General features: G+C 72.2%; 51 protein-coding genes, 2 tRNA genes and 2 pseudogenes. 17 read left to right on the top strand and 38 right to left on the bottom strand.

Going from position 1 to position 55,816, the window contains the following annotated elements; genetic code table 11:
- Positions 1-37 precede the first annotated feature (37 nt).
- From smc to A5643_RS09860, 3 genes are read right to left on the bottom strand one after another with little or no spacing between them, the layout of a single operon-like run.
- Entirely contained in the window at positions 38-3,625 is a 3,588-nt protein-coding gene (gene smc / locus A5643_RS09870) for a chromosome segregation protein SMC (RefSeq protein WP_066854403.1), read from the bottom strand.
- Between the two features lie 24 nt (positions 3,626-3,649).
- Complete coding sequence (locus tag A5643_RS09865; protein WP_066854401.1) at positions 3,650-3,925, bottom strand: acylphosphatase; 276 nt, start codon at positions 3,923-3,925, stop codon at positions 3,650-3,652.
- Positions 3,918-4,328, bottom strand: a complete 411-nt coding sequence (locus A5643_RS09860; RefSeq protein WP_066854398.1) for an OsmC family protein — start codon at positions 4,326-4,328, stop codon at positions 3,918-3,920. Before A5643_RS09860 ends, A5643_RS09865 begins: the two co-directional genes overlap by 8 nt.
- 61 nt (positions 4,329-4,389) lie before the next feature.
- Between A5643_RS09860 and A5643_RS09855 the strand changes: the two genes are divergently transcribed.
- Positions 4,390-5,160, top strand: coding sequence for a PIG-L family deacetylase (locus A5643_RS09855; RefSeq protein ID WP_066854396.1), 771 nt, complete (start codon positions 4,390-4,392; stop codon positions 5,158-5,160).
- Between the two features lie 98 nt (positions 5,161-5,258).
- Here A5643_RS09855 and mutM read toward each other — a convergent pair whose 3' ends face one another.
- From mutM to A5643_RS09805, 10 genes are all read right to left on the bottom strand, one after another.
- Positions 5,259-6,113: a bifunctional DNA-formamidopyrimidine glycosylase/DNA-(apurinic or apyrimidinic site) lyase gene (mutM, locus tag A5643_RS09850; protein ID WP_066854394.1), complete on the bottom strand. Its 855-nt coding sequence runs from the start codon at positions 6,111-6,113 to the stop codon at positions 5,259-5,261.
- Positions 6,114-6,818, bottom strand: coding sequence for a ribonuclease III (rnc, locus tag A5643_RS09845; protein ID WP_066854392.1), 705 nt, complete (start codon positions 6,816-6,818; stop codon positions 6,114-6,116).
- On the bottom strand, positions 6,815-7,363 hold the full coding sequence (locus tag A5643_RS09840; protein WP_066854390.1) for a YceD family protein: 549 nt from the start codon (positions 7,361-7,363) through the stop codon (positions 6,815-6,817). The genes rnc and A5643_RS09840 overlap by 4 nt, the downstream gene beginning before the upstream one ends.
- 64 nt (positions 7,364-7,427) lie before the next feature.
- Entirely contained in the window at positions 7,428-8,165 is a 738-nt protein-coding gene (sepIVA, locus tag A5643_RS09835; RefSeq protein WP_066854386.1) for a cell division protein SepIVA, read from the bottom strand.
- A 195-nt stretch (positions 8,166-8,360) separates the two neighbouring features.
- Positions 8,361-8,840 (bottom strand): pantetheine-phosphate adenylyltransferase, encoded by a 480-nt coding sequence (coaD, locus tag A5643_RS09830; protein WP_066854384.1) that lies wholly within the window; start codon positions 8,838-8,840, stop codon positions 8,361-8,363.
- Between the two features lie 24 nt (positions 8,841-8,864).
- Entirely contained in the window at positions 8,865-9,419 is a 555-nt protein-coding gene (rsmD, locus tag A5643_RS09825; protein WP_082948866.1) for a 16S rRNA (guanine(966)-N(2))-methyltransferase RsmD, read from the bottom strand.
- A complete protein-coding gene (locus A5643_RS09820) occupies positions 9,416-12,799 on the bottom strand; it encodes a pyruvate carboxylase (RefSeq protein WP_066854380.1) in 3,384 nt (1,127 codons plus the stop codon). The genes rsmD and A5643_RS09820 overlap by 4 nt, the downstream gene beginning before the upstream one ends.
- 9 nt (positions 12,800-12,808) lie before the next feature.
- Complete coding sequence (locus tag A5643_RS09815) at positions 12,809-13,408, bottom strand: vitamin K epoxide reductase family protein (RefSeq protein WP_066854378.1); 600 nt, start codon at positions 13,406-13,408, stop codon at positions 12,809-12,811.
- 6 nt (positions 13,409-13,414) lie between these two features.
- The gene (locus A5643_RS09810; protein WP_066854376.1) at positions 13,415-14,185 is read right to left on the bottom strand and encodes a DsbA family protein; all 771 of its coding nucleotides are present in this window, start codon (positions 14,183-14,185) and stop codon (positions 13,415-13,417) included.
- 61 nt (positions 14,186-14,246) lie between these two features.
- On the bottom strand, positions 14,247-15,329 hold the full coding sequence (locus tag A5643_RS09805) for an alpha/beta hydrolase (RefSeq protein WP_066854374.1): 1,083 nt from the start codon (positions 15,327-15,329) through the stop codon (positions 14,247-14,249).
- A gap of 107 nt (positions 15,330-15,436) precedes the next feature.
- On the opposite strand from A5643_RS09805, the gene A5643_RS09800 reads away from it, so the two are divergent.
- Both A5643_RS09800 and A5643_RS09795 read left to right on the top strand, forming a co-directional pair.
- The gene (locus A5643_RS09800; RefSeq protein ID WP_066854372.1) at positions 15,437-16,270 is read left to right on the top strand and encodes an aldo/keto reductase; all 834 of its coding nucleotides are present in this window, start codon (positions 15,437-15,439) and stop codon (positions 16,268-16,270) included.
- Positions 16,271-16,277: 7 nt separating this feature from the next.
- Positions 16,278-17,465 carry a trans-sulfuration enzyme family protein gene (locus A5643_RS09795; RefSeq protein WP_066854369.1) on the top strand — a complete coding sequence of 396 codons (1,188 nt, stop codon included), beginning with the start codon at positions 16,278-16,280 and terminating at the stop codon, positions 17,463-17,465.
- A 3-nt stretch (positions 17,466-17,468) separates the two neighbouring features.
- On the opposite strand, the gene A5643_RS09790 is transcribed toward A5643_RS09795, so the two are convergent.
- From A5643_RS09790 to A5643_RS09780, 3 genes are read right to left on the bottom strand one after another with little or no spacing between them, the layout of a single operon-like run.
- Positions 17,469-18,182 carry an HNH endonuclease family protein gene (locus tag A5643_RS09790; RefSeq protein ID WP_066854367.1) on the bottom strand — a complete coding sequence of 238 codons (714 nt, stop codon included), beginning with the start codon at positions 18,180-18,182 and terminating at the stop codon, positions 17,469-17,471.
- Entirely contained in the window at positions 18,179-20,398 is a 2,220-nt protein-coding gene (recG, locus tag A5643_RS09785) for an ATP-dependent DNA helicase RecG (protein ID WP_066854365.1), read from the bottom strand. Before recG ends, A5643_RS09790 begins: the two co-directional genes overlap by 4 nt.
- The gene (locus A5643_RS09780; protein WP_066854363.1) at positions 20,398-22,026 is read right to left on the bottom strand and encodes a DAK2 domain-containing protein; all 1,629 of its coding nucleotides are present in this window, start codon (positions 22,024-22,026) and stop codon (positions 20,398-20,400) included. Before A5643_RS09780 ends, recG begins: the two co-directional genes overlap by 1 nt.
- Positions 22,027-22,244: 218 nt before the next feature.
- Between A5643_RS09780 and rpmB the strand changes: the two genes are divergently transcribed.
- Entirely contained in the window at positions 22,245-22,439 is a 195-nt protein-coding gene (gene rpmB, locus A5643_RS09775; RefSeq protein ID WP_066854361.1) for a 50S ribosomal protein L28, read from the top strand.
- Between the two features lie 40 nt (positions 22,440-22,479).
- Here rpmB and A5643_RS09770 read toward each other — a convergent pair whose 3' ends face one another.
- The 3 genes from A5643_RS09770 to A5643_RS09760 form a co-directional block, all read right to left on the bottom strand.
- A complete protein-coding gene (locus A5643_RS09770) occupies positions 22,480-23,160 on the bottom strand; it encodes a uracil-DNA glycosylase (RefSeq protein WP_066854359.1) in 681 nt (226 codons plus the stop codon).
- A 152-nt stretch (positions 23,161-23,312) separates the two neighbouring features.
- Positions 23,313-23,741 (bottom strand): GNAT family N-acetyltransferase, encoded by a 429-nt coding sequence (locus tag A5643_RS09765; RefSeq protein ID WP_066854357.1) that lies wholly within the window; start codon positions 23,739-23,741, stop codon positions 23,313-23,315.
- A gap of 26 nt (positions 23,742-23,767) precedes the next feature.
- Complete coding sequence (locus A5643_RS09760) at positions 23,768-24,724, bottom strand: thiamine-phosphate kinase (RefSeq protein ID WP_286143651.1); 957 nt, start codon at positions 24,722-24,724, stop codon at positions 23,768-23,770.
- An 87-nt stretch (positions 24,725-24,811) separates the two neighbouring features.
- Between A5643_RS09760 and A5643_RS09755 the strand changes: the two genes are divergently transcribed.
- The gene (locus tag A5643_RS09755) at positions 24,812-25,348 is read left to right on the top strand and encodes a DUF3515 domain-containing protein (RefSeq protein WP_066854355.1); all 537 of its coding nucleotides are present in this window, start codon (positions 24,812-24,814) and stop codon (positions 25,346-25,348) included.
- A 7-nt stretch (positions 25,349-25,355) separates the two neighbouring features.
- Here A5643_RS09755 and A5643_RS09750 read toward each other — a convergent pair whose 3' ends face one another.
- Positions 25,356-26,459 carry a D-alanine--D-alanine ligase family protein gene (locus tag A5643_RS09750; RefSeq protein ID WP_066854353.1) on the bottom strand — a complete coding sequence of 368 codons (1,104 nt, stop codon included), beginning with the start codon at positions 26,457-26,459 and terminating at the stop codon, positions 25,356-25,358.
- A 30-nt stretch (positions 26,460-26,489) separates the two neighbouring features.
- Entirely contained in the window at positions 26,490-27,467 is a 978-nt protein-coding gene (locus A5643_RS09745; RefSeq protein WP_082948871.1) for an NAD(P)H-dependent glycerol-3-phosphate dehydrogenase, read from the bottom strand.
- Positions 27,468-27,596: 129 nt separating this feature from the next.
- Between A5643_RS09745 and cofC the strand changes: the two genes are divergently transcribed.
- Genes cofC through mutT1 form a run of 3 tightly spaced genes read left to right on the top strand, consistent with a single transcriptional unit; the run spans position 27,597 to position 31,410 of the window.
- Complete coding sequence (gene cofC, locus A5643_RS09740; protein ID WP_231995516.1) at positions 27,597-28,250, top strand: 2-phospho-L-lactate guanylyltransferase; 654 nt, start codon at positions 27,597-27,599, stop codon at positions 28,248-28,250.
- A gap of 12 nt (positions 28,251-28,262) precedes the next feature.
- On the top strand, positions 28,263-30,431 hold the full coding sequence (locus tag A5643_RS09735; protein WP_066854346.1) for an RNA degradosome polyphosphate kinase: 2,169 nt from the start codon (positions 28,263-28,265) through the stop codon (positions 30,429-30,431).
- Between the two features lie 46 nt (positions 30,432-30,477).
- Complete coding sequence (mutT1, locus tag A5643_RS09730) at positions 30,478-31,410, top strand: 8-oxo-(d)GTP phosphatase MutT1 (protein ID WP_066854344.1); 933 nt, start codon at positions 30,478-30,480, stop codon at positions 31,408-31,410.
- Positions 31,411-31,478: 68 nt separating this feature from the next.
- On the opposite strand, the gene A5643_RS09725 is transcribed toward mutT1, so the two are convergent.
- The 3 genes from A5643_RS09725 to leuC all read right to left on the bottom strand — a co-directional run bounded on the left by A5643_RS09725 (position 31,479) and on the right by leuC (position 34,389).
- Positions 31,479-32,168 carry an HU family DNA-binding protein gene (locus A5643_RS09725; RefSeq protein WP_066854342.1) on the bottom strand — a complete coding sequence of 230 codons (690 nt, stop codon included), beginning with the start codon at positions 32,166-32,168 and terminating at the stop codon, positions 31,479-31,481.
- 186 nt (positions 32,169-32,354) lie between these two features.
- Entirely contained in the window at positions 32,355-32,951 is a 597-nt protein-coding gene (leuD, locus tag A5643_RS09720; RefSeq protein ID WP_066854341.1) for a 3-isopropylmalate dehydratase small subunit, read from the bottom strand.
- Between the two features lie 25 nt (positions 32,952-32,976).
- Positions 32,977-34,389, bottom strand: a complete 1,413-nt coding sequence (gene leuC, locus A5643_RS09715; protein WP_066854339.1) for a 3-isopropylmalate dehydratase large subunit — start codon at positions 34,387-34,389, stop codon at positions 32,977-32,979.
- A gap of 35 nt (positions 34,390-34,424) precedes the next feature.
- Here leuC and A5643_RS09710 point away from each other — a divergent pair, with 35 nt between their 5' ends.
- Positions 34,425-35,126, top strand: a complete 702-nt coding sequence (locus A5643_RS09710) for an IclR family transcriptional regulator (protein WP_066854337.1) — start codon at positions 34,425-34,427, stop codon at positions 35,124-35,126.
- A 21-nt stretch (positions 35,127-35,147) separates the two neighbouring features.
- Positions 35,148-35,651, top strand: a complete 504-nt coding sequence (locus A5643_RS09705; protein WP_066854335.1) for a pyridoxamine 5'-phosphate oxidase family protein — start codon at positions 35,148-35,150, stop codon at positions 35,649-35,651.
- A gap of 54 nt (positions 35,652-35,705) precedes the next feature.
- Here A5643_RS09705 and A5643_RS09700 read toward each other — a convergent pair.
- The 5 genes from A5643_RS09700 to A5643_RS09680 all read right to left on the bottom strand — a co-directional run bounded on the left by A5643_RS09700 (position 35,706) and on the right by A5643_RS09680 (position 38,944).
- Positions 35,706-35,778, bottom strand: a tRNA-Glu gene (locus A5643_RS09700).
- Between the two features lie 72 nt (positions 35,779-35,850).
- Positions 35,851-35,922: transfer RNA gene (locus tag A5643_RS09695), tRNA-Gln, on the bottom strand.
- Positions 35,923-36,028: 106 nt separating this feature from the next.
- Positions 36,029-37,495, bottom strand: a complete 1,467-nt coding sequence (gltX, locus tag A5643_RS09690) for a glutamate--tRNA ligase (protein WP_066854333.1) — start codon at positions 37,493-37,495, stop codon at positions 36,029-36,031.
- The gene (locus tag A5643_RS09685) at positions 37,492-38,307 is read right to left on the bottom strand and encodes a fumarylacetoacetate hydrolase family protein (RefSeq protein ID WP_066854331.1); all 816 of its coding nucleotides are present in this window, start codon (positions 38,305-38,307) and stop codon (positions 37,492-37,494) included. The genes gltX and A5643_RS09685 overlap by 4 nt, the downstream gene beginning before the upstream one ends.
- A 19-nt stretch (positions 38,308-38,326) precedes the next feature.
- Complete coding sequence (locus A5643_RS09680) at positions 38,327-38,944, bottom strand: TetR/AcrR family transcriptional regulator (RefSeq protein ID WP_066854461.1); 618 nt, start codon at positions 38,942-38,944, stop codon at positions 38,327-38,329.
- Positions 38,945-39,028: 84 nt separating this feature from the next.
- Between A5643_RS09680 and A5643_RS09675 the strand changes: the two genes are divergently transcribed.
- Together A5643_RS09675 and A5643_RS09670 are read left to right on the top strand one after the other, a co-directional pair.
- Entirely contained in the window at positions 39,029-40,246 is a 1,218-nt protein-coding gene (locus A5643_RS09675; protein ID WP_066854329.1) for an oxygenase MpaB family protein, read from the top strand.
- A gap of 57 nt (positions 40,247-40,303) precedes the next feature.
- On the top strand, positions 40,304-41,533 hold the full coding sequence (locus A5643_RS09670; protein WP_066854327.1) for an MFS transporter: 1,230 nt from the start codon (positions 40,304-40,306) through the stop codon (positions 41,531-41,533).
- A 133-nt stretch (positions 41,534-41,666) separates the two neighbouring features.
- Here A5643_RS09670 and A5643_RS09665 read toward each other — a convergent pair whose 3' ends face one another.
- Together A5643_RS09665 and A5643_RS18185 are read right to left on the bottom strand one after the other, a co-directional pair.
- A complete protein-coding gene (locus tag A5643_RS09665; protein ID WP_066854324.1) occupies positions 41,667-42,212 on the bottom strand; it encodes an MmpS family transport accessory protein in 546 nt (181 codons plus the stop codon).
- Positions 42,213-42,289: 77 nt separating this feature from the next.
- Entirely contained in the window at positions 42,290-43,045 is a 756-nt protein-coding gene (locus A5643_RS18185) for a hypothetical protein (RefSeq protein WP_156628730.1), read from the bottom strand.
- 100 nt (positions 43,046-43,145) lie between these two features.
- Here A5643_RS18185 and A5643_RS09655 point away from each other — a divergent pair, with 100 nt between their 5' ends.
- Positions 43,146-44,345 carry an MFS transporter gene (locus tag A5643_RS09655; protein ID WP_066854321.1) on the top strand — a complete coding sequence of 400 codons (1,200 nt, stop codon included), beginning with the start codon at positions 43,146-43,148 and terminating at the stop codon, positions 44,343-44,345.
- A 7-nt stretch (positions 44,346-44,352) separates the two neighbouring features.
- On the opposite strand, the gene A5643_RS09650 is transcribed toward A5643_RS09655, so the two are convergent.
- Both A5643_RS09650 and serA read right to left on the bottom strand, forming a co-directional pair.
- Positions 44,353-45,363 carry a 3-isopropylmalate dehydrogenase gene (locus A5643_RS09650; RefSeq protein WP_066854459.1) on the bottom strand — a complete coding sequence of 337 codons (1,011 nt, stop codon included), beginning with the start codon at positions 45,361-45,363 and terminating at the stop codon, positions 44,353-44,355.
- An 8-nt stretch (positions 45,364-45,371) separates the two neighbouring features.
- Complete coding sequence (gene serA, locus A5643_RS09645) at positions 45,372-46,958, bottom strand: phosphoglycerate dehydrogenase (RefSeq protein ID WP_066854319.1); 1,587 nt, start codon at positions 46,956-46,958, stop codon at positions 45,372-45,374.
- Between the two features lie 87 nt (positions 46,959-47,045).
- On the opposite strand from serA, the gene A5643_RS09640 reads away from it, so the two are divergent.
- Entirely contained in the window at positions 47,046-48,476 is a 1,431-nt protein-coding gene (locus tag A5643_RS09640; RefSeq protein WP_066854317.1) for a phytoene desaturase family protein, read from the top strand.
- Between the two features lie 120 nt (positions 48,477-48,596).
- Here A5643_RS09640 and ilvC read toward each other — a convergent pair whose 3' ends face one another.
- From ilvC to A5643_RS09625, 3 genes are read right to left on the bottom strand one after another with little or no spacing between them, the layout of a single operon-like run.
- Positions 48,597-49,610, bottom strand: coding sequence for a ketol-acid reductoisomerase (gene ilvC, locus A5643_RS09635; RefSeq protein WP_066854315.1), 1,014 nt, complete (start codon positions 49,608-49,610; stop codon positions 48,597-48,599).
- 36 nt (positions 49,611-49,646) lie between these two features.
- Entirely contained in the window at positions 49,647-50,171 is a 525-nt protein-coding gene (gene ilvN / locus A5643_RS09630) for an acetolactate synthase small subunit (RefSeq protein ID WP_066854313.1), read from the bottom strand.
- Positions 50,171-52,021, bottom strand: a complete 1,851-nt coding sequence (locus A5643_RS09625) for an acetolactate synthase large subunit (RefSeq protein WP_066854312.1) — start codon at positions 52,019-52,021, stop codon at positions 50,171-50,173. Before A5643_RS09625 ends, ilvN begins: the two co-directional genes overlap by 1 nt.
- A gap of 324 nt (positions 52,022-52,345) precedes the next feature.
- Here A5643_RS09625 and A5643_RS09620 point away from each other — a divergent pair, with 324 nt between their 5' ends.
- A complete protein-coding gene (locus A5643_RS09620; RefSeq protein ID WP_066854457.1) occupies positions 52,346-52,684 on the top strand; it encodes a PH domain-containing protein in 339 nt (112 codons plus the stop codon).
- Between the two features lies 1 nt (position 52,685).
- Here the strand turns inward: A5643_RS09620 and A5643_RS09615 are convergent, their stop codons facing one another.
- On the bottom strand, positions 52,686-53,531 hold the full coding sequence (locus A5643_RS09615; RefSeq protein WP_066854310.1) for a DoxX family protein: 846 nt from the start codon (positions 53,529-53,531) through the stop codon (positions 52,686-52,688).
- Positions 53,532-53,667: 136 nt separating this feature from the next.
- Between A5643_RS09615 and A5643_RS09610 the strand changes: the two genes are divergently transcribed.
- The gene (locus A5643_RS09610; protein WP_066854308.1) at positions 53,668-54,786 is read left to right on the top strand and encodes a PQQ-dependent sugar dehydrogenase; all 1,119 of its coding nucleotides are present in this window, start codon (positions 53,668-53,670) and stop codon (positions 54,784-54,786) included.
- Between the two features lie 173 nt (positions 54,787-54,959).
- Positions 54,960-55,541: pseudogene (locus tag A5643_RS18685) on the top strand (DUF222 domain-containing protein); the annotation flags it as partial.
- A 39-nt stretch (positions 55,542-55,580) separates the two neighbouring features.
- On the opposite strand, the pseudogene A5643_RS18925 reads toward A5643_RS18685, so the two are convergent.
- Positions 55,581-55,816: pseudogene (locus A5643_RS18925) on the bottom strand (DUF222 domain-containing protein); the annotation flags it as partial.

The raw sequence follows: 55,816 nt of genomic DNA, 5'->3' as shown, positions 1-55,816 counted from the left end.
TTGTTCCAGGGACCGCGCGGCGCGACGAACCAGAGGGTCAGGACGGGGTGGCCGCCAGCTCCTGACCGCGGATGCGCTGGGAGATCACCGCGGTGATGCCGTCGTCGCGCATGGTGACCCCGTACAGCGCGTCGGCGATCTCCATCGTCGGCTTCTGGTGGGTGATCACGATCAGCTGGGAGCGGGCCCGCAGCATCTCGAACAGGGCGAGCAGCCGGCGCAGGTTGGTGTCGTCCAGGGCGGCCTCGACCTCGTCCATGATGTAGAACGGCGACGGGCGGGCCCGGAAGATCGCCACCAGCATCGCCACCGCGGTCAGCGACTTCTCCCCGCCGGAGAGCAGCGAGAGCCGTTTGACCTTCTTGCCCGGCGGGCGGGCCTCCACCTCCACCCCGGTGGTGAGCATGTCGTTGGGTTCGGTGAGCACCAGCCGGCCCTCCCCGCCGGGGAACAGCGCCGCGAACACCTCCCGGAACTCGCGTTCCACGTCGGCGTAGGCGTCGGTGAAGACCTGCAGGATGCGGGCGTCGACGTCGGCGACCACGTCGAGCAGGTCCTTGCGGGCCGCCTTGACGTCCTCCAGCTGGGTGGACAGGAACGTGTAGCGCTCCTCCAGCGCGGCGTACTCCTCCAGCGCCAGCGGGTTGACCCGGCCGAGCTCGGCGAGTTCGCGTTCGGCGCGTTTGGCGCGGCGCGCCTGGGTGTCCCGGTCGAACGGCATCGGCGCCGGGGCGGTGACCTGCTCGCCGCGCTCGCGGGCCTGCTCGTACTCGGCCATCTCCAACTCCGAGGGCGGCAGCGGCACCTCCGGGCCGTACTCGGCGATCAGGTCGTCGGGGGCCAGCCCGAACTGCTCGAGCACCATCTCCTCGAGCTGCTGGATCCGCAGCGCCACCTGCGCTTTGGCGACCTCGTCGCGGTGCAGCGACTCGGTGAGCGCTGTGATGCGCGCCCCCAGCGCGTTGACCTCCTCGCGCAGGGCGCTCAACGCGCCGGAGCGCTGCTGTCGTTCGGCGGCCAGCGCGTCGCGGCGCTCGGAGGCGGCGGCCACCACGGTGCGCAGCCGCGCGCTGAGCGCCCGGCCGGAGTCGGCGACGGCGGCGGCCACCGCCGCGGCGTGCCGGCGGGCGGCGCGGGCCTGCTGGGCGCGGACGCGGGCCTCCCGTTCGGCGGCCGCGGCGCGGCGCAGCGAGTCCGCCCGGCCGCGCACCGCGTTGGCGCGCTCCTCGGCGGTGCGCACCGCAAGGCGGGCCTCGACCTCGACGCCGCGGGCGGTCTCGGTGGCCGCGGCGATCCGGGCCCGGTCGTCGGGCTCGGCGGGGGCGACCGGCTCGTCGGCCTCGGCGTTGCGCAGCCGGGTCTCCAGTTCGCCGAGTTCCTCGACGGTGGCGCCGTGCGCGGTCTCCAGCTCTTCGCGGTGCTGCCGCTGACGGTGCCAGTCCTGCTCGGCGGTGCGGGCCTCCTGCCCGAGCCGGCCCAGCTGGTCGTAGATCGCCGCGATCGCGGCGTCGGACTCGTTCAGCGCGGCCAGGGCCTGCTCGGCGGTGTCGCGGCGGGCGGTCTGCTCGCTGAGCGCCCCGGCCAGCGCCGCCCCCAGCTCGGCGACCTGGGTCTCGGCGGCGGCGAGCTGGGCGCGGGCCCGCTCGATCTCACCGGTGATCTCCAGCGTGGAGGGTTTGCGGTCCGAGCCGCCGTGCAGCCAGCCCGCCCCGACCACGTCGCCGTCGACGGTGACCGCGGTCAGGTGCGGGTGGTTGTCGGCCAGCTCCAGCGCGGCGTCCAGGTCGTCGACCACCGCCACCGCGGCCAGCATCGCGCTCAGCGCGCCGCGCAGCCGCTCGGGTGCCTCGACCAGCTCCAGCGCCCAGCGGGCCGCGGCGGGCAGCGTCTCGGGGCGCGGGGCGGGCGCCGGCCAGCCGCCCAGCATGATCGCGGCGCGGCCGCCGTCGGCCTCCTTCAGCGCGGCCACCGCGGCGCGGGCGGCCGGGAAGCCCTCGGCGGCCACCGCGTCGGCGGCCGCGCCCAGCACCGCCGCGAGCGCGACCTCGTAGCCGGATTCGACCCGCACCAGCTCGGCGACCGACCCGAACAGGCCGTCCAGGCCGGTGTTCTTGGTCAGCCAGGAGGCGCCGTCCTTGCGGTCCAGCCCGACCGTCAACGCGTCGATGCGGGCCTGCAGCGACGCCACCTCCCGCTCGGCGCCGCGTTCGGCGGCCTGCAGCTCAGCCACCCGCTCGTCGGCCAGGCGCAGCGCGGCGACGCTGCGTTCGTGCTGCTCGTCGAGGCCCTGCTCGCCGCGGTCGAGTTCGTGGACGCGGGCTTGCACGGTCTCGAATTCGGCGCGGGCGCTCTCGGCGCGGGTGGCAGCCTCCTCGATGCGCGGGGCGAGCCGGGTCAGCGAGTCGTCGATCGATTCGACGCGGGCCCGCATCGTCTCCACCTGGCCGGCCAGCCGGGCCAGCCCCTCGCGGCGGTCGGCCTCGGCGCGCACCGCCGCCAGGTGGGCCTGCTCGGCCTCGGCGGCGACGCGCTCCTGGGCGGTCAGCTCCGCGCGGGCCACCTCCAGGCGCTCGCGGGCCTGCTCCAGCGCGCCCAGCAGGTCCCGCTCGTCGGCGGCGACCTGCTCGGCCTGGGCCTCCAGTTCGTCGGGGTCGGGTCCGGTCGGGCCGGCCGGCTCCTCCTCGAGGTGCTGGGCGCGTTCGCTGGCGATGCGGACGGTGGCGCTGACCCGTTCGGCCAGCGCCGACAGCGCGAACCAGGTCTGCTGGGCGGCCTCGGCGCGTTCGGTGAGCCGGGCCAGGGTCGCCTCGTGGCCGGCCAGTTCGGCGGTGGCGGCCTCCAGCCGGGCGGCGGCCGCGTCGTGCTCGCGGCGCACGGTGGCCTCGGCGTCGGTGTTGCCGGCGAACTCGGCGCGGCGGGCGACCAGGTCGTCGGCGGCCAGCCGCAGCCGCGCGTCGCGCAGGTCGGCCTGGATGGTCGCGGCGCGGCGGGCCATCTCGGCTTGGCGGCCCAGCGGTTTGAGCTGGCGGCGCAGTTCGGTGGTCAGGTCGGTGAGCCGGGCCAGGTTGGCCTGCATCGCGTCGAGTTTGCGGACCGCCTTCTCTTTGCGTTTGCGGTGCTTGAGCACCCCGGCGGCCTCCTCGATGAACGCGCGGCGGTCCTCCGGGCGCGACTCGAGGATCTGGGACAGCCGGCCCTGCCCGACGATGACGTGCATCTCGCGGCCGATGCCGGAGTCGGAAAGCAGCTCCTGGACGTCCATCAGCCGGCAGCTGTTGCCGTTGATCTCGTATTCGCTGCCGCCGTCGCGGAACATCCGGCGGGTGATGGCGACCTCGGCGTACTCGATGGGCAGCGCGTTGTCGGAGTTGTCGATGGTGACGGTGACCTCGGCGCGGCCCAGCGGCGCCCGCGAGCTGGTGCCGGCGAAGATGACGTCTTCCATCTTGCCGCCGCGCAGGGTTTTGGCGCCCTGCTCCCCCATCACCCAGGCCAGCGCGTCGACGACGTTGGACTTGCCCGAGCCGTTGGGCCCGACCACGCAGGTGATGCCCGGCTCGAACCGCAGAGTCGTCGGCGAGGCGAAGGACTTGAAGCCCTTCAGCGTCAGACTCTTGAGGTGCACGACGTGTGAGACTACCGGGGCGGGTCAGCGCTCGCTGAAGCCGACGAAGGTGTCGCCCACCGCGCCCCAATCGGCCACCACGGTGTCGACCCGGCCGGGGGTGGTGCCGCCCTCCAGCAGCGCCAGCAGCCGCTCGCAGTCGGCCCGCGGGCCCTGCGCCACCACCTGCACCCGGCCGTCGGGCTTGTTGGCGGCGTAGCCGCTCAAGCCCAGCTCCAGCGCCCGCGACCGGGTCCACCAGCGAAAGCCGACGCCCTGGACGTGGCCGTGCACCCAAGCGGTCAGCCGCACCTCAGCCACGTTCGGTGACCTCGAAATGGATCGCGGTGCCCGACGTCAGGGTGCGCCCGACCGTGCAGCTGGCGTCGATGGCCCGCTCGACCACGGTGCGCAGCCGCTGGCGTTCGGCGTCGGTCAGCGCGGACAGGTCGAGTTCCAACTGCTCGGTGAGCTGCGGGTAGCGCTCCAGGTCCCGGTCGGCCGGGCCGGCGACGTGCACGGTCGCCGGATAGTCCGCGCCGAGCCGCCGGGACAGCGGGGCGTCGCTGGCCATGCCGCTGCAGGCGGCCAGCGCGATCTTGAGCAGCTCCCCCGGGGTGAACACCCCCGGGACGTCCTCCGAGCCGATCAGCACCTGCGCGCCGCGGGAGCTGTGCCCGGTGTAGCGCCGGGTTCCGGTGCGCTCCACCCACAGTTGCGTCATGGCTTCTTTTCTACCGTGCGGGCCGCGGCCCCGCCGCGCCCGGCGGTCATACTGTCGTGTCATGGCCACCGTGGTCGCGTTGCACGCCCATCCCGACGACGAGGTGATCCTGACCGGCGGGACGCTGGCCCGCGCCGCGGCCGCCGGGCACCGGGTGGTGGTGGTCACCGCCACCGACGGGCACCTCGACGACGCCGCGCACCGCTATCGGCTCGACGAATTGCGGTGCGCCACCGAGATTCTCGGGGTGCACCGGGTGGAGTGCCTGGGCTACGCCGACAGCGGCTACGGGCCGGTCTTCTTCGCCGACCCGCCCGGGCGGGTCCGGTTCGCCCGCGCCGACGTCGACGTCGCGGCGGGCCGGGTCGCCGAGATCCTGCGCGCCGAGCGCGCCGACCTGTTGCTCAGCTACCAGGCCAACGGCGGCTACGGGCACCGCGATCACGTCCAGGTGCACCGGGTGGGGGCGCGGGCGACTGCGCTGGCCGCGACGCCGCGGGTGCTCGAGGCGACCATGCCGCGCGAGACGTTGCGCCGGGTGGCCGCGGCGGCGCGGCTGCTGCGGCTACCCGAGCCGTATGAGGAGCGGCTGCTGGCCACCGCCTACGCTCCGCGCGCGAGCATCACCCACCGCGTCGACGTGCGCCGGTTCGCCCGGGCGAAGCGCGCCGCGCTGGCCGCGCACCGCTCCCAGATCGGCGGGGCGCAGGCCCGCGCGCTGGCGGTGCTGCTGCGGCTGCCGCCCGCGGTGTTCGGGCTGCTGTTCGGCCGGGAGTGGTTCGTCGACCCGGCCGCCGCCGGCGGGCCGGTGCGCACCGACATCTTCGACTGAAGCGCCGAACCCCTGAGATCGACACGGATTTCGGCGTTCAGCCCCGGATTCGGGCTGTTTCGGCCGTATCGGCGTCGATTTCAGGGATGCCGGCGGCTTCACCGCCGGCGCGGGCGGGGCTGGCAGCGCGGGCAGTAGAACGAGGAGCGGTTCATGAACTTCTCCCGCCGGATCACCGCGCCGCAGCGCCGGCAGCCCAGCCCTTCCCGGCCGTAGACGTCCAGCGACCGGTCGAAGTACCCGGATTCGCCGTTGACGTTGACATACAGCGCGTCGAAGGAGGTTCCGCCCGCCGCCAGCGCCTCGCGCATCACCTCGGCGGCGGCGGCCAGCACCGCGGTCAGGGCCGGCCGGGTCAGCACATCGGCCCGCCGCGCCCCGTTGACCCGGGCGCGCCACAGCGCCTCATCGGCGTAGATGTTGCCGATGCCCGACACCACGGTCTGGTCGAGTAGCTGCCGTTTGATCTCGGAGTGCTTGCGGCGCAGCACCGCCACCACCGCTTGCGGGTCGAAGCGGTCGTCGAGCGGGTCGCGGGCCAGGTGGGCGACCGGTTCGGGGACCACGGCGCCGTCGACCTCGACCAGGTCGGCCAGCAGCCAGCCGCCGAAGGTGCGCTGGTCGACGAAGTTCAGGGCGGTGCCGTCGTCGAGGAGGGTGGCGATGCGCAGGTGCGCGGTGGTGGGCGGCGGCCCGACCAGCATCTGCCCGCTCATGCCCAGGTGCACCACCAGCGCCGTGTCGGCCTCGTCGAGGGTGAGCCACAGGTATTTGCCGCGCCTCCCGGTGCCGGTGATCGTCGTGCCGAGCAGCCGGGCGGTCAGGTCGGCGGGGCCGGCCTCGTGGCGGCGCACCGCGCGCGGATGGTGCACCCGGACCGCGGTGATCGTCCGGCCGACGGCGTGGGCGGCCAGGCCGCGGCGCACCACCTCGACTTCGGGCAGTTCGGGCATTCAGACCGGTTTCTCGTCGGCCTGCCCGTCGAGGGCCTTCCAGGCCGCCGCGGCCGCCTTCTGTTCGGCGTCCTTCTTCGAGCGGCCCACCCCGGGCGGGAACCGCAGCTCGCCGACGACCGCCACGGCGGTGAACTCCTTGTCGTGGTCGGGTCCGGTGGCGCTGACCTCGTAGCCGGGGGCGCCCAGCCCGCGGGCCGCGGCCAGCTCCTGCAGGCTGGTCTTCCAGTCCAGTCCGGCGCCCAGGGTGGGCGCGGTGGCCAGCAGGTCGGCGAAGAGCCGCAGGATCACCGTGCGGGCGGTGTCGATGCCGTGCTGGACGTAGATCGCGCCGAGCAGCGATTCCATGCTGTCGGCCAGGATGCTGGATTTGTCGGCGCCGCCGGTGGTGATCTCGCCGCGGCCCAGCAGCAGGTGGGCGCCCAGGCCGCGGTCGGTGAGGCGGCGCGCCACGTCGGCCAGCGCGGCGGTGTTGACCACGCTGGCCCGCAGTTTGGCCAGGTCGCCTTCGGGCCGGTCGGGGTGGCGGGTGAACAGTTCGTCGGTGATCACCAGGCCCAGCACGGCGTCGCCGAGGAACTCCAGGCGCTCGTTGGTGGGCAGACCGCCGTGTTCGTAGGCGTAGCTGCGGTGGGTCAGGGCCAGGGTGAGCAGTTCGTCGGGCAGCTCGACGCCGCGCGCGTCGAGCAGCGGCCGGTGGGTCACTGTTGATCTCGCAGCAGACCGGCCAGCTTGGCCCAGCGCGGGTCGATCACCTCGTGGTGATGGCCGGGCTCCGCGGTGGCCATCGGGATGCCGCAGTGCGGGCACAGGCCGGGGCAGTCCTCGCGGCACACCGGCGCCAGCGGCAGCTCCAGCCCGACGGCGTCGATGATCGCCTGTTCCAGGTCGATGGTGTCGTCGACGACGCGGCCGACCTCGTCGGCGTCGGTGGTGGCCTCGGTGGTGCTGTCCGGGTAGGCGAACAGTTCGGTCAGGCCGACCTCGACGCGGTCGGTGAACTCGGCCAGGCAGCGCGAGCACTCCCCGCTGACCGGCCCGGCGACGGTGCCGGTGACCAGCACGCCCTCGGAGACCGCCTGCAGTTGCAGGTCGAGTTCCAGCGGGGCGCCGGGGGCCAGCGCCTGCATCTCCAGACCGATGCGCGACGGGCTGGCCACGGTGTGGCGCAGCGCCATCATGGTCCCTGGCCGGCGGCCCAGCCGGGCGATGTTGACGACGAGCGGCGCGTCCGGATGTGTGGTGGCCATGCCTCGATCTTACGGGCGCGGCGCGGCCGGTCGAGCCGTCAGCGGGCCCCGCGGGCGGGTGCGGTCAGCGCGTCACGTAGTCGTGGGTGCCCGCGGCGGTGCGCAGCTGGTGGCGGCCCCGGTTGACCGAGCGCAGCGTGCCGTTGAGGAACTCCTCGAACTCGGCGAGTTTGGAGTCGACGTAGATGTCGCATTCGCCGCGCAGCCGGTCGGCTTCGGCGTGGGCGGAGTCGATCATCCGGGTGGCCTCGGCGGTGGCCGAGGACACCACCTCGGTCTGCGACACCAGGCGCTGCTGCTCCTTGATGCCTTCCTGCACGGCGTTCTCGTAGGAGATGTTGCCGTTCTCCACCAGCCGGTCGGCTTCGGCCTTGGCGCGGCTGACCGCGGCGTCGTACTCCCGTTTGGCGCTGGAGGTCAGCCGGGCGGCTTCCTCCTGGGCCTCGGCGACCATGCGTTCGCTGTGCTGGCGGGCCTCGGCGACCATCCGGTCGGCCTGGGCCTTGGCGTCGGAGAGCACCCGGTCGGCCTCGGCGCGGGCGTGGTTGACCACCGATTCGGCCTCGGCGGAGGCGTTGGCGACCATGCCGTCGGCGTGGCTCTTGGCGTCGTGCAGCAGGGAGTCGCGGGCGTCGAGCACGTCCTGGGCGTCGTCGAGCTCGCCGGGGATGGCGTCCTTGATGTCGTCGACCAACTCCAGCACGTCGCCGCGGGGCACCACGCAACCTGCCGTCATCGGCACGCCGCGCGCTTCCTCGACGATGGCGCTCAGTTCATCCAGCGCTTCAAAAACTCGGTACACGGCAGCACCCTCCAGGCGTAGTTACTTGTGACCAGTGTGCCTGGTGTTGCGACTGTGACTTGGTAGCGCGGGCGGGTGTGTCGGAATCACCAGGCGTATTCCCCCAGGATAGGCCGGACCGGCCCCAGGTCGGGACGGTTGCCGGGCCGCTGCCGGCGGCGCCCTTCTCACGACCGGGCGGGGCGAGTGCGACGGTCAGCGCTCGGCGAGCCGCTCGGCCAGCCGCCGGTTCACCGGTTCGGGCAGCAGGTCGGAGACGTCCCCGCCCATCGAGGCGACCTCCTTGGCCAGCGAGGAGGACACGAAGGAATACCGCGGGGTGGTGGCCACGAAGAAGGTGTCGACGCCGGCGATGTGCTTGTTCATCTGCGCCATCTGCAGCTCGTATTCGAAGTCGGTGCCGGTGCGCAGCCCCTTGACGATCGCGGTCAGGCCGCGCTCCCGCACGAAGTCGACCACCAGGCCCTGCCCGGACTCCGCGCGCACGTTGGGCAGGTGCGCGGTGGCCTCGGCGATCATCTCCAGCCGCTCGTCGAGGCTGAACATGCCCTTCTTGGCCGGGTTGACCAGCACCGCCGCCACCACCTCGTCGAACTGCGCGGCGGCGCGTTCCAGGATGTCCACGTGCCCGAAGGTCACCGGGTCGAACGAGCCCGGGCATACCGCACCACTCATAACCGGTGACGCTAGCAGCCGCGATCAGTCGTGTTCGCCCAGCTCCAGCCGGGTGTCGCCGTAGCGCCGCGACGGCCAGCCGGCCCAGCCGGCCGGCCAGTCCAGCTCCGGGGTGGCCGCGGCGCGTTCGAGCACGGCCAGGGTCCCCGGGCCGGCCCAGCCGCCGGCGGTCAGCGCGCCGAGCAGCGCGGTCAGCTCGCTCGTGGCGACGTCGTAGGGCGGGTCGATCAACACCAGGTCGACCGGGGTGTCGGTGCCGGCGGCGACCACCGCGGCCGCCGGGGCGCGCCGCACCGTCGCGCCGGGCAGCCCCACCGCGGTGATATTGCGGGCGATCACCGCGGCGGCGCGGGCATCGGATTCCACCAGCAGCACCGTGCGCGCGCCCCGCGACAGCGCCTCCAGGCCCAGCGCGCCGGAGCCGGCGTAGAGGTCGAGCACCGCGGTGCCGGCCAGTTCGCGGCGGGCGGCCAGCACGTTGAACAGCGCTTCGCGCACCCGGTCGCTGGTCGGCCGGGTGCCCCGAGGCGGCACCGCGATCCGCCGCCCCCGGGCCCGCCCGGCGACGATGCGGGTCAGTCGATCACCACCAGCAGGTCACCGCCTTCGACCTGCGCGGTGGCCGAGACCGCGATGCGCTCGACGGTGCCGGTCGCGGGGGCGGTGATCGCGGCCTCCATCTTCATCGCCTCGATGGTCGCGATGGTCTGACCGGCCTCGACGCTGTCCCCGGCCGCCACCGCCACCGTGACCACCCCGGCGAACGGGGCGGCGACGTGGCCGGGGTTGGCGCGGTCGGCCTTCTCCGCGGTCGGGACCTCGCTGGCCACCGAGCGGTCGCGCACCAGCACCGGCCGCAACTGTCCGTTGATGATGCACATCACCGTGCGCATGCCGCGTTCGTCGGGCTCGGAGACCGCCTCCAGACCGATCAGCAACTCCACGCCGCGCTCCAGCTTGACCCGGTGTTCCTCGCCGTGCCGCAGCCCGTAGAAGAACTGGTTGGCCGAGAGCTGCGAGGTGTCGCCGTAGGCCTCCCGGTGCGCCTCGAACTCCTTGGCCGGGCCGGGAAACAGCAGCCGGTTGAGGGCTTCCTGGCGTTTGCGGCCGCCCGACCCGAGCACCGCCTCGTCCTCGGCCGACAGTTCCTCGGTGGGCCGGGCCGGGCCGCGCCCGTCCAGCGCGGTGGTGCGCAGCGGTTCGGGCCAGCCGCCGGGCGGGTCGCCCAGCTCCCCGCGCAGGAAGCCGATCACCGAGTCGGGGATGTCCACCGCGGCGGGGTCGGCGGCGAACTCCTCGGCGCTCACCCCCGCCCCGAGCAGGGCCAACGCCAGGTCGCCGACCACCTTGGAGGTGGGCGTCACCTTGATCAGCCGGCCCAGCACCGCGTCGGCGGCGGCGTAGTTGGCCTCGATCTCCTCGAAGCGGTCCCCGAAGCCCAGCGCGATGGCCTGCTGGCGCAGGTTGGACAGCTGCCCGCCGGGGATCTCGTGGGTGTAGACCCGCCCGGTCGGCGCGAGCAGCCCGGATTCGAACGGGCCGTAGACCTTGCGCAGCGCTTCCCAGTAGGGCTCGAGCTCGCAGACCGCCGACAGCGACAACCCGGTGTCGTGGTCGGTGTGCGCGGCCGCGGCGACGATCGAGCTCAGCGCGGGCTGGCTGGTGGTGCCGGCCAGCGGCGCGGCCGCCCCGTCGACCGCGTCGGCCCCGGCGTTCCAGGCCGCCACGTAGCTGGCGAGCTGACCGCCGGGGGTGTCGTGGGTGTGCACGTGCACCGGCAGCTCGAACCGCGACCGCAGCGCGCTGACCAGGGTGGCGGCCGCCGGCGGCCGCAGCAGGCCGGCCATGTCCTTGATCGCCAGCACGTGCGCGCCCGCGTCGACGATCTGTTCGGCCAGCCGCAGGTAGTAGTCCAGGGTGTAGACGCCCTCGCCGGGGTCGGAGAGGTCGCCGGTGTAGCACATCGCGACTTCGGCGACCGCCGTGCCGGTCTCGCGCACCGCGTCGATCGCCGGGCGCATCGAGTCGATGTTGTTCAGCGCGTCGAAGATGCGGAAGATGTCGATGCCGGTGGCGGTGGCTTCGGCGACGAACGCCGAGGTCACCAGCTCCGGATACGGGGTGTAGCCCACCGTGTTGCGGCCGCGCAGCAGCATCTGCAGGCAGATGTTGGGCATGGCCTCGCGCAGCGCGGCCAGCCGCTCCCACGGGTCTTCCTTCAAAAACCGCAGCGCCACATCGTAGGTGGCCCCGCCCCAGCACTCCACCGACAGCAGTTCGGGCATCATCCGGGCGATGTAGGGCGCCACCCGCGACAGGCCGCTGGTGCGCACCCGGGTGGCCAGCAGCGACTGGTGGGCGTCGCGGAAGGTGGTGTCGGTCACCGCGACCGCGGAACTGCCGCGCAGCCAGCGGGCGAAGCCCTCCGGGCCCAGTTCCAGCAGCCGCTGCCGCGAGCCCGACGGCGGCGGGACGGTCAGGTCGATGTCGGGCAGCTTGTCGTGCGGGTACACCGTCGACGGCCGCGCCCCGTGCGGGGCGTTGACCGTGACGTCGGCCAGATAGTTCAGGATCTTGGTGCCGCGGTCAGCCGAGGAGCGCGCGGTGAGCAGGTGCGGGCGCTCCTCGATGAACGAGGTGGTGATGTGGCCGGCCTGGAAGTCCGGGTCGTCGAGCACGGCCTGCAGAAACGGGATGTTGGTCGCCACCCCGCGGATGCGGAACTCGGCGACCGCGCGGCGGGCGCGGGCCGCGGCGGTGGCGAAATCACGTCCGCGGCAAGTGAGTTTGACCAGCATCGAGTCGAAGTGGGCGCTGATCCCCGCACCCAGGTTGGTGCCGCCGTCGAGCCGGATGCCGGCGCCGCCGGGGCTGCGGTAGGCGCTGATGCGGCCGGTGTCGGGCCGGAACCCGTTGGCCGGGTCCTCGGTGGTGATCCGGCATTGCAGGGCGGCGCCGTGCGGGACGATCGCGTCCTGGGTCAGGCCGAGGTCGGCCAGCGACTCCCCCGCGGCCACCCGCAGCTGCGCGGAGACCAGGTCGACGTCGGTGATCTCCTCGGTGACGGTGTGCTCGACCTGGATGCGCGGGTTCATCTCGATGAACACGTGGTGGCCGCGCTCGTCGAGCAGGAACTCCACGGTGCCCGCGCAGCTGTAGCCGATGTGCCGGGCGAAAGCCACCGCGTCGGAGCAGATCTGTTGCCGCAGTTCAGGATCCAGGTTCGGCGCCGGCGCGAGTTCGACGACCTTCTGGTGGCGGCGCTGCAGGCTGCAGTCCCGCTCGTAGAGGTGGATCACCTCGCCGTGGGTGTCGGCGAGGATCTGCACCTCGATGTGGCGGGGGTTGATCACCGCCTGCTCGAGGTAGACCGCGGGGTCCCCGAACGCCGACTCGGCCTCCCGGCTGGCCGCCTCGACGGCCTCGGCCAGTCCGTCGAGGTCGGTGACCCGGCGCATGCCCCGGCCACCGCCGCCGGCGACCGCCTTGACGAACAGCGGGAACGTCATCTGTTCGGCGGCGGCCAGCAGGTCGGCCACCGACGCCGACGGCTCCGACGAGGCCAGCACCGGCAGACCGGCCTCCCGCGCCGCGGCCACCGCCCGGGACTTGTTGCCGGTCAACTCCAGCACGTGCGCCGAGGGGCCGACGAAGGTGATGTCGGCGGCCGCGCACGCCGCGGCCAGTTCCGGGTTCTCCGAAAGGAATCCGTAGCCGGGGTAGATGGCGTCGGCGCCGCAGCGCCGTGCCGTGGCGACGATCTCGTCGACCGACAGGTAGGCCCGGACCGGGTGGCCCTCCTCGCCGATCTGGTAGGACTCGTCGGCCTTGAGCCGGTGCATCGAGTTGCGGTCTTCGTACGGGTAGATCGCGACCGTGCCCACACCGAGTTCGTTGGCGGCGCGGAACGCCCTGATGGCGATCTCACCCCGGTTGGCGACCAGCACCTTGGAGATCACGGGTACCCCTTAACCGAGCGTTAGCCAATAATCCTGAAACCGGACGAATATCAACAGGATCAACGCGATGAACCATAACGCAGTCAACGTCCAGCGCCACCGGTGCAGAACCTGCAAAATCTTGTGTCCCGGCTCGGCGTTCCCGGCAATAGTTGCGGACACCACCAGCAGCGGAATCGTCACCGCCCAGACCACCATGCAGTACGGGCACAGCGCCCCGATGACATACAGGCTCTGATAGATCAGCCAGTGCACGAACGCCGTGCCCGCGGCCAGCCCGGCGGTCAGCCCGACCCAATACCATTGCGGCAGCCGCACTCCGGCCACCGCGAGCACCCCGGTGGTGGCGACCACGGCGAAGGCGGCGATGCCGATCAGCGGGTTGGGGAAGCCCAGCACCGCCGCCTGCGGGGTCGACATCACCGACCCGCACGACAGCACCGGGTTCAGGCTGCACGACGGCACGTAGCCGGGGTCGGCGAGCAGCCGGATCTTCTCGACGGTCAGCGCCAGCGAGGCGACCAGTCCGATCACACCGCCGAGCAGCACCCACCACGCGCTCAGCGCCGGTACGGCGCCGCGCTCCGGCGCGGGCGGGGCCTCAGACACGAGCGGTCACGACTGCTTGTTGCCGGCCGCCGCCGCGACCGCCGCGGCCTCGTCGATGCCGGGCACGTCACCGACGATGCCGCGGATCTCCTTGACCAGCGCGGCCGGGTCCTTCGGGCTGTAGTCCTCGCCGTTGATCCGGATCGTCGGGGTGCCCTCGATCTTGCCCGCCGCGGCCATGCCGTCGACGAGCTTGAGGTACTTGCCGCTGTTGACGCAGTCCCGCACCGTGCCCGCGGCCCCGGCCTGGCGGGCCAGCTCGATCAGCCGGGCGTTGTCGGGGAAGGTCGCGGCGGTCTCCAGCGGCTGCAGGTCGGGGCTGAACAGCATGGCGTGGAAACGTTCGAAGGCCTCCATCGACTCGTCGGCCACGCAGTAGGCGGCCGCCCCGGCGCGGCCCGAGTAGTTGTCCCGGCCGCGCTTGCTCAGGATGTTCGACGGGTGGTAGTCCACCGCGATCGCCCCGATGTCGACCAGCTTGTCCAGCGTCTTCCCGAAGTTGTGCTCGAAGTTGGCGCACGCCGGGCACAGGAAGTCCTCGTAGACGGCGACCACGGCCTTCGGGTCGTCGGAGTCGTCCGCGGTGACCACCTGCGGGGAGGCCACCCGGATCGGCTGGCCGTCGCTGGGCTTGGCGCTGTTGGAGATGACGATGTAGCCGACCAGCGCCACCGCGAAGAGCACCACGATCGCGGTCATGCCGATCTGGATCGCCAGGTTGCGTCGGCGATCGGCGGCCTTGAGGTCGTAACCGGGTCGTTTCGGTTTCTTGGACACGGATCTGCTCAGCTTCCTCGCGAGGTCGGGGGAGAAACGTCCTAACAGCGTACCGGCGGGTTCAGCCCCGGCTGAGGTGGGCACGCAACGCGGAGACCACCTCGGTCATGGCCGCGCCGCTGCCGCCGCCGAGCGCGAACAGGTTGGCGAAGCCGTGCACCAGCGACCCCATCCGGCGCAGGTCCACCTCGGTGCCCGCGGCGGCCAGGGCGGCGGCGTACCGCTCCCCCTCGTCGCGCAGCGGGTCGAACCCGGCAGTGATGACGAGCGCGGGCGCCAGCCCGGCGTGATCGCCGGCCAGCAGCGGGGAGACCGTCGGGTCGGTGGCGGTCAACTCCGATCCGCTCAGGTACTGCTGTTCGAACCAGTCCATGTCGGCCTTGGTCAGCAGGAAGCCGTCGGCGAACAGGCTGCGCGAGCGGGTCCGGGCGGTGAAGTCGACGGCCGGGTACAGCAGCCACTGCAGCACCGGGGCGGCGCCGCCCTCGTCGCGGGTTCGCAGCGCCACCCCCGCGGCCAGGTTGCCGCCGGCGCTGTCCCCGCCGACCGCGACCCGCGCCGGGTCGGCGCCGAACTCGGCGGCATTGGCCTGCGCCCACCGGAACGCGGCGTAGGCGTCCTCGGCGGCGGCGGGCGCGGGATGTTCGGGCGCCCGCCGGTAGGCCACCGACAGCACCTGGATGCCGGCGTCGCGGCAGACCAGCCGGCACAGCGCGTCGTGGGTGTCCAGGTCGCCGATCACCCAGCCCCCGCCGTGGTAGAAGACCAGCAGCGGCACCGGCCGGTCCCCGGGCGGCCGGTAGTGGCGGGCGGCGAGCTCCCCGGCCGGGCCCGGGATGGTCAGCTCGGCGGTCGCGACGTGGATCTCCGGGCCGCCCAGCGCGGCGGTGGTCCGGCTGATCAGCGCGCGGGAGGCGGCCGGGTCGCCGTCGACGACCAGCCCGTTGACCCCGATGGCCCGCTGCGAGGCCAGCATCAGCTGCACGGTGCGGTCCAGGGTGTTGCCGTCGATGGTCACCGAGCGCCCCCCGGTGAGCAGCCATTTCGCGGCCGCCGGGAGCCGCGGCAACACCTTGCTGCCCACCGCGGTGAACCGGTCGGCCACCCGGCCGGAGATCCGCACCCCCGGTACGCTACGTATCATCGCTGCTCCCTCGTTGACGACCAACGACGGTAACCCGTTATCGTGTTGCGCGAACCGACCGGGCAGAAATTTCCGCAGAATCGACCAAACTTTCACGGGCAGGTGAGATGGCTACCGATATCCCCACGATCGGCCTGAACGACGACAACACCATGCCGGTGTTGGGCGTCGGGGTCGGCGAGCTCTCCGACGCGGAGGCCGAGCGGGCCGTCGCGGCGGCGCTGGAGGCCGGGGCACGGCTGATCGACACCGCCGCCGTCTACGGCAACGAGGCCGGTGTCGGGCGGGCGATCGCCGCGTCGGGGGTCCCGCGCGCCGAACTGTTCGTCACCACCAAGCTGGCCATCGCCGACCAGGGGTTCTCCAACGCCCAGACCGCGGGCAAGGCCAGCCTGGAGCGGCTCGGCCTGGACTACATCGACCTGTACCTGGTGCACTGGCCGGCCGCGCCGCAGGGCCAGTACGTCGACAGCTTCGGTGGGATGGGCACCCTGCAGGAGGACGGCCTGACCAAGTCGATCGGGGTGTCCAACTTCACCGCCGAGCACCTGAGCACGGTCATCGACCTGACGTTCATGACCCCGGCGGTCAACCAGATCGAGCTGCACCCGCTGCTCAACCAGGCCGAGATGCGTGCCACCAACGCCGAGCACAACGTGGTGACCCAGTCCTACAGCCCGCTGGCCAACGGCGCGGTGCTCGACAACGCCACCGTGGCCGAGATCGCCGCCCAGTACAGCCGCACCCCCGCCCAGGTGCTGCTGCGCTGGAACCTGCAGCTGGGCAACGCGGTGGTGTTCCGCTCCACCAGCGCGCAGAACATCGCGGGCAACCTCGACGTGTTCGACTTCGAACTGGCCGAGGAGCACATGAGCGCGCTCAACGCCCTGCACGACGGCACCCGGGTGCGCCCGGACCCGGACACCTACACCGGCCAGTAGCCGGCCGATGCGCGAGCCCGCCGACACGCCGGGGCTGTCCACCCGCAGCGTGCACGCCGGTGACCGCCGCGACCCGCTCGGGGCGATCCACACCCCGGTCTACAACCAGTCGACGTTCGCCTTCGCCAGCACCGCCGACCTGCTCGACGTGATCGAGGGCCGCCGGGCCGGGCCGCTCTACACCCGCTACGGCGGCAACCCGACGGTGGCCGCGCTGGAGGGCAAGCTCGCCGACCTCGAGGGCGCCGACGCGGCGCTGGCGTTCTCGGCCGGGATGGCCGCCACGTCGGCCACCGTGCTGGGCCACCTGCGCGCCGGGGACCAGGTCCTCTGCGTCGGCGACGTCTACGGCGGCACCTATGAGCTGTTCACCGAGAACCTGCCGCGGCTGGGCATCACGACGACGTTTCTGCGCGCCGCCGACGCCGACCGGCTGGCCGAGGTGCGCACCGCCGCCACCCGGATGGTGTTCTTCGAGTCGCCGTCGAACCCGACGCTGGAGGTCGTCGACATCGCCGCGCTGGCCGCGGCCGCCCGCGCCGCCGGGCTGCTCAGCGTCATCGACAACACCTTCGCCACCCCGGTCAACCAGAACCCGCTGGCCCACGGCGTGGACCTGGTGTTGCACTCGGCGACGAAGTATCTGGGCGGGCATTCGGATCTGACCGCGGGCACGCTGATGGGGCCGGCCGACCTGCTGGCGCCGGTGGCCTTCTGGCGCAAGAACCTCGGGCAGATGATCGCCCCAGAGGTCGCCGCCCTGCTGGCCCGCTCCCTGCGGTCGCTGCCGGTGCGGATGGCCCGCCACAACGACAGCGCCGCGGCGGTGGCGGAGTTCCTGGCCGAGCACCCGCGGGTGGTGCGGGTCAACTATCCGGGGCTGGCGACCGGGGCGGCCCGCGCGGTCGTCGACAAGCAGATGCGCGGGCACGGCGGGATGCTGTCGCTGGTGCTCGACGCCACCGCCGCGCAGACCGCCGCGGTCGTCGACCGGCTGCGGCTGTTCGCCATCGCCGGCAGCCTCGGCGGGGTGGAGAGCCTGGCCACCCAGCCGATCACCACCAGCCACCACGGCATGGCGCCGGCCGAGCGGGCCGCGCGCGGCATCGGGGACGGCATGATCCGGCTCTCGGTCGGTCTGGAGGATCCCGCCGACCTCATCGCCGACCTGGCGCAGGCGCTCGACGCGACCTGACCCTCACCCGGTGGGGCAGGTCGCCGCCGCGGCCCGCAGCACCGGCACCGACGCCGCGTCGACCGGCAGGCCGTAGCCGCGCAGCACCGCGGCGAACTGGGTGGCGTACTGGCAGCCGAAGGCGGCGTTGGGCGGCATCCAGTCGGCCGGCGGGGAGTCGCCTTTGTCCTGGTTGGGGGCGCCGGCGACGGCCAGCAGGTTGGCCGGGTCGTTGGCGAACCGCAGCCGCTGCGCCGGCGGCCAGCCGTGGGCGCCCATGTCCCAGGCGTAGGCCAGCGGCACCAGGTGGTCGATCTGCACCGCCTCCCCGATCCCGGCGCCGCGGGTGAACGCCACCGTCACCCCGGTGTAGGGGTCGCGCAGGGTGCCGGTGGCCACCGCGTTCGGGCAGCGGCGGGTGCGCACGTGGGTGATGTCGGTCAGATCGCGGTTGAGGATGTCGTTGCGGGTGTCGCAGCCGTTGCGCCCGCCGGGGGCGTCGTTGTCGTCGTCCCAGGCCGCGCCGAAGGCGATCGTCCTGCGGTAGTCGGGCCGGTGCGGGCGGTGGGCCAGCACCGTGATCCCGGCCAGCACGTCGGTGCCCGGGGCGAGGACCGGCGCGCCGACGCTGGCCCGCTCCGCGCGCGCCGAAACCACCTGGTAGGCGACCAGCACCGCGACCGCGGTGAACAGGGCCAGCCACAGCAGACGCCGGCGGCCGGCGGCGCCGGTGGTCATGACTTGTCCAGGTATTCGATGGCGTCGGTGTCGGTGAACTGGGCGGCCAGCCGGGCCAGCCCGGGGTCGGCGGGGTCCTCGGCGTGGGCGTGCACGCAGAATCGGCGGGCCGCCTCGATCAGCTCGGCGTGCTCGGCCAGCGACAGCAGTTGCAAGGTGATGGCGCGCCCGGACTGGGTGCTGCCCAACACATCTCCTTCGCGCCGCTCCGCCAGGTCCAGCTCGGCGAGCCGGAAGCCGTCGACGGTGGCGGCGACCGCGTTGAGCCGGGCCCCCGAACGCGACGCCGGGGACGCCCAGGTGACCAGCAGGCAGAGGCTGGCGTGGGCGCCGCGCCCGATCCGCCCGCGCAGCTGGTGCAGCTGGCTGATGCCGAACCGGTCGGCGTCCAGCACCACCATCATGGTGGCGTTGGGCACATCCACGCCGACCTCGATCACCGTGGTGCACACCAGCACGTCGAGGTGGCCGGCGCGGAACGCCGCCATCACGGCGTCCTTCTCCTCGGTGCCCAGCCGGCCGTGCATGAGCCCGAGTCGCAGCCCGGCCAGCGGGCCGGCGCGCAGCCGGTCGTAGGCGCCCACCGCGGTGGCCGACGGCCGGGGCGCGTCCTCGCTGTCCTCGGCCGGGTCGGTCTCGTCGATGCGCGGCGCCACCACGTAGGCCTGCCGCCCGGCCGCGACCTCCTCGTTGATGCGCGCCCAGGCCCGGTCCAGCCAGGCGGGTTTGTCCTTGGCGAAGACCGTGGTGGTGGTGATCGGCTGGCGGCCGCGCGGCAGCTCGCGCAGCGTGGCGGTCTCCAGATCGCCGTAGACGGTCAGGGCTACCGTACGCGGGATCGGGGTGGCGGTCATGACCAGCAGATGCGGGGTGATGCCGTCGGGGGCTTTGGCGCGCAGTTGGTCGCGCTGCTCCACCCCGAACCGGTGCTGTTCGTCGATCACCACCAGGCCCAGCCGGTCGAACGTCACGGTGTCCTGCAGCAGCGCGTGGGTGCCCACCACGATGCCGGCCGTGCCGGCGGCGATCTCGGCGCGCACCTGCTTCTTCTGGGCGGCGGTCATCGATCCGGTGAGCAGCGCCACCCGGGTGGCGTCCTCGGCGCCGCCGAGCTGGCCGCCCAGCGCCAGCGGGCCCAGCACGTCGGTGATCGACCGGAGATGCTGGGCGGCAAGCACTTCGGTCGGGGCGAGCAGCGCGCACTGGTAGCCGGCGTCGACCAGCTGCAGCATGGCCAGCACGGCGACGATGGTCTTGCCCGAGCCGACCTCGCCTTGCAGCAGCCGGTTCATCGGCCGCGGCCCGGCCAGCTCGGATTCGAGGGTGTCGAGCACGGCGCGCTGCCCGGCGGTCAGCTCGAACGGCAACCGGTCGCGTAGCGCCGCCGTCAGCCCCGCGTCGGCCGGCGGGGCGGCGGGACCGGATTGGCCCAGCTCGCTGTGCCTGCGGGCCAGCAGCGCCCACTGCAGCCCGATGGCCTCGTCGAAGGCCAGCCGGTCGCGGGCGCGGCGGCGGGTGGCCTCGTCCTCGGCGAGGTGGACGGCACGCAGCGCCGCATCCTCGCTGATCAGGTCGTGCTCGGCGCGCAGCGGTTCGGGCAGCGGGTCGGGCACCGGGTCGAGGACCTCGAGCACCTGGCGCACGCAGGAGAAGATGTCCCAACTCTGCATCTTCGCGCTGGCCGGGTAGATCGGGTAGCAGGACCGCTCGAATTCGGCCTGGACCACCGCCCCGCTGACCGCCTGGGAGGCTTCGGCGATGCGGCGCAGCGAACGGCTGGCGGCCTTCGGGTCGTTGAGCACCAGAAAATCCGGGTGGGTCAGTTGCATGGCGCCGCGGTAGTAGCTGACCTCACCGGAGAGCATCACCCGGGTGCCCTTGGTGAGTTTGTCGGCGAGCCACTTCCGGGCGTGGAAGAAGGTGGCGCTCACCGCCTTCCGGCCGGTTCCGAGGGTGACCCGCAGGTATCTGTCCTTGGGCTTCTTGCTGTTGTACGGTGAGCGCCAGTCCGCGTAGCTGATGGTGTCGACGATCGTGATGTGTTGCCCGGCGGGTGGGCGCCCGTCGTCGGGGCCGCGCACCGGGCCGCCCCCGGTGTAGGTGCGCGGGTAGTGGCGCAGCAGGTCATCGACGGTGCGGATGTCGAAATACTCGGCGAGTTGTCGGGCGGCCTTGCCGCCGACGACGAAGTCGAGCCGGTCGGTCAGCTTCGCCATCACTCGACACCGATCAGCAGCGCGTCACCGCCGTGCCCGGTGTGGTAGACGGCCAGCTCGATGCCCGGATGGGCCTCGTGGACATGGGTTTTCAGCACCGCCGTCACCGGGTCCGCGTCGGCCCCGCCGGGTCCCGCGCCGTCGGCGCCGATCAGCACGGTCACCAGTTCACCGCCCGCGGCCAGCAGCAGGTCGATCAGCCCGGCGGCGGCGGTGACCACATCCGGCCCGACGATCAGCACCTCTCCCCCGGCGATGCCCAGCCCGTCGCCGGGGTTGCACGGCCCGGCCCAGGTCAGGGCGGCTTCGTTGGCCAGCGCCACCGAGCCGTAGCGGGTGGCGGCGGCCGCGCGGGTCATGGTGAAGCCGTCGTCGACGATCTGGCGGGCCGGGTCGTGCACCGCCAGGGCGGCCAGCCCCTGCACCATCGAGGCGGTCGGCAGCGGCACCACCTCGATGCCCCAGCCGGTGGCGGCGGTGCAGCCGGCCACCAACTCCTCGGCGGGCAGGTGGCCGTTGGGCAGCACCAGCACCTGCGCGGCGCCCGTGTCGACCATGGCGCGGAGCAGCTGCGCCGCGCTGATCGGCTCGGCCGCATCGACCGGCAGGATGCAGGCGCCCTCCGCGGCGAACAGCTCGGCGGCGCCGGCGCCGTCGACGACGGCCAGCACGGCGCGCTCCCGCGCCCAGCTGCCCCGCGGACGCGGGGTGAACAGCCCGGAGATGTGGATGCCGGACAGCCGGCCGACCGCCAGCCCGGCCTCCACCGCGGCCCCCGCGTCGTCGGTGTGCACGTGCACCGAGTGACCGTCGGCGCCGGCGGCGATCGCCACCGATTCGCCCAGCCGGGTCAGCCGGTGGCGCAGCGCCTCGACCCCGGCGGGCGGGCAGTCGTGCAGCAGGTACATCACCTCGAACTGCGGGCCCGGCGGGGCCGCGTCGGGTTCGGGCTGCGGGGGCGGCGCCGGCCGGTAGGCGGGGCGGGCCGGCACCAGCCCGGTGACGGTGGCGGTCATCGCGTCCAGCAGCACCAGCAGGCCGCGCCCGCCGGCGTCGACCACCCCGGCCTCGGTGAGCGCCTCGAGCTGGCCGGTGGTCTGGTCCAGGGCGGTCGCGGCGGCGTCCCCGGCGGCGGTGACCGCGTTGCCCGGCCCGCCGCCCGCCGCCGCGCTGCGCCGTACCGCGGCGGCGGCCGCCGCCAGCACCGACACCACGGTGCCGGGCACCTCCCGCCCGCCCATCGAGGCGATCGCCAGCTCCACCCCGCGCTGCAGCGCAGCACCCAACAGCTCCGCACCGATCTCGGCCGACGGTACGTCGGCCTCGGTGAGCACGTCGGCCAGGCCCCGCAGGATCTGGGAGAGGATCACCCCGGAGTTGCCGCGGGCGCCGTGCAGGGCGCCCACCGACAACGCGGTGGCGACCCGGGTCAGCTCCCCGGAGCCGGCGGCGGTGTTGGCTTCGGCCAGCGCCGAACGCATCGTGAACAGCATGTTGGTGCCGGTGTCGGAATCGGCGACCGGGAAGACGTTGAGCCGGTTGATCTCGTCGGTGTGGGTGATCAGGTCACCGACGGCGGTGTGTGCCCAGTCCCGTAACGCCACCGCGTCGAGCCCGCGTTCGGCCATGGCCGGTCCACCTCCTCGCCCCGTCGGTGGGCGCCAGCCTAGCCAGCGGCGCCGACAGAACCGCCCGCCAGGCCCGCCCGGTGTGGATGGTTTTGGCCATTGCCGCCGGGGCCGCTATTCTGGTCGGGTTGTCGGGCCACCCTGCGGGTCGTTGGCCCGGCGACGCAGGAGACCGGGCATGCACCACCGCCCCAAGCAGACGTTTCGAGGAGTTCACCATGGCTGCCGTGTGCGATATCTGTAGCAAAGGCCCCGGCTTCGGCAAGTCGGTGTCGCACTCGCACCGGCGGCACAGCCGGCGCTGGAACCCCAACATCCAGACCGTGCGCGCCGTGACCCGCCCGGGCGGCAACAAGCAGCGGATCAACGTCTGCACCTCCTGCCTCAAGGCCGGCAAGGTCGCCCGCGGCTGACCCGCCGCCCTCGGGCACACGACGCCACCCCGACCACCGGCTAGGGCAGCCGCCAGTCGACCGGTTCGGCGCCCATCGCGGTGAGCAGGTCGTTGGCCCGGCTGAACGGCCGGGAGCCGAAGAACCCGCGGGACGCCGACAGCGGCGAGGGGTGCGGCGACTCGATCACCGCGGCATCGGCGCCCAGCATCGGTTTGAGGCCGGCGGCGTCCCGGCCCCACAGGATCGCCACCATCGGCTGCCCCCGGCCGGCCAGGGCCCGGATCGCGCACTCGGTGACCGCCTCCCAGCCCTTGCCGCGATGCGAGGCGGGGCTGCCCGGGGCCACGGTGAGCACCCGGTTGAGCAGCAGCACCCCGCGCTGCGCCCACGGTGTGAGGTCGCCGCAGGACGGTTCGGGGTGGCCCAGGTCGGCGCGGTACTCGGCGAAGATGTTGGCCAGGCTGCGCGGCAGCGGGCGCACGTCGGAGGCCACCGAGAAACTCAAACCCACCGCGTGGCCCGGGGTCGGATAGGGATCCTGGCCCACGATGAGCACCCGCACCCCGTCGAACGGGGCGCTGAACGCCCGCAACACATTCCGCCCCTCCGGCAGGTAGCGCCGGCCGGCGCCGATCTCGTCGCGCAGGAACCGTCCCATGGTGGCGACCTGCTCGGCCACCGGCTCCAGCGCCTGCGCCCAGCCCGGCTCGACGAGTTCGCGCAGGGGGCGGGCGGTCACCGCGCTGCCCTTTGAAAGCCCTGGCGCGCCAACCGATTTCCGGGGAAGGTTCGCGCTGTCGGGAGGCATCGGTGCGACGCGCGCAGACGACTCGGGTGCCCCATGGTCAGCAGAGGGTACCGGGGCCGGGCCGCGCGTCCCGCCGCGGGTGCTCACCGGACGTGCGGCAGCCGCGACGCCCGTTCCAGGAACGTGCCGTCCGGGGCGGCGAAGCCCAGCGGCTCATACAGGGTGTGGGCGTCGACGGTGTGCAGCATCCACCGGAAGTCGCGGCCAGGGCCGTCGTCGATCATGGCGCGCACCAACCGCCGGCCGATGCCGCGTCCGCGCTGCTCGCGATGGACGTACACGTCGGCGAGATAGGCCATCGCCGCGTCGTCGGAGAAGGCCCGGCAGAACCCCACCATCTGCCCGTCGGCGACGCGGTAGGCGCCGACGAGCCGCCAGGCGACATCGAGTTGCCGGTCGAACATCGCCCGGGTGCGGTACTTCGCCCAGTAGGTGTGCTCGATCAGTTCCTGCCACAGCCAGTCCCGGTCCACCCGGTCGGCCGCGGCGGAGAACTCGACGTCATCGGCCATGCCGTGCCTCCTTTCCCGCACCGCGGTCACCGCGGCACATCGAACGACTGCCAGCCCCTCGCGGCGGGTACGGCGCCGTCGACCAGCACCCGCCCCGCCCCGGCGCGCACCCGCCCGATCGCGCGCCAGCCGGCGGGCAGCGCCCCGTCGAACACCGCCACCAGGGCGTGGTCCTCACCGCCGCCCAGCACCCAGTCGTCCGGGTCGGCGCCGACGGCCGCGGCCGCCGAGGCCAGCGCGTCGCGGTCGGCGGCCAGCGCGTCCGCGGCGAGGTCGATGTCGACCCCGGAGGCGACCGCGATGTGGCCGAGGTCGGCGATCAGCCCGTCGGAGACGTCGGTCATCGCCAGCGCGCCCGCCGCGGCGGCGGCCGGGCCCTGCCCGTAGGGCGGTTGCGGCGCCAGATGACGGCGGCGCAGCTCATCGAAGCCGTCGACGCCGTTGTCCCACACCGCATATCCGGCCGCCGAGCGGCCCAGCTCGCCGCTCACCGCCACCACCGCGCCCGGGCGGGCCCCGGACCGCAGCACCGGCGGGCGCCCGTCCAACTCCCCCAGCGCGGTCACCGCGACCACCCAGGTGTCGGCCTGCACCAGATCGCCGCCGACGATCCCGGCGCCCAGCTGCTGCGCCTCGGCCCACATGCCGTCGGCCAGCGCCGTCACCTGCTGCACCGGGGTGTGCGCGGGGGCGGCGAAGCCCACCACGAACGCGGTGGGTCGCGCGCCCATCGCCTCGATGTCGGCGGCGTTCTGCGCGATCGCCTTGCGGCCCACCTGGTGCGGGCTCGCCCAGTCCAACCGGAAGTGCCGCCCGGCCACCAGCAGGTCGGTGCTGACCACGGTGCGCCGGTCGCCGGCGGCCACCACCGCGGCGTCGTCGCCCGGCCCCAGCAGCGTGCTCGCGGGCTGGTGGCGCCCGGCCACCAGCCGCTCGATCATGGGAAACTCGCCCAGTTGACCCAGCGTGGGCTGCTCGCTCACGTCGGCTCCTCCCGCGGCCGGTAGGTTCGGTGCCGCCGCCGTGGGCGGACAGTTGTGCAGTGTAGGCCCGAGTGGAAGGGGCACCGGATGGACGAGGCCGACGGCCCGCCGCGCTGGTCGCTGATCGCCGCGCTGGTGGTGGCGATCGCCGCGGTCGTGGTGGTGCTGGTGCTCGCGGCCACCCGGCATGCCCCGGCCGCGCCGGTGGTGCTGGCCGCGGTGCCCGCACCGCAGGCCGACGGGCCGCAGTGCGCGGCGCTGCTGGCGGCGCTGCCCGAGCACCTCGGCGACTTCACCCGCGCCGAACTGGCCGAACCGGCCCCGGCGGGGGCCGCCGCCTGGCGCCGCGACCGGGGCGGCGAGCCCGGCGACCCGGTGGTGCTGCGCTGCGGGCTCGAGCGCCCGCCGGAGTTCGTCGTCGGCGCCCCCCTGCAACAGGTCGACGCGGTGCAGTGGTTCGCGGTGCGCGCCGATGACCGCACCACCTGGTTCGCGGTGGACCGGCCGGTGTATGTCGCGCTGACGTTGCCGGCCGGCTCGGGCCCCGACCCCATCCAGCAGGTGTCGGCGGCGATCAGCGCCGCGGTGGCCGCCACCCCGATCGATCCGGCGCCGGTGGGCTGAGCGGCGCTCAGCGCAGCCCGGTGCCGCGGGCCAGCGCGGTCTGCACCATGGTGGCCAGCAGGGTCGGATAGTCCACCCCGCTGGCCGCCCACATCTGCGGGTACATCGAGATCGTGGTGAACCCGGGCATCGTGTTGATCTCGTTGACCAGCGGCCCCTCGTCGGTGAGGAAGAAGTCCACCCGCGCCAGCCCCTGGCAGTCGATGGCGCGGAAGGCCCGCACCGCCAGGTCGCGCAGCGCCGCGGCGGTCTCGGCGTCCACCCGGGCCGGCACGTCGAGTTCAGCGGCGTTGTCGAGGTATTTGGTGGTGAAGTCGTAGAAGGCGTCCTGGTCGCCGCAGACCTCGGTGACCCGGATCTCGCCGAGTTCGCTGGCGCGCACCGCGCCGTCGGGAAACTCCAGCACACCGCATTCCAGTTCGCGGCCGGTCACGGCGGCTTCCACGATGACCTTCGGGTCGTGGCGGCGCGCCTCGTCGATCGCCGCGGGCAGTTCGGCCCAGCTCGCCACCCGGCTCACCCCGATCGAGGAGCCGCCGCGGGCCGGTTTGACGAACACCGGCAGGCCCAGCCGGTCCCGCTCCGCGTCGGGCAGCGTCGGCTGGCCGGGCCGCAACACGGTGTAGGCGCCGATCGGCAGCCCTTCGGCGGCGAGCAGTTTCTTGGTGAACTCCTTGTCCATGCCCGCGGCGCTGGCCAGCACGCCGGCGCCGACGTAGGGCACCCCGGCGAGCTCCAGCAGGCCCTGGATGGTGCCGTCCTCGCCGTAGGGGCCGTGCAGCACCGGGAACACCACGTCGACGCTGGTGAGCACCTCCCCGGCGGCGCTGTTCAGCGCGACCAGCTGGCCGGCCCGGCGCGGGTCGGCCGGCAGCGCGAGCTCGGCGCCGGCCGCGGTGGTCACCGCGGGCAGCCGCCGGTCGGTGATGGCCAGCGCCGCCGGGTCGCCGTCGGTGAGCACCCAGGTGCCGTCGCGGGTGATGCCGACCGCGATCGCTTCGAAGCGCTGCGGGTCGAGGTTGCGCAGGATGCTGCCCGCCGACACACAGGAGATGGCGTGTTCGCTGCTGCGGCCGCCGAACACCACGGCGACCCGGACCCGGTCGTTCACAACCTAGAGAGGCTACCTGTGGCCGGTGCGCTACTCCGGTTTGGTGCGCCGCCCGGCCAGCAGCGCCATCGCGTCGTCGACGGACAGGCCCTGGTGGCAGACCCGGTAGACCGCGTCGGTCAGCGGCATCTCCACGTCGTAGCTGCCGGCCAGGGCCAGCACCGACTCGCACGACATCACCCCTTCGACCAGGGTGCCGGTCTGCGCCCGCGCCTGCGCGACGCTGGTGCCGCGGCCCAGCCGCTCCCCGAACGAGCGGTTCCGCGACTGCGGCGAGGTGCAGGTGGCCACCAGATCGCCCACCCCGGCCAGCCCGGCCAGGGTTTCGGCCTTGGCGCCCAACGCCACCCCCAGCCGGGTGATCTCGGCCAGGCCGCGGGTGATGATCGCGGCGGCGGTGTTCTCCCCCATGCCGGCGCCGGCGGCGATGCCGCAGGCCAGCGCGATGACGTTCTTGCAGGCGCCGCCGATCTCGGTGCCGGTGACGTCGGTGTTGGTGTAGGGGCGGAAGTAACCGGTGGCCAGCTTGCGCTGCAGCGCCACCGCCCGCGCCGAATCGCTGCAGGCGATGACGGTGGCCGCCATCTGCCGGTGGGCGATCTCGTTGGCCAGGTTCGGTCCGGACAGCACCGCGACCTGCTCGGCGGCCACCCCGGTCACCGAGGTGATGACCTGGCTCATCCGCATCAGGGTGCCCAGCTCGATGCCCTTGGCCAGGCTGACCATCGTGACGTCGGGCGCCAGCAGCGCCACCCAGCGCTGCAGGTTCTCCCGCAACGCCTGGGCGGGCACCCCCAGCAGCACGGTGGTGGTGCCGGTCAGGGCCTCGGCCGGGTCGGCGGTGGCGCGGATGCCGGCCGGCAACTGCACCTCGGGCAGGTAGCGGCTGTTGCACCCGGTGCGGTTGATCTCCTCGGCGAGCCGGGGTTCGCGGGCCCAGACCACCACCTCGGTGCCGGCTTCCACCAGCACCTTGGCCAGGGCGGTGCCCCAGGCGCCCGCCCCCATCACCGCGACGGCGCCGTCGGTTTCGGCCATCGGTCCTCCTTCACCTCGGGTTCGCCCCGGCGATCTTCACCCTAGCGAGCGCCCGATGACCGCTCTGCCGGCCCGACCGGGGCTGGCAGGATGTGGCGCGTGGGCAGCCAGGCCGCGACCGGGATCGGTCTGATCATCGCCGTCAAACGGCTGGCGGCCGCCAAGACCCGGCTGGCCGCGGCGCTGCCCGACCGCACCCGCGCGGCCCTGGTGCTGGCGATGCTGGCCGACACGTTGGCCGCCGCCGGCGCGGTGCCGGAGCTGGGTCCGGTGCTGGTGGTGACCCCCGACGAGGCGGCCGCGGAAACCGCCCGCCGGTGCGGCGCCCGGGTGCTGGCCGATCCCACTCCCGGCGGTCATCCCGACCCGCTCAACGCGGCGATCGGGCACGGCGAGCGGGCGCTGGCCGCCTCGACATCGGGTCTGGCTGTGCTGCAAGGGGATCTGCCCACGCTGCGGGCGGCGGAGTTGGCCGCGGCGGTGGCGGCCGCCCGCGGTCATCCGCGCAGTTTCGTGCCCGACCGGCAGGCGACGGGCACCGCGGCGCTGTTCGCGTTCGGCACCGCGCTGGCCCCGCGGTTCGGGCCGGATTCGGCGGCCGGGCACCGCCGCTCCGGCGCCGTGGAGCTGGCCGGGGGGTGGCCGGGGCTGCGCTGCGACATCGACACCCCCGAGGACCTGGCGGCGGCGCGCGAGTTGGGGTTGGGCGCCGAGACCGCCCGGGTGCTGGCCCGATCCGGCGGGCAGCGGTAGCACCCGGCGCCGGTGTTGGGGGATGATCGCAGGGTGACCGACACCGAACCCCGCACCGACCCCCGCCCGCCGGCACCGGGGGCGCCGCCTGCGGCCACCATCCCGACGGTCGTCGACGCCCTGCCGGAGGACCGCTACCTCAACCGGGAGCTCAGCTGGCTGGATTTCAACCAGCGGGTGCTGGCGCTGGCCGCCGACACCTCGCTGCCGCTGCTGGAACGGTTGAAGTTCCTGGCGATCTTCGCCTCCAACCTCGACGAGTTCTACATGGTGCGGGTCGCCGGGCTCAAACGCCGCCACGAGATGGGGTTGTCGGTGCGGTCGGCCGACGGGTTGACCCCGCGGGAGCAGTTGCGCCGGATCGCCGAACGCTCCCAGCAGAACGCCACCCAGCACGCCCGGGTGTTCCTCGACTCGGTGCGCCCGGCGCTGGCCGAGGAGAACATCCACGTCGTCACCTGGACCGATCTCGGTAAGGCCGAACGCAAACGGCTGTCCACCTATTTTCAGGAGCAGGTCTTCCCGGTGTTGACCCCGTTGGCGGTGGACCCGGCGCACCCGTTCCCGTTCGTCAGCGGGCTGAGCCTGAACCTGGCGGTCACGGTGAAGACGCCCGACGACGGCGGGCAGCACTTCGCCCGGATCAAGGTGCCCGACAACGTCGACCGGTTCATCGAGCTCAGTGCGCCCGACGGGGAGCCGGACGGCCCCGCGGTGGTGCGCTTCCTGCCGATGGAGGAGCTCATCGCGGCGTTCCTGCCGGAGCTGTTCCCCGGCATGGAGATCGTCGAGCATCACGTCTTCCGGATCACCCGCAACGCCGATTTCGAGGTCGAGGAGGACCGCGACGAGGACCTGCTGCAGGCGCTGGAGCGGGAACTGGCCCGCCGCCGGTTCGGTTCGCCAGTGCGCCTGGAGGTCTCCGACGACATGACCGACAACATGTTGGAGCTGCTGCTGCGCGAACTGTCGGTCGACCCCGGCGACGTGATCAATGTGCCGGGACTGCTGGATCTTTCCGCGCTGTGGCAGATCTACGCGGTGGACCGCCCGGATCTCAAGGATCCGGCGTTCGTGCCGGCGACCCATCCGGCGTTCGCCGAGCGCGAGACCCCCAAGAGCATCTTCGCCACCCTGCGGGAAGGCGATGTGCTGGTGCACCACCCCTACGACTCGTTCTCCACCAGCGTGCAGCGGTTCATCGAGCAGGCGGCCGCCGACCCGAACGTGTTGGCGATCAAGCAGACGCTCTACCGCACCTCGGGGGACTCGCCGCTGGTGCGCGCGCTGATCGACGCCGCCGAGGCGGGCAAGCAGGTGGTGACCCTGGTGGAGATCAAGGCCCGCTTCGACGAGCAGGCCAACATCAAGTGGGCGCGCGCGCTGGAGCAGGCCGGGGTGCACGTCGTCTACGGCCTGGTGGGGCTCAAAACACATTGCAAGACCGCGCTCGTCGTGCGCCGGGAGGGTTCGGTGATCCGACGCTACTGCCATATCGGCACCGGCAACTACAACAGCAAGACCGCGCGGCTGTACGAGGATGTCGGTCTGCTCACCGCCGACCCGGACATCGGTGCGGATCTGACCGACCTGTTCAACTCGCTGACCGGGTACTCGCGCAACGTGTCCTACCGCAACCTTCTGGTGGCGCCCAGCGGGATTCGGGTGGGCATCATCGAGCGGATCGCCGCCGAGGTCGCCGAGCACCTCGAACACGGCGGCGGGCGGATCCGGATCAAGGCCAACGCGCTGGTCGACGAGCAGGTGATCGATGCGCTCTACCGGGCGTCGCAGGCCGGGGTGCCGGTCGAGATCGTGGTGCGCGGCATCTGCGCGTTGCGCCCGGGGGTGGCGGGTTTTTCGGAGAACATCGTCGCCCGCTCAATTCTCGGCCGCTTCCTGGAGCATTCGCGGATGTTCCATTTCCAGGCGATCGACGAGTTCTGGATCGGCAGCGCCGACATGATGCACCGCAACCTGGATCGCCGGGTGGAGGTGATGGTTCAGGTCAAGGACCCCCGCCTGGTGGATCAGCTCTGCGAGGTGTTCGACTCGGCGCTGGACCCCGGGACCCGGTGCTGGGAGCTGGATTCCGACGGCCGGTGGACGGCCTACCCGCGCGACGGGCGCAGTGTCCGCGACCACCAGGTGGCGCTGATGGAGAGCCGACGCACGCCCTGACGGTCCCGCCGGATTCGTTTCTACCGCCCGCAACCCAGGAGACACGGTGCCCAAACAGACCCGGCCGGACAAGCTCGTGTGCGCGGCCGGTGCCGTGCTGTGGCGCCGTCGCGGCGACACGATCGAGGTCGCGCTGGTCCACCGGCCCCGCTACGACGACTGGTCGCTGCCCAAGGGCAAGGTCGACCCGGGCGAGGTCGAGGCGGTGACCGCGGTGCGCGAACTGCTGGAGGAGACCGGCCAGCACGCCGAGCTGGGCCGCTTTCTGACCACGGTGACCTACCCGCTGAGCCGCGCGACCAAACGGGTGCGGTACTGGTCGGCGCGCGCCACCGGCGGGACCTTCGTGCCCAATACCGAGGTGGACGAGCTGGTCTGGCTGGCCGCGCCCGCGGCGCTGGACCGGTTGGGCTACACCACCGACCGGAAAGTGTTGCGCGCGTTCCTCAAGCAGCCGGCGGACACCCGGACCGTGCTGATCGTGCGGCACGGCACCGCCGGTAGCCGCCGACGCTTCGCCGGGGATGACACGCTGCGTCCGTTGGACACGAACGGTCGCGCCCAGGCCGCGGCGCTCGTCGAGTTGCTGTGCGCCTTCGGGGCCACCGACGTCTTCGCCGCCGACCGGGTGCGGTGCCGGCAGACGGTGGCGCCGCTGGCCGAGCGGTTGGGGGTGCCGATCGGTACCGAGCCGTTGTTGACCGAGGAGGCTTATGCCGGCGATCCGCGGCGGTCACGTCGCCGAGTTCTGCAGATCGCCGGCGTGCGCGACGGCGCCGACGCGGCCGGTACGCCGGTGATCTGCACGCAGGGCAAGGTGATCCCCGACCTGATCGACTGGTGGTGCACGCGGGACGGAGTGCGGCCGCGCAACACCGGTAACCGTAAGGGCAGCACCTGGGTGCTGTCGCTGGCAGCAGATCGGTTGGTGGCCGCCGATCACCTGCCCAGTGCGCTGGCGCCCGACGTGGCGGGTTAGTTCCCGAAGACGGTGATGCGCCGCCGGCGAGTCGGCCGGCGGCGCATCAGCGCTCGCGTCGGGTCGAGCTATTTGCGGCCGCGGCGGGCCGTGGTCTTCTTCGCCGCGGTCTTCTTCGCGGTGGTCTTCTTCGCGGTGGTCTTCTTGGCCGGCGCCTTCTTCGCCGTGGTCTTGGTGGCGGCCTTCTTCGCGGTGGTCTTCTTGGTCGCGGTCTTGGCCGGCGCCCGCTTGGTCGCGGTCTTCTTCGCCGCGGTGGTCTTCTTCGCCGCGGTCTTGGCCGGCGCCTTCTTCGCCGTGGTCTTCTTGGCCGCGGTGGTCTTCTTCGCCGCCGCCTTGGTGGCGGTGGTCTTCTTGGCCGCCGTCTTCTTGGCCGCGGTCTTCTTCGCCGCGGTCTTCTTGGCCGCGGTCTTCTTGGCGGGCTTGGCCGTTGTCGCCGAGGCCGCACCGCGTTTCACGGCCGGGCCGGAGGCCGGGAGCTTCTGCGAGCCCGAGACGACCGCCTTGAACTGGGCGCCGGGCCGGAACGCCGGGACCGAGGTGGGCTTGACCTTCACGGTTTCGCCGGTGCGCGGGTTACGGGCGACCCGGGCTGCGCGACGGCGCTTCTCGAACACACCGAAGCCGGTGATCGTGACGCTCTCGCCCTTGTGGACGGCCCGCACAATGGTGTCGACCACGTGCTCCACCGCCGCGGTCGCCTGCTTGCGATCGGTGCCCATCTTCTCGGTCAGGGCGTCGATCAGCTCTGCTTTGTTCATCCAGTCCTCCGAAATCAGTGGCCCGGTTTGGACCGACTGGGGACACGGTAAACCCTGTTCCGGTTGATTTCCAAGAGCCACGCGCAGTTTCAGCAAAGAATGTCGTGGGCTCCGGCGGCGGGGTTCCCGCGCTTTACCGCGGGTGTGGACGGAATCAGCAAAGCCGCACAGCGGCTTCGGGTGGGCTCAGCCGGTGGCCAGGGTGCGTGGTTTCCACGCCGGCCGGCTCGCCTCGAATTCCTCGATTTTGTCGAGTTTCCGCAGCGTAAGGCCGATATCGTCGAGACCCTCCAGCAGCCGCCAGGCGGTGTAGTCGTCAATTCTGAACGGCAGCACGGCGGTACCGGCGCTGACGGTTCGATCCTGAAGATTGACAGTGACTTCCAGACCCGGCTGCTGCTCGATGAGTTTCCAGAGCAGTTCGACGCCGTCCTGGTCGACTTCGGCGGCCAGCAGGCCGGATTTCCCGGCGTTGCCGCGGAAGATGTCGGCGAACCGGGACGAGATGACGGCCCGGAATCCGTAGTCCATCAGCGCCCAGACCGCGTGCTCCCGCGAGGATCCGGTGCCGAAGTCCGGCCCGGCGACCAGGACCGAGCCCTTGTCGAACGGGCTAAGGTTGAGGATGAACGACGGGTCGTTGCGCCAGACGGCGAACAGGCCGTCGTCGAAACCGGTGCGGGTCACCCGTTTCAGGTACTCGGCCGGGATGATCTGGTCGGTGTCGACGTTGGACCGGCGCAGCGGGACGCCGATGCCGGTGTGGGTGCGGAAGGCTTCCATCGTGTTCTCCTGCGTGCGGGTGGGGTCAGTCCAGATCGGCCGGGGAGGACAGGGTCCCGCGCACCGCGGTGGCGGCGGCGACCGCGGGCGACACCAGGTGGGTTCGCCCGCCGCGGCCCTGCCGGCCTTCGAAGTTGCGGTTCGAGGTTGAGGCGCAACGCTCCCCGGCAGACAACTGGTCGGGGTTCATTCCCAGGCACATCGAGCAGCCGGCCTGGCGCCACTGGGCGCCCGCGGCGGTGAAGATCTCGCCCAGCCCCTCTTCTTCGGCCTGGGCGCGCACCCGCATCGAGCCGGGCACGATCAGCATCCGCACCCCGTCGGCCACGGTGCGGCCGCGCAGGACCTCGGCGACCACCCGCAGGTCCTCGATGCGCCCGTTGGTGCAGGACCCGACGAACACCACGTCCACGCCGATGTCGCGCATCGGGGTTCCGGGCTGAAGGTCCATGTAGGCCAGGGCTTTCTCCGCCGCGCGGCGGGCGACCTCGTCGACCATCATCTCCGGGTCGGGGACGGCCTGGCCCAACGGGACACCCTGACCCGGGTTGGTCCCCCAGGTCACGAACGGGCTGAGTTCGGCGGCGTCGAGGTAGACCTCGGTGTCGAACTCGGCGCCCTCGTCGGTGCGCAGCCGGTCCCATGCGGCCACCGCTTCGTCCCACTGCGCCCCGCGCGGGGCGTGCGGCCGGTCGCGCAGGAACTCGTAGGTGGTGGCGTCCGGGGCGATCATGCCGGCCCGGGCACCGGCTTCGATGCTCATGTTGCACACCGTCATCCGGGCCTCCATCGACAGTGCCTCGATGGCACTGCCGCGGTACTCGATGACGTGGCCCTGACCACCGCCGGTGCCGATCTTGGCGATGACCGCCAGGATCAGGTCCTTGGCGCTGACCCCGGGCGGCAGCTCGCCGTCGACGTTGACCGCCATCGTCTTGAACGGCCGCAGCGACAGGGTCTGGGTGGCCAGCACATGCTCGACCTCGGAGGTGCCGATGCCCATCGCCAGCGCGCCGAAGGCGCCGTGGGTGGAGGTGTGGGAGTCCCCGCAGACGACGGTGGTGCCCGGCTGGGTCAGCCCGAGCTGCGGGCCGATGATGTGCACGATGCCCTGGTCGATGTCGCCCATCGGGTGCAGGCGGATGCCGAACTCCTCGCAGTTGCGGCGCAGCGTCTCGACCTGGGTGCGCGACACCGGGTCGGCGATCGGCCGGTCGATGTGGATCGTCGGCACGTTGTGATCCTCGGTGGCGATGGTCAGGTCGGGCCGGCGCACCGGCCGCCCGGCCAGCCGCAGACCGTCGAAGGCCTGCGGGCTGGTGACCTCGTGGACCAGGTGCAGATCGATGTAGATCAGGTCGGGTTCGGTGCCGCCGCCGGAGACCACCACGTGCTGGTCCCACACCTTCTGCGCCATCGTGCGCGGCTGCTCGTTCATTATGATCTCACAATCTGAGACGTTAATATCTCTCTATGAGACAGGATAGCGGCATCGGCGTGCTCGACAAAGCCGTGGGGGTGCTCTGGGCGGTCTCGCAGTCCCCCTGCGGGCTGGCCGAACTGTGCGACCGCACCGGGTTGCCGCGGGCCACCGCCCACCGGCTGGCCGCCGGCCTGGAGGTCCACCGGCTGCTCGCCCGCGACGGCGACGGCCGGTGGCAGCTGGGCCACGCGGTCACCGAGCTGGCCGCCCACGTCACCGACCCGCTGTTGGCCGCCGGCGCGGCGATCCTGCCCCAGCTGCGCGAAACCACCGGGGAGAGCGTGCAGCTCTACCGCCGCGACGGCAGCTGGCGGGTCTGCGTCGCCGCGCTGGAGCCGGCCGCCGGGCTGCGCGACACCGTCCCGATCGGGGCCCGGCTGCCGATGACCGCCGGCTCGGGCGCGCGGGTGCTGCTGGCCTACGCCGACCCGGAGACCCAGCGGGCGGTGCTGCCGCAGGCCCGGTTCGGCGAACGCACCCTGGCCGAGGTGCGCCGCCGCGGCTGGGCGCAGAGCGCCGCCGAGCGCGAGCCGGGGGTGGCCAGCGTCTCCGCACCGGTGCGCGACGCCCGCGGCGAGGTGATCGCCGCGGTGTCGGTCTCCGGGCCGATCGACCGGATGGGCAGACGCCCCGGCGAGCGGTGGGCCGGTGACCTGGTCGGCGCCGCCGACGCGCTGACCCAGCGGCTGTGAGCGCCTGCCAGACTTGGGCGCATGGGAACCAATCAGCGCGCACAGATCGTCATGTCCGAAGCCGAGATCGCCGAGTTCGTCACCACCAGCCGCACCGGGACGCTGGCCACCGTGGGCCGCGACGGCCAGCCGCACCTGACCGCCATGTGGTACGCCGTGCTCGACGGGGAGATCTGGCTGGAGACCAAGGCGAAGTCGCAGAAGGCGGTCAACCTGCGCCGCGACCCGCGGGTGAGCTTCCTCATCGAGGGCGGCCACACCTACGACACCTTGCGCGGGGTGTCGTTCGAGGGCGTGGCCGAACTCGTCGAGGAGGACGCCGACACGCTGTTCCGGGTCGGGGTCAGCGTCTTCGAGCGCTACACCGGGCCGTACTCCGAGGAGATGAAGCCGGCGGTCGACATGATGATGAACAAGCGGATCGCGGTGCGCATCGTGCCGCGGCGCACCCGGTCCTGGGACCATCGCAAGCTGGGCCTGCCGGCGATGCCGGTGGGCGGTTCCACCGCCCCGGCCGTCGGCTAGCGCCCCGGCAGACGAAAGTCCCCCATTCCGAGTGGAATGGGGGACTTTGTGCTGTAGCCCCGATGGGATTCGAACCCACGCTACCGCCGTGAGAGGGCGGCGTCCTAGGCCGCTAGACGACGGGGCCAGAACCGATCCGGGCTGCCAGCATAGCCCACATCGGGGCGCCCACCTAATCGTGCTCGATGAGCGCACTTCGCTGGGGTACCAGGACTCGAACCTAGAATGGCTGAACCAGAATCAGCTGTGTTGCCAATTACACCATACCCCATTAGCTGCCAAAACCGCTGGTCGCAGCGGATTTCGCCCGTTTTCCAGCGAGCTGCGGGCCACCGCGACCGGCCATTACGGGCCGTGGTGCAGACTACCAAAGATTTTCAGACCACTTCGTCGGGGATGCCCGCGGCCGCGTCGCGCAGCCGCGCCAGGCTGCGCTCGCGGCCGAGCAGCTCCAGGGATTCGAACAGCGGCGGGCTGACCACCGAGCCGGTCGCGGCCACCCGGACCGGCCCGAACGCCTTGCGGGGTTTGAGCTCCAGACCCTCGATCAGCGCGGCTTTCAACGCGGCCTCGATGTCGGCGGCCGCCCAGCGCGCCACCCCGTCGAGCGCCCCGACCGCGGCGTCGAGCACCGGGCGGGCCTGCGGGCGCAGTTCCTTGGCGACCGCGCGTGGATCCAGGGTGTAGGCGGCGTCGTTAAGGAAACCGAGCAGCGCCCAGGCGTCGCCGAGCACCACGACGCGGGTCTGCACCAGCTCCGCGGCGATGCCGAACTGCTCGTCGGACAGGCCGGTGTCATGGCCGTGCGCGGCGAAGTAGGCCGCCAGCCGGGCAGCGAACTCGGCCGGCGCCAGCCGCCGGATGTGCTCGGCGTTGATCGCGTCGGCCTTCTTCTGGTCGAAGCGCGCCGGGTTGGAGTTGACGTCGACCACGTCGAAGGCGGCGACCATCTCGGACATGTCGAACACGTCGCGGTCGTCGGCGATCGACCAGCCCAGCAGCGCCAGGTAGTTCAACAGCCCTTCGGGGATGAACCCGCGGTCACGGTGGGCGAACAGGTTGGATTGCGGGTCGCGTTTGGACAGCTTCTTGTTGCCCTCCCCCAAAACGCTGGGCAGGTGCCCGAATTCGGGTACCCGCTCGGCGACCCCGATCCGGATCAGCGCCCGGTAGAGCGCGATCTGCCGCGGCGTCGAGGGCAGCAGGTCCTCGCCGCGCAGCACGTGGGTGATCTTCATCAACGCGTCGTCGACCGGGTTGACCAGGGTGTAGAGCGGATCCCCGCTGGCGCGGGTCAACGCGAAGTCGGGCACCGTGCCGGCGGCGAAAACCGTCTCGCCGCGCACCAGGTCGTGCCAGACCAGGTCCTCGTCGGGCATCCGCAGCCGCAGCACCGGGCGGCGGCCCTCGGCGCGGAACGCGGCGCGCTGCTCGTCGGTGAGGTCGCGGTCGTGGTTGTCATAGCCCAGTTTGGGGTTGCGGCCGGCGGCGCGGTGGCGCGCCTCCACCTCCTCGGCGGTGGAGAACGCTTCGTAGGCTTCGCCGGCCGCCAGGAGTCGTTCGACCACGTCGCGGTGGATGTCCTTGCGCTCGGATTGCCGGTAGGGCCCGTAGGGTCCGCCCACCTCGGGTCCCTCGTCGTAGTCGAGGTTCAGCCAGCGCAGCGCGTCCAGCAGCGCGCGGTAGCTCTCCTCGCTGTCGCGTTCGGCGTCGGTGTCCTCCAGCCGGAACACCAGGGTGCCGCCGGTGTGGCGGGCGTAGGCCCAGTTGAACAGGGCCGTGCGGATCAACCCCACATGCGGGGTGCCGGTGGGCGACGGGCAGAACCTGACCCGGACCGTCATCGCTCTCCTCCGCTTTCTGCTCGGCCGGCACTACTTCCCTTGCGCAGTCCTTTGCGGACAACGGGATTGGCCAGGGTGCCGATCCCCTCGACGGTGATCGCGACGGTGTCGCCGTGCTCGATCGGGCCGACGCCCTCCGGTGTGCCGGTGAGGATCAGGTCGCCGGGCAGCAGCGTCATCACCGCCGAGACCCACTCGACGATGGCGCCGATGTCGTGCAGCATCAGCGACGTTCGGCTCCGCTGCTTGACCTCGCCGTTGACCTCGGTGCGCAGTTCGAGGTCGGCGGGGTCGACGTCGGTGACGATCCACGGGCCGACCGGGCAGAACGTGTCGTGGCCTTTCGCCCGGGCCCACTGCCCGTCGGCCTGCTGTTGGTCGCGGGCCGAGACGTCGTTGGCGATGGTGTAGCCCAGGATGTGTTCGGCGGCCCGGGCGGCGGGCACGTCCTTGCAGGGCCGGCCGATGACCGCGGCCAGCTCCCCTTCGTAGTGCACCGGTGCGGCGTTGACGGGCAACTGAATCGGCACATTCGGGCCGATGATCGCGGTGTTGGGCTTGAGGAAGATCACCGGGTCGGCGGGGGCGTCACCGCCCATCTCCGCGGCGTGCGCGGCGTAGTTCTTGCCGACGCAGATCACCTTGGTGGCCAGGATGGGCGCCAGCAGCCGGACGTCGGCCAGCGGCCAGGACCGGCCGGTGAATGTCGGAGTGCCGAACGGGTGTTCGGCGATTTCCCGCGCCGCCGGCGGGTCACCCTCGATGCTGACGAAAGCGACCCCGTCGGGGCTGGCGATTCGACCCAGGTGCATTCGTGACAGCCTAGCGACGTCAGCGCGCCGGCTGGCGGGCGGTGACCATCGTGACCAGGAAGTCCTCCAGATGCTCGCGGCTGACGTCGAGTTCGCCGCGCAGCCACAGCGTCACGACCTCGAAGCCGCCGGCGACCAGGGTCAGCGCCGCCAGGTCGATGTCGGGATCGATCCGCTGCTGACCGGCCAGCAGCGCCCGGCCCTGCTCGGCCATCACGGTGGCGAGCATCTTGACCAGGTCGCGCCAGCGGGACCGCAGCGCCTCGGTGGTCTGCGCCTCGATCAGCAGCCGACCGCGCCTGCTGTCGGCGCACAGGAAGTCCAGCCCGCTGCTCATCGCCGCCCGGGCGCGCTGCACCGGATCGGCCGGGGCGGACTCGATGGCGGGCAGCAGCGTGGCGAACGCCCGGGTGTTCTGCTCCTCGAAGACGGCCAGCACCAACTCGTCGACGGTGCGGAAACTCTCATAGAAGTAGCGGTCGTTGAGCCGGGCGCGGACGCAGACCCCGCGCACGGTGACCGCGGCGACCCCGTCGGCGGCGATGGTGTCCAGCGCCGCGTCGAGCAGCGCCGCCTGCCGCCGGGACTGTCGCTCGCTTCCGGTGGCGCCGCCGTAGGTCCGCGCCGTCTCCGCCATGCCGCCCATTGTCACATCCCTTGACCGCCCCGAACATCTGGTGAAGACTGTCACCAGATGCCGTGAACGGGAGGTAACCCCACGATGACCACCGCCGACCAGAAGCTGCCCACCCCGCCTTTCCTGCAGAATTTCCCGTTCAACGTATTCCTGCGGGTGCTGGCGCCACGCGATCTGGCGGCCACCGAAGCGCAGCGGGAATCGTTTCGGGCCTGGTCGCAGATCGGCGACCCGCTCGCCGACGACGTGGTGCGGATGATCCAGCGGCTGCCCACCGGAGAGGGCCGCCGGCTCTTCGAGATCGCCGTGGACCAGGGCATCGACGCCGTGACCGACCCGCCGGAGGAGCTGGTCGCGTTCTTCGCCCAGGTCGACGAGCGGCCCTACTGGCTCGACGACGCCAAGCTCGCGCTCGCCGCGCGGGTGACCATGCGCACCGGGCTGTGGGGCATCGGGTTCGCGCTGCCCGGCCTGGCGCTGACCGGCGGGTACCTGGCCTCCAAGGCCGACAAGCCGCTGGTGGGCACCGGGGACCTGCGCCGGATGGCGCCGCGCCGGCTCAACGAGACCGCCACCTGGTTCATCGACGCCACCTCCCCGGGCGGGCTGGAGCGTTTCGCGCCGGGCTTCACCGGCACGCTGCGGGTGCGGTTGATGCACGCGATCGTGCGGTCGGCGATGTGCCGCCGCGAGGACTGGGATTTCGAGAACTGGGACCACCCGCTCAACCAGGCCCAGATGGCCGGCACCGTGATGCTGTTCTCGCTGGCGAACCTGGTCGGCTGCCAGGCGATGGGGCTGCGGTTCTCCGAGCGGGAACGCGACGCGGTCTTCCACCTGTGGCGCTACGTGGGCCAGCTGATGGGTGTGGACCGCGAGCTGATGCCGGTCGACGAGGCCGACACCTGGCGGATGTTCTGGCTGCAGGCCGACACCGAATTCCTGCCCGACGAGGACTCCAAGGCGCTGGCCGAGGCGCTGCACGGCGGCCAGCCCGACGACGACCTGCCGATGTCGGTCGCGCGGGCGGTGCTGTCCTCCTACAGCCGGCTGGTGTTGGGCAAGGTCAACGCCGACCAGCTGGGCCTGCTGGACAGCAAACCGTTGCAGGCGGCCGTGCTGGGCATCTCGGCGGTGAACCGGGTGATGGAGTTCCAGCGGGTGATCCCCGGGATGACCCGGCTCAACGAGGAGATCGGTCACTGGACGCGCCGGAAGTTCGTCGGCCGCGGCTTCACCGAGACCGGTGGTGACCGCAGCTACCGCCGCCACGACAAACTGGTGATGGCCAAGACCGGCTGACCACCGCGCCCGTTCGCACGCCCCGCGTCGCCGCGCCGGGTGTGGCACCATCGATCGGTGGCCGCCGACTCGATCAGCACCGCGACGCGATGGTGGATCCTGATCGTCTCGCTGGCGGCGACGTTGTGCGCCTTCACCTTCATCAACGGGGTCGCGTTCGTCATCCCGATGCTGGAGAGCAAACGCGACACCAACCTCGCCCAGGCCGGCCTGCTCGCCTCGATGCCCAGCGCCGGGATGGTGCTGACCCTCTACGGGTGGGGCTACCTGCTGGACCGCATCGGCGAGCGGGTGGTGCTCAGCTTCGGCATGGCGTTGACCGGCGCGGCGTGTTTCGCCGCCGCCTCGATGCATTCCCTGTTGGCGGTGGGGATCTTCCTGTTCGTGGGCGGGATGGCGGCCGCGTGCGCCAACACCGCCAGCGGGCGGCTGGTGGCGGGCTGGTTCCCGGCGCATCAGCGCGGCCTGGTGATGGGTATCCGCCAGACCGCCCAGCCGTTGGGGATCGCGCTGGGCGCCATGGTGATCCCCCGCTTCGCCCAGCACGGCCTGGAGCCGGCGCTGAAGTTCCCGGCGATGATCTGCACGGTGGCCGCGGTGGCGTGCGCGCTGGGGGTGATCGATCCGCCGCGCGCGCCGCTGGCCGCCGCGCCGCCGGAGGAACTCGCCAGCCCCTACCGCGGGTCGTCGCTCCTGTGGCGCATCCACGCCACCTCGGCGGTGATGATGGTGCCCCAGGCGGTGATCTCGACGTTCATGCTGGTCTGGCTGATCCGCGAGCAGCACCTGTCGATCACCACGGCCGGGGCGCTGGTCACGCTGGCGCAGCTGCTCGGCGCGGCGTTCCGGGTGGCGGCCGGCCGCTGGTCGGACCGGGTCGGGTCCCGGCTGCGGCCGGTGCGCACGCTGGCGGTGGCCGGTTCGGTGGCGATGGTGCTGTTGGGTGTGACCGCCTACCTGGGTTCACCGGCGGCGACCGCGGCGATCGTCACCGCGGCGGTGATCACGGTGCTCGACAACGGGTTGGCCTCCACCGCGATCGCCGAGGTGGCCGGACCGTACTGGAGCGGGCGTGCGCTAGGTGCGCAGAACACCAGCCAGCGGCTGACCGCCGCGGCCGCTCCCCCGGTCTTCGGCGCCGTCATCGGCGCGGTCGGCTATCCGATGGCGTTCGTCGCGTGCGGGGTGGTCGTGCTCGCCGCGTGGCCGCTGGTTCCCGTCGGCGCGCGGCCAGGTAAAGGCGAGCGAACCGCGGCGGCAACCGATTCGGAGTCAGCCAGCCGTTAGTCACCCTCAAGCCAACGTCGTGCACATACGACCCGTGTCACACTGTCGCAAGATCTCGTCGCCGCGCTTGATGACGAGCGTGATGTCGGGGTCGTCGGCGAAGAGTCACACCGGCTCGGTGGCCCGGGCCGGCTCAGGTGGTCGCGTAATCGCAGACCCCGATGCCCGCGCAGGTCTTGAGCACCGTGTTGCCGCGCTTGATCCGCAGCGTGATGTCCACCGGCTCTTCATCGTTGAGGTCCAACGGACGGGCGAGGAAGCTGAGGAACCGTGGCTCCGGCGCCAGCGTGATCGACCAGGGCAGTTGCGCGACGGTGTCGTTGAACTGCAGGCCGTCGAAGTCGGTGTAGAGCACCGCCAGCGGTGCGTCGAGATCACCGGTGATCTCGTAGGTGACCTCGTTGACGGGCACGACGCTCGTGGTGTCCTCGCCCGGCGCGGCGGTAGCGCGGTCCTTGCCGTCCCAGGACCGGTTCGCCAATGCGGCTGCCGCGGCGATCACCAGCACCACGACCACCGCCACCGCCGCACCGATGAGCCACGGCTTCTTGCTCCGGCGCTCCGGCACGAACTGCGTTTGCGGTACGGCGATCTCCTGGGTCTGGGCGTCGTCGGCCGCGCCCGGCCACACCGGGGGCTGCTGGCCGGGGCCGGGTCCGCCGTGCTCCGGGTTCGTCATTGCGGCAGCCTAACACCGGATTCGCCGCGCCCCGGGCGAACCGGGTCAGCCGGCTGCCGGCCCGCGCGGCGACCGGGTCAACTGCTCAAGACCGCGCACGGTGTCATGCCGTCACACTTCTTGAGCACCTCGCCGCCGCGTTTGATCGTGAACGTGATGTCGGGCATCTCACTGAAATCGCTCGGGACGGCGAAAATGCTGGGAAACATCGGCTCCGGCGATACCGTCACCGACCACGGCAGGCTGCTCACGGTCTCGTCGACGACGCCGTCGGCGCCGATGTAGGTGACCGTCAACGAACCGCGGCTGCTTCCGGTGATCTCGTAGGTGATGCCCTCGGCGGGAGCCTCGCTGGCGCTGGTGCTCACCCCCGGTTTCCCCGGCGTCGACGACGGCTTGTTGTCGGATTTGTCGGACCCGCCGGCCAGCATCACCACCGCGGCCACCAGGATCACCAGGACGAGCAGGACGGCACCGATGATCCACGGCAGTTTGCTCGTCGGCGGCGGACCGCCCGGCGGCACGCCCAACTCGCCGTACGGGGATCCGCCGTAGGGACCGGCGCCGTACGGCTGAGCGCCGTAGGGCTGGGCACCATAAGGCTGAGCACCGTACGGCTGGGCGCCATAGGGATCGGCCCCATAGGGTTGCCCGCCATAGGGCTGAGCACCGTACGGCGGGCTCCCGTAGGGCGGGCCACCCTGGGGCGGGCCGCCCTGGGGAGCGGGCGGCCAACCGGAGGGCTGCTGCCCGTAAGGCTGGGCGCCGTAGGGCTGACCGCCCTGCGGCGGCTGCTGGCCATACGGCGGCCCCCCGTACTCCTGATTTGGCATTACGGCAGCCTAACACCGCATTCCGGCACCCGAGCGCGGCAAAGTCGGGCCCGCGGCGGCGGGCGCAACCCCGCCGCGCGCGCTGTGGCACCATCGGTCGATGCCATCGCGGAGCGCCGGTCCCGCCCGCCGCTGGCTCATGCTCGCCCTGGCCCTGGCCGCGACGATGTGCGCCAACGTGTTCATCAACGGCGTCGCGTTCCTCATCCCCACCCTGCACAGCGACCGCGGACTCGATCTCGCCCGCGCCGGGCTGATGTCGGCGCTGCCGAGTTTCGGCATGGTGCTCACCCTGATCGCCTGGGGCTACCTGGTCGACCGCGCCGGGGAACGGCGCGTGCTGTGGGCCGGCTCCGCGCTGACCGCCGCAGCCGCATTCGGCGCCGCCGCAACCGATTCCCTGACCGGCACCGGCGTCTTCCTGCTGCTGGGCGGGATGGCCGCGGCGTCGAGCAACACCGCCAGCGGGCGGCTGGTGGTCGGCTGGTTCCCCGCCCATCAGCGCGGCCTGGCCATGGGCATCCGCCAAACCGCCCAGCCGCTGGGGGTCGCGCTCGGCGCGCTGGTGATCCCCAACCTGGCCCGGCACGGCATCGGGGTCGCGCTGCTGTTCCCGGCGACGATCTGCGCGGTGGCGGCGCTGGCCTGTGCCGTGGGGGTCCTCGACCCGCCGCGCCCGCCGCGCGCCGAGGCGCCCGACGAACACCTGGCCAACCCCTACCGCGGGTCGGCGCTGCTGTGGCGCATCCACGCCATGTCGGTGCTGCTGGTGGTGCCGCAGGTGCTGGTGTGGACGTTCATGCTGGTGTGGCTGATGAGTTCGCGGGGCTGGTCGGCACCGGCCGCCGGCGCCCTGGTCACGGTCAGCCAGCTGCTCGGCGCCGCCGGGCGGATCGCGGCCGGCCGCTGGTCGGACCGGCTCGGCTCCCGGCTGCAACCGATCCGCACCATCGCCGCCGCCGCGGCGCTGGCGATGCTGGCCCTGGCGATCTGCGACCGGCTGGGCTCACCGCTGGCGATCGCGGTGATGGTGCTCGCCTCGGTGATCACGGTCTCCGACAACGGGCTGGCGTTCACCGCGATCGCCGAGATCGCCGGCCCGTTCTGGAGCGGACGGGCGCTGGGCGCCCAGAACACCAGCCAGCTGTTCGCCGCGGCGGTGGCCCCGCCGCTGTTCGGCGGCCTGATCGGGGTGTTCGGCTATCCGGTCGCCTTCGCGGTCTGCGCCCTGTTCCCGCTGGCCGCGATGCCGGTGGTGCCGGCCGACCCGCCGGCCCGCCGACTCGCCACCGACGCCTAACGGACGCCTAGAGCAGGCCCGCGATCCGGTCGCCGACCTCCCGGGTCGAGCGCGCCACGTCGCCGCGGCTGGCCAGGTGCTGCTCGACGGCCTTGTCCACCCGCGCGGCCGCCGCGTCATGGCCCAGGTGGGCGAGCATCAGCGCGACCGACATGATCGCCGCGGTCGGGTCGGCCACCCCCTGCCCGGCGATGTCCGGGGCGCTGCCGTGCACCGGCTCGAACATCGACGGGTTGGTGCCGGTGGCGTCGATGTTGCCCGACGCGGCCAGCCCGATGCCGCCGCTGACCGCGCCGGCCAGGTCGGTGATGATGTCGCCGAACAGGTTGTCGGTGACGATGACGTCGAACCGGCCCGGGTCGGTGACCAGATAGATGGTGGCCGCGTCGACGTGACAGTAAGCGGTCTCCACGTCAGGGTACTCCGCCCCGATCTCGGCGACGGTGCGCGACCACAGCGACCCGGCGTAGGCCAGCACGTTGTTCTTGTGCACCAAAGTCAGGTGCTTGCGCCGCTGCCGCGCCCGCTCGAAGGCGTAGCGCACCACCCGCGCCACCCCGTAGGCGGTGTTGACGCTGACCTCGGTGGCCACCTCGTACACGGTGCCGGTGCGGATCGCGCCGCCGTTGCCGGTGTAGGGCCCCTCGGTGCCCTCCCGCACCACCTGGAAGTCGATCTGCGGATCCCCGGCCAGCGGGCTGGCCACCCCGGGGTAGAGCCGGCTCGGCCGCAGGTTGACGTGGTGGTCCAGGGCGAACCGCGCGGTCAGCAGCAGCCCGCGCTCCAGCACGCCCGACGGCACCGACGGGTCGCCGATCGCGCCGAGCAGGATCGCGTCGTGGGCGCGCAGCTCGTCGAGCACGCCGTCGGGCAGCACCTCCCCGGTGGCGTGATAGCGCCGCGCGCCCAGGTCGTAGTCGGTGGTCTGCACGCCGGGCAGCACCACGTCGAGCACCTTCAGCGCCTCGGCGGTGACCTCCGGGCCGATCCCGTCGCCGCCGATGACGGCCAGTTTCAGCGACGCGGTCATGACAGGTCCACCACCTCGAGCTTGCTGGCGCCGACCGCCGCGCCGATCGCCGCGCGCACGTCGGCGGGCACGTCGCTGTCCAGCCGCAGCAGGATGGTGGAGTTGGGGCCGGCCACGTCCTCGGAGAGCTGGGCGGCGGCGATGTTGATCCCGGCCTCGCCGAGCAGGGTGCCGATCTTGCCCAGCGCACCGGGCTGGTCGTCGTAGTTGATGATCAGGTTCATCCCCTCGGCGCGCAGGTCGAAGTTGCGCCCGTTGATGCTGGCGATCTTCTCGACCTGCTCCGGGCCGGCGAGTGTCCCGGCGACCGAGACCACGGTGCCGTCGGCGCCGACCGCGTCGACCTCCACCACGCTGCGGAACTTCGGGCTCTCGCTGGCCACGGTCAGCTCGGCGGTCACCCCGCGCTCCTGGGCCAGCGCCGGCGCGTTGACGAACGTCACCGGGTCCTCGATCACCGCGGAGAACAACCCGCGAACCGCCGAAAGCTTCAGCACCTCAACCTGTTCGGCGGCCAGCTCACCGCGGACCTGCACCCCAAGCGAAGCGGGCAGCCCGTCGGACAGCACCCCGGCCAGCACACCGAGTTTGCGCACCAGGTCCAGCCACGGCACCACCGCCTCGCCGACCGCGCCGCCGGCGACGTTGACCGCGTCCGGCACGAAATCGCCGGCCAGCGCCAGCCGCACGCTCTTGGCGACGTCGGTGCCGGCCCGGTCCTGCGCCTCGGCGGTGGAGGCGCCCAGGTGCGGGGTCACCACCACCTGCGGCAGGTCGAACAGCGGCGAGTCGGTGCACGGCTCGGTGGCGAACACGTCCAGGCCGGCGGCGCGCACGTGCCCGCTGACGACCGCGTCGGCCAGCGCCGCCTCGTCGATCAGCCCGCCGCGGGCCGCGTTGACGATGATCACCCCCGGCTTGGTCTTGGCCAGCGCCTCCCGGCCGATCAGCCCGGCGGTCTCCGGCGTCTTGGGCAGATGCACGGAGATGAAGTCGGCGCGCGCCAACAGCTCGTCGAGGCTGAGCAACTCGATGCCCAGCTGGGCGGCCAGCGCCGGCGACACGTACGGGTCGTAGGCGATGATGTGCGCGCCGAACGCGGCCAGCCGCGAGGCGACCAGCTGCCCGATGCGCCCCAGCCCGACGACCCCGACGGTGTGGTCGTAGATCTCGGTGCCGGAGAACGACGACCGCTTCCAGGTGCGCTCGCGCAGCGTGGTGTCGGCGGGCGGGATCTGCCGGGCCGCGGCCAGCATCAGCGCGATCGCGTGCTCGGCGGCGCTGTGGATGTTGGAGGTGGGCGCGTTGACCACCAGCACGCCGCGGGCGGTGGCGGCGTCGACGTCGACGTTGTCCAGCCCCACCCCGGCGCGGGCGACGATCTTGAGTTTCGGCGCGGCGGCCAGCACCTCGGCGTCCACGGTGGTCGCCGAGCGCACCAGCAGCGCGTCGGCCTCCGGCACCGCGGCCAACAGTTTGGGCCGGTCGGGGCCATCCACCCAGCGCACCTCGACCTGGTCGCCGAGGGCGGCGACGGTCGATTCGGCGAGTTTGTCGGCGATCAGAACAATGGGCAAGCTCACCCGGCCAGCCTAATGGGCGCGCCGACGCCGCCGGGCCGCGGGCGGGCCCACCCGGCGACCCCGGCATCAACGCCCTAGCATCCCCGTATGGACGTCACCGTGGTCGGCAGCGGACCCAACGGGTTGGCCGCCGCGGTGATCTGCGCGCGCGCCGGGCTGCGGGTGCAGGTCTTCGAGGCGCAGCCCACCCCCGGCGGCGGCGCCCGCACCGCCGCGGACCCGGAGTTCCCCGGCGTCCGGCACGACATCTGCTCGGCGGTGCACCCGCTGGCGCTGGCCTCCCCGTTCTTCGCCGCGTTCGACCTGCCCGCCCGCGGTGTGCAGCTGGTCAGCCCGCCGATCTCCTACGCCAACCCGCTGGAGGGCCGGCCCGCCGCGATCGCCTACCGCGACGTGGCGCGCACCTGCGCGGAACTGGACGACGGCGGCTCCTGGCGGCGGCTGCTGGAACCGATGGCGCGGCACGACGACGCGGTGGTCGGGTTCCTGCTCGGCGACAAACGCTCGATCCCGTCCCATCCGGTGACGGTCGCCCGACTCGGCCTGCGGATGCTGGCACAGGGGACCCCGGCGTGGGGGCTGTTGCGCGGGGACGACGCCCGGGCACTGTTCACCGGCGTTGCGGCGCACACGATCTCGCCGATGCCGTCGCTGACCGCGGCCGGCGCCGGCATGATGCTGGCCACCCTCGGTCACACCGTCGGCTGGCCGATCCCGGTCGGCGGCAGCCAGGCCATCGTCGACGCCCTCATCGCCGACCTGCGCGCCCACGGCGGGCAGTTGGCCACCGGCACCGAGGTCACCGAACCGCCCGCCGGGGTGGTGCTCTACGACACCGCCCCGACCGCACTGCTCGACATCTACCGCGACGCCCTGCCGAGCCGCTACGCCAAGGCGCTGCGCCGCTACACCTTCGGCGCCGGGGTGACCAAGGTGGATTTCGTGCTCTCCGGCGAGATCCCGTGGCGCGATCCGCGCCTGGCGACCGCCCCCACCCTGCACCTGGGCGGAACCCGTGAGCGGATGGCCCGCGCCGAGGCCGACGTGGCCGCCGGCCGCCACCCCGACTGGCCGATGGTGTTGGCCGCGCTACCGCACCTGGCCGATCCCGCCCGGATCGACGCCGAAGGCCGTCGCCCGCTGTGGACCTACGCCCACGTGCCCGCCGGTTCGCCGCTGGATCAGACCGAGGCGGTCACCGCCGTCGTCGAGCGGTTCGCGCCGGGTTTCCGCGACCTCGTCGTCGCCGCGCGCTGCGTGCCCGCCGACCGGATGGCCGACCACAACGCCAACTACGTGGGCGGGGACATCGGTGTGGGCGGCAACTCGGTGTGGCGCGCGCTGACCGGCCCCACCCCGCGGGTCAACCCCTGGGCCACCCCCATCAAGGGCGCCTACCTGTGCTCGGCGGCAACCCCGCCCGGTGGCGGCGTGCACGGCATGGCCGGCTACTACGCCGCCCGCACGGTGCTGCACCGCGAGTTCGGCATCAGCGAACTGCCCGACCTGGCGCCGTAATCCGGCCCGCCGTACTCCCCCGCCCGCCCCGGCCGCCGCGAAACAGAAGCCACGCAGGTGTGCTCTCGCACTTTTCCTGCGTGGCTTCTGCCTCGGCGAAACGCCGGAAATCGCGGCGGCTCAGGCGGTCTCGGTGATCGGCCGGTCCACCCAGCTCATCAGGTCGCGCAGCTTCTTGCCGGTGACCTCGATGGGGTGCTCGGCGTTCTCCTTGCGCAGCGCCTCGAGCTCCTTGTTGCCGCCCTCGACGTTGGCGACCAGCCGCTTGACGAAGCTGCCGTTCTGGATGTCGCGCAGGATCTCCCGCATCCGCTCCTTGGTGCCCGCGTCGATCACCCGCGGACCGGACAGGTAGCCGCCGAACTCGGCGGTGTCGGACACCGAGTAGTTCATCCGTGCGATCCCGCCCTCATACATCAGGTCGACGATCAGCTTGAGTTCGTGCAGCACCTCGAAATACGCCAACTCCGGGGCGTAGCCCGCCTCGACCATCACCTCGAAACCGGTCTTGACCAGTTCCTCGGTGCCGCCGCACAGCACGGCCTGCTCACCGAAGAGGTCGGTCTCGGTCTCGTCTTTGAAGGTGGTCTTGATGACCCCGGCGCGCGCCCCGCCGATCGCCTTGGCATACGACAGCGCCAGCGCCTCACCGTTTCCGGTCGGGTCCTGGTCGATCGCGATCAGGCACGGCACGCCCTTGCCGTCGACGAACTGGCGGCGCACCAGGTGGCCGGGCCCCTTGGGGGCCACCATGCCGACGGTGATGTTGTCGGCGGGCTGGATCAGGTCGAAGTGGATGTTGAGCCCGTGGCCGAAGAACAGCGCGTCGCCGTCGTTGAGGTTCGGCTCGATGTCGTTTTTGAAGATCTCGGCCTGCGCGGTGTCGGGCGCCAGCAGCATGATCACGTCGGCCCACCGGGCCACCTCGGCCGGGGTGCCGACCTCCAGGCCCTGCTCCTCGACCTTCGGCCGGGACTTGGAGCCCTCCTTGAGGCCGACCTTCACCGGCACACCGGAGTCGCGCAGGCTCAGTGAGTGCGCGTGGCCCTGGCTGCCGTAGCCGATCACCGCGACCTTGCGGCCCTGGATGATCGACAGGTCCGCATCGTCGTCGTAGAACGTCTGCACTGCCACGTGTTTCTTCTCCTTCAGTTATTCAGCGGAAAACTCTTACTTGCCCGACCCCATGCCACGCGGACCGCGCGACAGGGTGACCAGACCGGACTGGGCGATCTCCTTGATGCCGAACGGCTCGAGCACCCGCAGCAGCGCCTCGAGCTTCTCCGGCGTGCCGGTGGTCTCGACGGTGAGCGACTCGGTGGATACGTCGACGACCTTGGCGCGGAACAGGTTCACCGCCTCCACCACCTGCCCGCGGGTGGTGACGTCGGCGCGGACCTTGATCAGGGCGAGCTCGCGGGAGACCGAGTTCTCCTCGACCTGCTCGACGATCTTGATGACGTTGATCAGCTTGTTGAGCTGTTTGGTCATCTGCTCCAGCGGGGTGTTCTCCACCGAGACGACGATCGTCATCCGCGAGATGCCCTTGGTCTCGGTGGCGCCCACCGCCAACGATTCGATGTTGAAGCCGCGGCGGGAGAACAGCGACGACACCCGGGCCAGCACCCCGGGGGTGTCCTCGACAAGCACCGACAGGGTGTGGGTGGTGATCGAGTAATTGTCGGTCGCGGTCATCAGGCGTGCCCCTCGTTGTCCTCGTCGTCGAAGAGCGGCCGGATGCCGTAGGCGGCCTGGATCTCATCGTTGCTGGTTCCGGCGGCCACCATCGGCCACACCTGGGCGTCGGCGCCGACGATGAAGTCGATCACCACCGGGCGGTCGGTGATCTCGCGTGCGGCGTTGATCACGTCTTCGACGTCTTCGGCACGCTCGCAACGCATTCCGACGCAGCCGAGCGCCTCGGCCAGTTTGACGAAATCCGGGATCCGGCGCGAGTGGGTGGCCAGGTCGGTCTGCGAGTAGCGCTCCCCGTAGAACAGGGTCTGCCACTGGCGGACCATGCCCAGGTTGCCGTTGTTGATCAGCGCGACCTTGATCGGCATGCCCTCGACCGCGCAGGTGGCCAGCTCCTGGCTGGTCATCTGGAAGCAGCCGTCGCCGTCGATGGCCCACACCTCGGCGTCCGGTGCACCGATCTGGGCGCCCATCGCCGCCGGGATCGCGAAGCCCATGGTGCCCAGCCCGCCGGAGTTCAGCCAGGTGCGCGGCTTCTCGTAGGAGATGAACTGCGCCGCCCACATCTGGTGCTGCCCCACCCCGGCGGCGTAGATCGCGTCCGGTCCGGCGATGCGGCCCAGCGTCTCGATGACGTACTCGGGGCTGAGGCTGCCGTCGCTCTGCGGCCCGTAGCTCAGCGGGTAGGTGGACCGGATGCCGTCGAGGTAGCGCCACCAGGCGGTCATCTCCAGCGGGCCGGTGAGCTCGCGGCGCAGCGCGGCGATCAGATCGGTGATCACGGCCTTGACGTCGCCGACGATCGGGACGTCGGCGTGCCGGTTCTTGCCGATCTCGGCGGGGTCGATGTCGGCGTGGATCACCTTCGCGTCGGGGGCGAAGGAGTCCAGCTGGCCGGTGACCCGGTCGTCGAAGCGGGCGCCGAGGGTGATCAGCAGGTCGCTGCGCTGCAGCCCGGCGACCGCCGCCACCGTGCCGTGCATGCCCGGCATGCCGAGGTGCTGGCGGTGGCTGTCGGGGAACGCCCCGCGCGCCATCAGCGTGGTGACCACCGGGATGCCGGTGAGCTCGGCCAGCTCGGCCAGCTCCGCGGTGGCGTCGCCGCGGATGACGCCGCCGCCGACGTAGAGCACCGGCCGGCTGGCGGCGGTGATCAGCTTCGCGGCCTCCCGGATCTGCCGGTTGTGCGGCTTGGTGTTCGGCTTGTAGCCCGGCAGCTGCAGCGTCGGCGGCCAGGCGAAGGTGCACTGCCCCTGCAGGATGTCCTTGGGGATGTCGACCAGCACCACCCCGGGGCGCCCGGACGCGGCGATGTGGAACGCCTCGGCCAGCACCCGCGGGATCTCGTCACCGTTGCGCACCAGGTAGTTGTGCTTGGTGATCGGCATGGTCACCCCGGAGATGTCCGCCTCCTGGAAGGCGTCGGTGCCGATCAGCTGCCTGCCGACCTGCCCGGTGATCGCGACGACCGGGATCGAGTCCATCTGCGCATCGGCCAGCGGGGTGACCAGGTTGGTCGCCCCCGGCCCGGAGGTGGCCATGCAGACCCCGACCCGGCCGGTGGCATGGGCGTAGCCGCTGGCGGCGTGGCCCGCGCCCTGTTCGTGGCGCACCAGGACGTGACGCACTTTCTTCGAGTCGAACAGCGGGTCGTAGACCGGCAGCACCGCCCCGCCGGGGATCCCGAAGATGACGTCGACGTCGAGTTCCTCCAGCGCGCGCACCACCGACTCGGCGCCGGTCAGTTGCTCGGGCTCGACCCGGCGCGGCGGCGGCGGCGCCGTCGGGGTACTCGGTTCCTCCCGGGTCGCCGCGGACCGGGGCGATGGTCGCGTGGTGGGTGCGCTCACGATGTCCTCTTCAGGTGGTGTCCATTGGGGGTCTGAGACAAGCAAAAACCCCCGCCAGCCAGCAGCTGCACGAGGGTTGCGCGTTGGTGCTCGAGTAACCGGGGTGGGCTAGTCAGCAGCCAACGCGCCGACCGAGTACTACGAGCATGCCGCGGTTGTTCACGCCTCAACGCTAGCTTCCGCACAGGTCAGCCGTCAAATATCGCCCGGCCGGCGAGCGGCCCGGCCGGTCCGGCCGCCACCGCCGACCGGCGAAGCCGTCGACGGTGCGATGATGCCCGGGTGAACGCGCCCGCCCCGCCCGTCGTGATCAAGATCTCGCCGATGGCCCACCTCGCCGTCGCCTTCTTCGCTCTCGGGTTGATGATCCCGGTGCTGAACTGGTCGTTCAGCCTGCCGTTGCTGCTGATCCCGGCGGCGATCTCGGTGTGGATCATCCGGCTGCGCACCGTGGCCGACGCCGACGGGGTGACCGCGCGCGGCCTGCTGGGCAGCCGGCGGATCTCCTGGTCGCAGATCGACGGGCTGCGGTTCACCAAGAGTTCGTGGGCGCGCGCCCATCTCACCGACGGCTCGGAGGTGCGGTTGCCCGCGGTGACGTTCGGGACGCTGCCCCGGCTCGCCGAGGTCAGCGGCGGGCGGGTGCCCAACCCGTACCGCTGACTCAGGCCAGCGGGTTGGCCCCGTTGAGCAGCACCCACATGGCGATGCCGCCGCCGATGCCGAGCAGCAGCGCCAGGAACGAGCCGATGAACGGCCGGCGCGACCAACCGCGTCCGGCGTCCAGGCCGTAGCGGCCGGGCCCGACCAGGATGATCGCCACGGCCAGCGCGATCAGGGTGAGCTGGTACTCATGGCCGTCGGGCAGGAAGAACGCGAAGCGTCCGGAGTCGGCGCTGATCGCGGCGAGCATGCCGTTGAGCAGGTAGGCCAGCACCCCGGCCGCGGCCAGCGGGGTGAACAGGCCCAGCACCAGCAGCAGGCCGGCGGTGATCTGGCCGCCGGCGGCGATGTAGGTCAGGAGGTCGGCGTGCTGGTAGCCGGCGTCGGCCAGCGAGTTCTTCAGCCCGCTGAGCCCGGCGCCGCCCCACCACCCGAACAGGTTCTGCAGCCCGTGGGCGATCAGCAGCCCGCCGAGGGTGACGCGCAGCACCAGCAGTCCCAGGTCCTGGGTGCCGCGCCGGGCTGCGGCGCGCACCCGCTCCTCGTGGTGGGCGTCCCAGTCGTCGGGCGCGGCGTGCCGGCCACCCGGCTGGACGCCGCCGGGCTGCACGTAGGGCAGCGGCTCGGGTTCGTGCAGCAGGTTGTAGCCCGAGTTGGACGGGTTGCCGCCGGGGTCGTTGGGGTTGTAGGGCGGGATCGCGGTGGTCTCGAAGTCGCCGGAGTAGCCCGCCGACGGCAGGTCGTCCTCGGGATCCACCAGGCGCGGCGAACCGGGTGCCTGCGGAGGGTTTGGGGTCACGGAATCCTCCGGTCGCTGCCAGGGCAAATCATCGGATTGACGGGGCACGCCTGACAGGGTAAGGGCAGAACCGGCCGAATTGGCGATTTGAGATGCCTCTTTTCCAGGGCGTATCCACACCGTTACCTTCCCCGCGCCAACGTCGCGTGGCGGGTGTCTCGCCGCGAACCGTAATCTGGCGGGCATGCGTGAACGCCGGAGACGCCAGCAGATGTTCGCCCTCGGGTGCGCGGCGCTGCTGGCCCTGGCCGGCTGCGCCCACTTCGACGACGCCCAGTCCGAGCCGTTCACCGAGGTCCCGCGGCTGGAACCGCCGCCACCGACCACCCCGAAGCCGCCCCCGCCGCTGCCCGCCGAACCGTTCCCCAAGGAATGCCCGGCGCCCGGGGTGATGCAGGGCTGTCTGGACAGCACCAGCGGGCTGATCATGGGCCCGACCGGCAAGACCGCGCTGGTCGCCGAGCGCACCACCGGCCTGATCAAGAACATCGCGGTGGATGCGGAGCCGACGGTCAAGACCAGCCTGGACGTCGACCCGACCGGCGACGGCGGGCTGATGGACATCGTGCTGTCGCCGACCTACGAGCAGGACCGGCTGATGTACGCCTACATCACCACCCCCACCGACAACCGGGTGATCCGCATCGCCGACGGCGACGTGCCCAAGGACATCCTCACCGGCATCCCCAAGGGGCCGACGGGCAACAGCGGGGCGCTGGTCTTCACCAGCCCGACCACGCTGATCGTGCTGACCGGCGACGCCGGGGACCCGGCCGCGGCGGCCGATCCGGCCTCGCTGGCGGGCAAGGTATTGCGCATCGAGCAGCCGACCACCGTCGGGCAGGCGCCGCCGACGACCGCGCTGAGCGGGATGGGTGCCGGCGGCGGCCTGTGTCTCGACCCGGCCGACCAGTCGCTCTACATCACCGACCGCACCCCGACCGGCGACCGGTTGCAGCGCATCACCAAGGAGTCGGAGTCCTCGGTGGTGTGGACCTGGCCGGACAAGCCCGGCATCGCCGGCTGCGCCGCGCTCGACGGCATGGTGCTGGTCAACCTGGTCGACACCAAGCAGACCGTGGTGGTCCAGGTCTCCGACAGCGGCTCGGTGACCGCCGACCCCGACGTGGTCCGCCAGGATGACCACGGCCACGCCTGGGCGTTGCGGCTCTCCCCCGACGGCAACATCTGGGGGGCGACGGTCAACCGCACCGCCGGCGATGCGGGAAAACTCGACGACGTGGTCTTCCCGTTGTTCAAGTCCGGCGGCGGGTTCCCGCGGCCCAACGAGGAGAAGTCCTAGCGGTCTCCTGGCGGCGGCCCGGAAGTCTCCTTGAGGTCCCGGCCGCCGGCCGGTCCCGTTCCGTTCCCGATGCCGTTACTGTCCCCTGTGGATAGTCACCGGACTGTGGATAACTCCAGCTCAGCGGCTGTTCTGCCGGGCGTCGTGTCGCCCCGCCGCGCTACTATTAGAACATGCGTTCGATCAGTTCGCGCGAGGAGATCGTCGAAGCCTTCGACGGCCTCGACGCCGCTCTGGACCGGGTGCTCGGCCTCGACTGCGACGCGCTGAGCACCCGCGAACGTCTGGCGCTGCTGCAGCGCTGCGAGAAGGTGCGGCGCCGGCTGCCGGCCGTCGAACACCCGCTGCTCAACGAGCTGGTGCGCTGCGGCGACCCGACCGAACTCGGCGGCAGCGTGGCCCACGCGCTGGCCGATCGATGCACCATCACCCGTGCCGACGCCAACCGCCGCATCCACGAGGCCGCCGACCTCGGCCCGCGCCGCTCGCTGACCGGCGACCGGCTGCCGCCGCTGCTGGAGCACACCGCGGCCGGGCAGCGCGCCGGCGACATCGGCGAGGGCCACATCAACGTCATCCGCGGTTTTCTGCGTCACCTGCCCGGCTTCGTCGGCGGCCCCGCCCGCGCCAAGGCCGAGCAGGAACTGGCCCGGCACGCCCGCGCGTTCCGCCCCGAGCAGCTCAGCAAGCTCGCCCAGCGGCTCGCCGACTGCCTCAACCCGGACGGCAACTTCAACGACGACGACCGCGCCCGCCGCCGCGGTCTGGTACTCGGCCGGCAGCAGGCCGACGGGATGAGCGAACTGCGCGGCGCTGCGCCGATCGGCGTCGACGGCCTCGGCGCTGGGGGTGCCGTCGACGGTCGGGGTGCTCTGCTCGGAGTTGCACATCCCGGGTGCGGCCAGTTTGGCCCAGGCGGCCTCCAGGGTGGCGCGCAGTTCCGGGCTGACGTAGCCGCGCAGTTCGCTCATCCCGTCGGCCTGCTGCCGGCCGAGTACCAGACCGCGGCGGCGGGCGCGGTCGTCGTCGT

The organism is Mycobacterium sp. 1274756.6 (genome assembly GCF_001668625.1).
Taxonomy (GTDB): domain Bacteria; phylum Actinomycetota; class Actinomycetes; order Mycobacteriales; family Mycobacteriaceae; genus Mycobacterium.
This window is presented reverse-complemented; position numbering and strand designations above follow the sequence as displayed.

What these genes read in the sequence shown, in the direction of transcription:
- A5643_RS09680 (WP_066854461.1), bottom strand. Translation starts at nt 38,944, where the DNA reads ATGGCGGAGACGGCGCGGACCTACGGCGGCGCCACCGGAAGCGAGCGA.
- gltX (WP_066854333.1), bottom strand. Translation starts at nt 37,495, where the DNA reads ATGACGGTCCGGGTCAGGTTCTGCCCGTCGCCCACCGGCACCCCGCAT.
- A5643_RS09805 (WP_066854374.1), bottom strand. Translation starts at nt 15,329, where the DNA reads ATGATACGTAGCGTACCGGGGGTGCGGATCTCCGGCCGGGTGGCCGAC.
- ilvN (WP_066854313.1), bottom strand. Translation starts at nt 50,171, where the DNA reads ATGACCGCGACCGACAATTACTCGATCACCACCCACACCCTGTCGGTG.
- A5643_RS09790 (WP_066854367.1), bottom strand. Translation starts at nt 18,182, where the DNA reads ATGACCACCGGCGCCGCCGGCCGCCGGCGTCTGCTGTGGCTGGCCCTG.
- A5643_RS09765 (WP_066854357.1), bottom strand. Translation starts at nt 23,741, where the DNA reads ATGGCCGATGACGTCGAGTTCTCCGCCGCGGCCGACCGGGTGGACCGG.
- A5643_RS09675 (WP_066854329.1), top strand. Translation starts at nt 39,029, where the DNA reads ATGACCACCGCCGACCAGAAGCTGCCCACCCCGCCTTTCCTGCAGAAT.
- A5643_RS09665 (WP_066854324.1), bottom strand. Translation starts at nt 42,212, where the DNA reads ATGACGAACCCGGAGCACGGCGGACCCGGCCCCGGCCAGCAGCCCCCG.
- A5643_RS09655 (WP_066854321.1), top strand. Translation starts at nt 43,146, where the DNA reads ATGCCATCGCGGAGCGCCGGTCCCGCCCGCCGCTGGCTCATGCTCGCC.
- A5643_RS09755 (WP_066854355.1), top strand. Translation starts at nt 24,812, where the DNA reads ATGGACGAGGCCGACGGCCCGCCGCGCTGGTCGCTGATCGCCGCGCTG.
- rpmB (WP_066854361.1), top strand. Translation starts at nt 22,245, where the DNA reads ATGGCTGCCGTGTGCGATATCTGTAGCAAAGGCCCCGGCTTCGGCAAG.
- A5643_RS09780 (WP_066854363.1), bottom strand. Translation starts at nt 22,026, where the DNA reads ATGGCCGAACGCGGGCTCGACGCGGTGGCGTTACGGGACTGGGCACAC.
- A5643_RS09610 (WP_066854308.1), top strand. Translation starts at nt 53,668, where the DNA reads ATGCGTGAACGCCGGAGACGCCAGCAGATGTTCGCCCTCGGGTGCGCG.
- A5643_RS09860 (WP_066854398.1), bottom strand. Translation starts at nt 4,328, where the DNA reads ATGACGCAACTGTGGGTGGAGCGCACCGGAACCCGGCGCTACACCGGG.
- A5643_RS09620 (WP_066854457.1), top strand. Translation starts at nt 52,346, where the DNA reads ATGGCCCACCTCGCCGTCGCCTTCTTCGCTCTCGGGTTGATGATCCCG.
- A5643_RS09855 (WP_066854396.1), top strand. Translation starts at nt 4,390, where the DNA reads ATGGCCACCGTGGTCGCGTTGCACGCCCATCCCGACGACGAGGTGATC.
- A5643_RS09840 (WP_066854390.1), bottom strand. Translation starts at nt 7,363, where the DNA reads ATGGCCACCACACATCCGGACGCGCCGCTCGTCGTCAACATCGCCCGG.
- mutM (WP_066854394.1), bottom strand. Translation starts at nt 6,113, where the DNA reads ATGCCCGAACTGCCCGAAGTCGAGGTGGTGCGCCGCGGCCTGGCCGCC.
- A5643_RS09725 (WP_066854342.1), bottom strand. Translation starts at nt 32,168, where the DNA reads ATGAACAAAGCAGAGCTGATCGACGCCCTGACCGAGAAGATGGGCACC.
- leuD (WP_066854341.1), bottom strand. Translation starts at nt 32,951, where the DNA reads ATGGAAGCCTTCCGCACCCACACCGGCATCGGCGTCCCGCTGCGCCGG.
- recG (WP_066854365.1), bottom strand. Translation starts at nt 20,398, where the DNA reads ATGGCGAAGCTGACCGACCGGCTCGACTTCGTCGTCGGCGGCAAGGCC.
- A5643_RS09795 (WP_066854369.1), top strand. Translation starts at nt 16,278, where the DNA reads ATGCGCGAGCCCGCCGACACGCCGGGGCTGTCCACCCGCAGCGTGCAC.
- A5643_RS18185 (WP_156628730.1), bottom strand. Translation starts at nt 43,045, where the DNA reads ATGCCAAATCAGGAGTACGGGGGGCCGCCGTATGGCCAGCAGCCGCCG.
- leuC (WP_066854339.1), bottom strand. Translation starts at nt 34,389, where the DNA reads ATGAACGAGCAGCCGCGCACGATGGCGCAGAAGGTGTGGGACCAGCAC.
- A5643_RS09640 (WP_066854317.1), top strand. Translation starts at nt 47,046, where the DNA reads ATGGACGTCACCGTGGTCGGCAGCGGACCCAACGGGTTGGCCGCCGCG.
- coaD (WP_066854384.1), bottom strand. Translation starts at nt 8,840, where the DNA reads ATGAGTGGTGCGGTATGCCCGGGCTCGTTCGACCCGGTGACCTTCGGG.
- A5643_RS09710 (WP_066854337.1), top strand. Translation starts at nt 34,425, where the DNA reads ATGAGACAGGATAGCGGCATCGGCGTGCTCGACAAAGCCGTGGGGGTG.
- A5643_RS09685 (WP_066854331.1), bottom strand. Translation starts at nt 38,307, where the DNA reads ATGCACCTGGGTCGAATCGCCAGCCCCGACGGGGTCGCTTTCGTCAGC.
- A5643_RS09705 (WP_066854335.1), top strand. Translation starts at nt 35,148, where the DNA reads ATGGGAACCAATCAGCGCGCACAGATCGTCATGTCCGAAGCCGAGATC.
- A5643_RS09745 (WP_082948871.1), bottom strand. Translation starts at nt 27,467, where the DNA reads ATGGGGGCGGGCGCCTGGGGCACCGCCCTGGCCAAGGTGCTGGTGGAA.
- A5643_RS09800 (WP_066854372.1), top strand. Translation starts at nt 15,437, where the DNA reads ATGGCTACCGATATCCCCACGATCGGCCTGAACGACGACAACACCATG.